Origin of the sequence: Paracoccus liaowanqingii (genome assembly GCF_004683865.2) — a bacterium.
Lineage (GTDB): Bacteria > Pseudomonadota > Alphaproteobacteria > Rhodobacterales > Rhodobacteraceae > Paracoccus > Paracoccus liaowanqingii.
The window spans coordinates 1117941-1175227 of the sequence record NZ_CP038439.1 but is presented as its reverse complement, the minus strand read 5'-3'; the positions used below and the strand labels follow the sequence as shown (position 1 = coordinate 1175227).

Below are 57287 nucleotides of genomic sequence, written 5' to 3'. Positions count from 1 at the left end.
CCTCAAGCCGCCATTCGGTCATCCAGTCCGGCTCTTTGTTCTTGGCCGAGATCAGGCGGACGATGTCCTCGTTCACGCCCTTGGGCGCGTAGTCCATCTCGATCTCGGTATTCCAGCCGTATTTGTAGCTGCCCATGTTCTGCACGGCCTCGACCGTTTCGCGGTCGACGCCTTCGCGCACATCAAGATCGGTGGCTTCCGTCATCGTCTATCCTTCCTCGGTGGTCGGCCGTATCGCCGGACCAGTCCTGTCGCGCCAGCGTGAATACGCCTTTTCCCAGGCATCCGCAAATCGGTTGATCTGATCGTCGCCCAAAGTCGGGCTTATCGAGATCCGGATCGCCGATTGCGAAAGCTGATCGTCGAACCCCATGGCCTGCAAAGCGCCACTGGCCCGGACCTTGCCCGACGAACAGGCCGAGCCTGCCGAGATCGCAAATCCGGCCAGATCCATCTGCATGACCTGGGTTTCGCCCTTCCATCCCGATGTAAGAAGGCAGGTCGTGTTCGGCAAGCGCCGCGCCCCCTTTCCGGCGATCACCGCCTCGGGCGCAATGTCGCAGAGCCGCGCCTCCAGCGCGTCGCGGCGCTCGGCGACCTGATCCCAGATCCCGGCCTCCAGGTCGCGCTGCGCGGCCGCGGCGGCGGCGGCGAAGGCCAGGATGCCGATCAGGTTCTCGGTGCCTGCGCGGCGGCCCTGTTCCTGCCCGCCGCCCCGGATCAGCGCGGGGATCTCGGTGCCCTTCTTCAGGACCAGCGCGCCGATGCCCTTGGGCCCGCCCAGCTTGTGCGCGCTGACGAAGCCCGCCGTCAGGCCCAGCCAATTGAAGGCGAAGGGCACCTTGCCGAAGGCCTGCGTCAGGTCGCTGCTGTGCAGCCCCTGCGGCAGGTCCTGCATCACGCCCGTCTCGTTGTTGGCCAGCTGCAGGCTGGTGCGCGCGGGGTCGGTCACCGTCACGATGCCGTTCTGGTCCACCGGCAGGACCGGATCGCACCAGACCTTGATCGCGCTGTGCTCGGTCGGCGCGCACAGGTATCCCCCCTGCCCCAGCACCATCGACGCGGCCTCGGTCGTGCCCGAGGTGAAGACCAGATCGGCCCCCTCGGCCCCCAGGGCCGCCGCGATCTGCTCGCGCGCGCGTTCCAGCGCCATCTTGGCCGCCCGCCCCTCGGCATGGACCGACGAGGGATTGCCCGACAACTCCAGCGCCTCGATGATCGCCTCCTTGACCTCGGGGCGCAGCGGCGTGGTGGCGTTCCAGTCCAGATAGGTTCTCATGCCAGTTCCCTCGCGATGCGGGCGGCCAGCCGGGCGGCCACGGCATCCTTGCCCATGCGCGGCCAGTCCTCGGCGCCGTGGTCGGTGATCAGCGTCACCGCGTTCTCGGTCCCGCCCATGATGCCGGCGGCGGGGCTGACATCGTTGGCCACGATCCAGTCGCAGCCCTTGCGGATGCGCTTGGCGGTGGCATGGGCGGTGACGTCCTGCGTCTCGGCCGCAAAGCCCACCACAAGGCGCGGACGCTGCGGGGCGCGGGACAGCCAGGCGAGGATATCGGGGTTCTCGGCCATCTGCAGGCTGGGCAGATCGCCGGTCTTCTTCATCTTCTGATCGCTGCCGTTCATCACGCGCCAGTCGGCCACCGCCGCCGCCATGACCGCCGCGTCCGCAGGCAGCGCCGCCTCGACCGCCTGGCGCATCTGCTGCGCGGTCTCGACCCGGATCACCTGCACGCCCGCAGGCACAGGCACGGTCGCAGGCCCGGTCACGAAGCTGACCCGCGCGCCCAGATCGCGCAACGCGGCCGCGATCGCCGTCCCCTGCGCGCCCGAGGAGCGGTTGGCCAGATAGCGCACCGGATCGATCGGCTCATGCGTCGGGCCCGAGGTCACGATCACATGTCGCCCCGCTAAGGCTCCCGGTTCCAGCGCCGCGCGGATCGCGGCCAGGATCGCCTCGGGCTCGGCCATGCGGCCCGCGCCATATTCGCCGCAGGCCATGTCGCCCACGTCCGGGCCGACGGTCAGCACCCCGTCGCCCTGCAGGGTGGCCAGATTGCGCCGCGTGGCGGGGTGATCCCACATGCGCACGTTCATCGCGGGCGCGATCAGCACGCGCTTGTCGGTCGCCAGCAGCAGGGTCGAGGCCAGATCGTTGGCCAGCCCCCCCGCCATCTTGGCCATCAGATCGGCGGTGGCGGGGGCCACGACGACCAGATCGGCCTGACGCGACAGCTGGATATGGCCGATCTCGGCCTCGGCGCCCTGATCCCACAGGGTGTCGTGAACCGGCTCTCCGGCCAGCACGGACAGGGTCATGGGGGTGACGAACTGGGCACCAGAGGTCGTCAGCACCGGCGTGACCGCCGCCCCGACGCCCCGGATCAGCCGCACCAACTGCGAGGTCTTGTAGGCGGCGATCCCGCCCCCCACGATCAGCAATATCCGCCTGCCCTGCATCCTGCCCCCATCGGTCCTGCGTTCCAGATAGCGGCCGCAGGGCCCTGCCGCAAGGAAACCCCGCCGGTTAACCACTTCTTAACCCGCCGAGCGTTAACCCTTTGCGACAGCAACAGGGGCAGCCATGGTCGCCATCGCCTATTCTGTGGCCTTCGAGGGGGTCGAGGCGCGCCTGGTCGAGGTGCAATGCGCCGTGGCCGCCGGGTTGCCCGGCTTTTCCATCGTGGGCCTGCCCGACAAGGCGGTCAGCGAGGCGCGCGAGCGGGTCCGCGCGGCCTTCGGCGCGCTGGCCATCGCCCTGCCGAACAAGCGCCTCACCGTGAACCTGTCACCCGCCGACCTGCCCAAGGAGGGCTCGCATTTCGACCTGCCCATCGCGCTGGCGGTGCTGGGCGCGCTGGAGATCCTGCCCGCCGAGGAACTGGCCCGCCACGTCGCCCTGGGAGAGCTGGCGCTGGACGGGCGGCTGGTCGCGGTCGCGGGCGCCCTTCCCGCCGCCCTGGCCGCCTCCGAGGAGGAGCGCGCGCTCATCTGCCCCCGCGCCTGCGGACCCGAGGCGGCCTGGATCGACCAGATCGCGGTCTTCGGCGCCGACACGCTGCGCGCGGTCATCGACCACCTGACCGACCGCCAGCCCCTGCCCCCCGCCCGGCCCGGGGCGCTGCTGGATGCCCCGGACAGCCTGTGCCTGACCGACGTGAAGGGCCAGGAACGCGCCAAGCGCGCGCTCGAGATCGCCGCCGCGGGGCGTCACCACCTGCTGATGATCGGCCCGCCCGGCGCGGGCAAGTCCATGCTGGCCACCCGCCTGCCCGGCCTGATGCCGCCCCTGTCGGCGCGCGAGGCGCTCGAGACCTCGATGATCCACTCGGTCGCGGGCCTGCTGACCGACGGTGCCATCTCGCGCCGCGCGCCCTTCCAGGACCCCCACCACACCGCCTCGTCCCCCGCCATCGTCGGCGGCGGTCCCAAGGCCCGGCCCGGGCAGATGAGCCTGGCCCATCACGGCGTGCTGTTCCTGGACGAGCTGCCGGAATTCCCGCGCCAGGTGCTGGAGACGATGCGCCAGCCCATCGAGACCGGCGAGGTCGTGGTGTCGCGCGCCAATGCCCATGTCCGCTATCCCTGCCGCTTCCTGCTGGTGGCGGCGGCCAATCCCTGCCGCTGCGGGCATCTGGCCGATCCGGCGCGGGCCTGTTCGCGCGCGCCCGCCTGCGGCGACAGCTATCTGGGCCGGATCTCGGGGCCGTTGATGGACCGCTTCGACCTGCGGCTGGAGGTGCCGGGTGTCAGCCTGCAGGACATGGACCTGCCCCCCTCGGGCGACAGCACCGCGACGGTCGCCGCCCGCGTGGCCGCGGCGCGGCAGGTGCAGGCGCGGCGCTATCGCGACCATCCCGGCGTGCGGGTCAATGCCGAGGCCTCGGGGCCGCTTCTGGACCGCGTCGCCGCCCCGGATGCCGAGGGGCGCGCGCTGATCCTGAAGGCCTCGGAGAGGCTGGGCCTGACCGCCCGCGGCTATCACCGCATCCTGCGCAGCGCCCGGACGATCGCCGATCTGGACCATTCCGACCGGGTCCTGACCCGGCACTTGGCCGAAGCCATCAGCTATCGCCTGCCCTTCGTGACGGGCGGGTGAGGCGGCAGGGGACGGGCGGGGGATCCGCAGAGGGTGGAAACTGGTCGTGCAGGGGAAACGCCCTGCCGGACGCCGGACGGAAGCCCATTGCATAAGATGATCTCAGGCACGGACCTCGGCCAAGGCAGCCTAGCATGATGGAGCGAGCTGCGATGCAAGCAGCCGCCGTCGTTGTCCGGCAGAGGCTACAGGGTCGGCACCTGCTGCTTGATGACGGTGCCACGGGTGGTCAGGCGAGGACGCGGAGGAGAAACGGACCGACATCGAGGTCTGCAGACAACCCGGTAGCACCCAACGCACAGCGTTCAAGTCATCAGTCCAGCCCAATTCCGAATGCGCCGGCCCTGGGGCCAGGGTGCAGACCTCGCCTCCTACCGGTTCGAAGCTTGCGCCCCCGCCTGCGACCTAAAGCGTCAGCCCTTCTCGGCCACCCGCCGTTCGATCGCCTGCCACAGCGCCTCGGCGGCATTGATGCCGTCAAAGCGCTCCAGTTCCTGGATGCCGGTGGGCGAGGTGACGTTGATCTCGGTCAGCCAGCCGTCGATCACGTCGATGCCGGTGAAGATCAGCCCCTTCTCGCGCAGGACGGGTCGCAGCCGGGCGCAGATCTCGTGCTCGCGCTCGGTCAGGCCGACCTTCTCGGCCCGCCCGCCCACATGCATGTTGGACCGGGCCTCGCCCTCCTGCGGGACGCGGTTGATGGCGCCCACCGGGTCGCCGTCCACCAGGATGATCCGCTTGTCGCCCTTGACGACGGCGGGCAGGTATTTCTGTGCGATCATCGGTTCGCGATTGATCCCCGCGAAGGTCTCGAGCAGCGCCGAGAGGTTGGGATCGCCGGGCCGCAGGTGGAACACCCCGGCTCCGCCATTGCCATAGAGCGGCTTGACGATGATCTCGCCATGCCGCGCCCGGAATGCCTTGAAGGCGGCGGGATCGCGGGCGATCATCGTCGGCGGCGTCAGGTCCGGAAAATCGAGGACGATCAGCTTTTCGGGACAGTTCCGGACCCAGAACGGATCGTTCACGACCAGGGTGCCCGGATGCACCCGGTCCAGAAGATGGGTCGAGGTGACATAGCCCATGTCGAAGGGTGGATCCTGACGCAGCCAGACCACGTCGAAATCACCGACCTCGACCTCGGCCCAGTCCCCGAAGGTCACGTGATCGCCATGCTTGCGGCGCAGGCTGACCGGCCTGCCGCGCGCGATGACGCGCCCCTCGTCATAACGCAGCTGGTCGACCGTGTACTGGAACAGGCGATGCCCGCGGGCCTCGGCCTCCAGGCCGATGCGGAAGGTGCTGTCGGCGTCGATCGAGACATGCTCGATCGGGTCCATCTGCAAGGCGACGTAAAGGCTCATCCCGCACTCCTGAATTTGGGCCCGTTGTGGCCCGTGCGGGAGGGGGATGCAAGCCTGAGGGCTCAGACCTCGCCGAAGGCGTTCTCGATCAGATCGACCCGCCCCATGGCATCGACAAGCGCGGCGTCGAAGCGCATCGACACCAGCCTCAGGCCGTGGACATCGCAATATTCGCAGGCGGCCTGGGTGATCCGGCGCATCTGGGCGGGCCGCAGCCTTTCGGCGGCCGCCGCATGGGTGGCGGAGGACTTCACCTCGACGAAGACCAGATCCTCCCCCTCCTGCAGGATCATGTCGATCTCGCCCGCGCGGCCCCGCCAGCGGCTGGCCAGCAGGCGGGCGCCCCGCCGCTGGTAGAGGCGCAGCACATTGTCCTCGGCCATCAGCCCGGACAGGGCCGCGCGCCGACCGCGCCGTTGGCGGGCCGGGCTGGGCGCGGGGACGACGGGCGAAGGACGCGCCCAGGGGGTCAGAACGTTCCGGTCCGCGACTTGTGCCATTGTCCCTCCATCGGACCGCCACCGGTCCCCTCTAGCTGTCATCCGCCAATCCCAGGGCGCGCTGATAGACGTCGCGCTTGGGCAGGCCCAGGTCCTCTGCCGCCGCGCGGGCGGCGTCCTTGACCGACATCGTGCGCAGATGCTCCAGCAGCACCCGGTCCAGCCGATCCTCGTCCACCTCGACCGCCGAGGGGCGGTCGAGCACCATCACCACCTCGCCCTTCAGCGTGGCCATGCGGGGATCCGCGGCCAGATCGGCGGCCGTGCCCCGGATCACCTCCTCGAACTTCTTCGTCAGTTCCCGCGCCACCACCGTAATGCGATTCGGATCAATCTCGCACAGGTCATCTAACGTTCGGTTAACGCGCCTCGGGCTTTCGAACAGGATCAGCGTCGAATCGACCGCCAGCCAGCGCCGCAGCCAGGTCAGGCGCGCGGCCTTGGTGGGTGGGGGAAAGCCCAGGAAAAGGAACCGGTCGCTTGGCAGGCCCGCCAGGCTCAGCGCGGCCAGCGCGGCCGAGGGGCCCGGCAGCGCATGGACCCGCGCCCCGGCCGAAGCCGCGTCCAGCGCCAGCCGGTAGCCGGGATCGGCCACCAGCGGCGTGCCCGCATCCGAGCAATAGGCGACGCTGCCCCCTTCCGCCAGCGCGGCCAGCAGCGCCGGGCGGGCGCGGTCGCCGTTGTGGTCGTGATAGGCCAGTATGCGGCGCCCGCGCAGGGGAATGCCGTGGATGTCCATCAGGTGGCGCAGCACGCGCGTGTCCTCGGCCGCCAGCTGGTCGGCGCTGTTGAGCACGTCCAGCGCCCGCAGCGTGATGTCGCGCGCCGCCCCGATCGGGGTGGCGACAAGATAGAGGCCGGGCTCCAGCCGCGCGGCCTCGACATGGGCAGTCAGGCGGCGGGGCGGCTCGGCATCGGGTCGGTCGTGGCGGTCGGTCATCCTGCCTCCGTTCGGCGCCGGTCGGGGCCCGGCGCTGATTGCCAATCGCGGGCGCAGGCCATAGGCTTGCCGGCAACCACGTGCGTCGTATCACACAGCAGGGAAGTTTCACATGTCAGCCTCCGCCACAACCCGGCCTTCCTCGGGCCGGCCTGCCACGGGTCTGCCCACGGGTCTGCGCCACGTCCTGGCCCGGACCGCCGCGGTCGTCTCGGCCCTGTTCCTGGCCGCCTGCGACCCCGTGGGCAGCAGCCAGCAGGCCAGCGGCCCCGAGATCGGCCCCCTGATCGACCCGTCCGAGCCGGTGCGCGTGGCCCTGCTGGCCCCCGCCGGCACCGGGTCCCAGGATTTGGAGTGGCTGGCACGCAGCCTCAAGAACGCCGCGCGGATGGCGGCGGGGGATGCGCAGGGCGCGTCCATCGACCTGCGCATCTACGACAGCGGCGCCTCGACCGAAAGCGCCGTGGCGCAGGCCAATGCGGCGGCCGATGCGGGCGCGCAGATCATCCTGGGACCGCTCTTCGCGGAAGGCGCCAATGCGGTGGGCAACGCCATGATGCCGCGCAACATCAACGTGCTGACATTCTCCAACAACGCCCAGATCGCGGGCGGCAACGTCTTCATCCTGGGCAACAGCTTCGAGACTATCGCCGACCGGCTGGTGGGCTATGGCATGACCCAGGGCAAGCGCAACGTCCTGGTCGTGGCCGAGGACGACGTCGCGGGCCAGCTGGGTGGCCGCGCGATCGAGACCGCCATCGCCCGCAACGGTGCCCGCATGGCCGGGCGCGTCAATCACCCGGTCTCGATCAGCGGGATCGACGCGGTGACCCCGCAGATCACCGACGCGGCACAATCGGGCCAGGTCGACGCGGTCTTCATGACCGCCAACAACCAAGCCGTCCTACCCTACCTGACCCAGCAGCTGGCCGCGGCGGGCGTGCGCTCTCCGGGCATCCAGATGATGGGCCTGACGCGGTGGGACCAGCCGGGCGCGCGCCTCGGCCTGCCGCAGCTGGCCGAGGGCTGGTTCGCCCTGCCCGACCAAGGCATGCAGCGCCAGTTCGAGGCCCGCTATGCCCAGGCCCATGGCGAGGCGCCCCATCAGCTGGCCTCGCTGGCCTATGACGGGGTCGCGGCCATCGCCTCGCTGTCCCGCGATGGGCGGCGCAACGCGCTGACCACCTCGGGCCTGACGCAGCGCGCGGGCTTCACCGGCGTCGGCGGTATCTTCCGCCTGCAGCGCGACGGCACGATCCAGCGCGGGCTGGCGGTGGGCACGATCCGCGGCAACCAGCTGGTCGTGCTGGACCCCGCCCCGCGCACCGCGCGCGGCCTGGGCTCCTGACACCGACGGACCGCAGGGCCAGATGACCCCGACCGCCCCCTCGCTGATCCGGCCCGACCTCGATCCCGCCCGGCTGCTGGACCATCTGGACCGGCAGCTGGAGGATTGCCACGACCCCAAGGAGCTGCGCGCCCGCGCGGTCGCCTTCCTGGGCCTGGCCCGGCACGAGGGCATGGCCGCCATCGAGGCGGCCTTCGCCACCCATCCCCGGGCCGCGCGCGAGACCGTGCGCGCCATCTCGGGGCTAACCGACGCGCTGGTGACAGCCATCCACCATGTCGCCACCACCCGCCTGCATCCCCAGCAGTCGCAATCCGAGACCGAGCGCCTGGCCGTGCTGGCCGTGGGCGGCTATGGCCGGGCCGAGATGGCGCCCGCCTCGGATGTGGACCTGCTGTTCCTGACGCCCTGGAAGATCACCGCATGGGCGGAAAGCGTCGTCGAATCGATGCTGTACATGATGTGGGACCTCAAGCTGAAGATCGGCCATTCGATCCGCAGCGTGGACGACTGCCTGCGCTTGGGCGCCGCCGACATGACCATCCGCACCTCGTTGGTGGAACATCGCCTGGTGACCGGCCACGCCCCCTTGGCCGAGGAGCTGCGCCACCGCCTGTGGACCGAGCTGTTCGAGCGCACCATCCCCGAATTCGTCGAGGCCAAGCTGGACGAGCGCGCCGCCCGCCACACGCGCCAAGGCGGCCAGCGCTATGTGCTGGAGCCCAACGTCAAGGAGGGCAAGGGGGGCCTGCGCGACCTGCAGACGCTGTACTGGATCGCCAAGTACATCCACAAGGTCGACCGTGCCGTCGAGCTGGTCGACCTGGGCGTCTTCTCGCGCGAGGAGCATCTGTCCTTCTGGCAGGCCGAGGATTTCCTCTGGGCCGTGCGCAGCCACCTGCACCTGATCGCGGGGCGGCCCGTGGACGTGCTGTCCTTCGACATGCAGGTCGAGGTGGCGCGGCGCATGGGCTATGCCGACACCACCGCGCGCCGGGCGGTCGAATACTTCATGCAGGACTATTTCCGCCACGCGACCCGCGTGGGCGAGCTGACCCGCGTCTTCCTGACCGAGCTGGAAACCCGCCATGTCCGCGCGGCCCCCTTCCTGGGCCGCATCTTCCGCAGGCGCCGCAAGATGCGCGCGGGCTTCGTCGACCAGCAGGGCCGGCTGTCCTATGCCGACGAGGCGCAGTTCCTGTCCGATCCGCTGAACATCCTGCGTCTGTTCGAGGAAGCGCTGCGCAACTCGATCCTGATCCATCCCGACGCGATGCGGCTGGTGGCGGCGAACCTGCATCTGGTCGACGCCTCGGTGCAGTCCGACCCCGAGGCGATCCGCATCTTCATGGATCTGCTGCTGCGCCACGGCAATCCCGAACGCGCCCTGCGCCGCATGAACGAGCTGGGCGTGCTGGCCGCCTTCATCCCGGAATTCGAGCCGGTCGTGGCGATGATGCAGTTCAACCTGTACCACCATTACACGGTCGACGAGCATTCGATCCAATGCGTCGCCGCCCTGGCCGAGATCGAGCGCGGTGAGCATCCGGCCGACCTGCCTTTGTCCAGCGGGATCATCGAATCCGGGGTGAACCGCCGAGTCCTCTATCTGGCGACGCTGCTCCATGACATCGGCAAGGGCCGGCCCGAGGATCACTCGATCCTGGGGGCGCGCATCGCCCGGCGGATCGCCACGCGCTTCGGCTTCGCGCAGGACGACATCGACACGGTGGAATGGCTGGTGCGCCATCACCTGCTGATGTCGGACGTGGCGCAGAAGCGCGACATTTCCGATCCCCGCACGCTGCGCGACTTCGCCAAGGCGGTGAAGACCCGCAAGCGGCTGGACATGCTGCTGGTGCTGACCGTCTGCGACATCCGCGGCGTGGGTCCGGGCACCTGGAACAACTGGAAGGCCGCGCTGCTGCGCCAGCTGCACCGCGAGACCGCCGCCGCCCTGGAAAACGGCCTGGAAGAGCTGAACCGCGACCGCCGCCATGCCGAGGCGAAGCGGTCCCTGCGCCACATGCTGATCGCCAAGGGATGGGAGGCCCGCGCCATCCGCGCCGAACTGGGCCGCCATTACGACGCCTACTGGCCGGGCCTGCCCACGCAGACGCAGGCGGTCTTCGCCGAATTGCTGAAGGGCATCGGCCCCGACGAGATCCGCATCGACCTGCGCGCCGATCCCGACCGCGACGCGACCCGCACGGCCTTCGTGCTGTCGGACCATCCGGGCATCTTCTCGCGGCTGGCCGGCGCGCTGACGCTGACCGGGGCGAACGTGGTGGACGCGCGCACCTACACGACGCGCGACGGCTATGCGACGGCGGTCTTCTGGGTGCAGGACGCCGAGGGCCATCCCTTCGCCGAGGACAGGTTGCCCAAGCTGCGCCAGACCATCCTGCGCACGCTGGCCGGCGAGATCGTCGCCCGCGAGGCCTTTGCCAGCCGCGACAAGCCCAAGAAGCGCAACCGCGAGTTCAAGTTCCCGACCCACATCATCTTCGACAACGAGGGCAGCGACATCTATACCATCATCGAGGTGGACACCCGCGACCGCCCCGGCCTGCTCTATGACCTGACCCGGACCATGGCCGCGAACCACATCCAGATCGTCAGCGCCGTGATCGCCACCTATGGCGCGCAGGTCGTCGACAGCTTCTACGTCAAGGACATGTTCGGGCTGAAGCTGCACAGCCTGTCCAAGCGCGACATGCTGGAAAAGAAGCTGCGTGCGGCGATCGCCGAGGGCGTCAAGCGGGCCGAGGCAGAGCAGGCATGAAATCCGGACTTGTGCGGGGGTTCCTCTCGGTGGGACTCTGGACGCTGATCTCGCGGGCCTCGGGCTTCGTGCGCGACATCCTGATGGCGGCCTGGCTGGGCACGGGGGCGGTGGCCGAGGCCTTCCTGATCGCCTTGTCCCTGCCCAACATGTTCCGCCGCTTCTTCGCGGAAGGGGCGTTCAACACCGCCTTCATCCCGATGTTCTCCAAGAAGCTGCAGGATGCCGAGGACGCGCAGCGCTTCGCGCGCGAGGCCTTCTCGGGACTGTTCCTGACCGTGCTGGCACTGTCGGCGGTGGCGATGATCTTCATGCCGGGGCTGGTCTGGCTGATGGCCTCGGGCTTTGCGGGCGACGAACGCTTCGATCTGGCGGTGACCTACGGGCGGATCACCTTTCCCTATATCCTGCTGATCTCGATGGCCTCGATGATCTCGGGCGTGCTGAACGCGCATGGCCGCTTCACGGTGGCCGCCGCCGCGCCGGTGCTGCTGAACCTTCTGTTCATCGCGGCGATGATGCTGGGGCGCTGGCAGGGCTGGGATCTGGGCCTGACGCTGGCCTGGGCCACACCCGTCACCGGCATCGCGCAGCTGGGGCTGGTCTGGTGGGACGCCCGGCGCACGGGCTACACCTTCTGGCCCCGCCGCCCGCGCCTGACCCCCGACATGCGCCGCCTGGTGGCCGTGGCCCTGCCCGCGGCCTTCGCGGGCGGCGTGGTGCAGATCAACCTGCTGGTGGGCCGCCAGGTCGGATCGCGCTTCGAGGGGGCGATCGCCTGGCTCTCCTATTCCGACCGCCTCTATCAGCTGCCGCTTGGCGTGGTGGGCGCCGCCGTGGCCGTGGTGCTGCTGCCGGAACTCGCCCGCCGCATCCGGGCCGAGGATCACGCGGGCGGACAGTCGGCCTATTCGCGCGCGACCGAGTTCGGGCTGTTTCTGACCCTGCCCGCCGCCTTCGCCATCGTGGTGATCGCTCAGCCGATGGTCAGTACCCTGTTCGAGCGGGGCGCCTTCACGGCCTTCGACACGCAGCAGACGGCGGCGGCGCTGACGGTCTATGCGCTCGGCCTGCCGGCCTTCGTGCTGCAGAAGATCCTGCAGCCCTTGTACTTCGCCCGCGAGGACACGCGCACCCCCTTCCGCTTCGCGCTGTTCGCGATGCTTGTGAACGCGGTGGCGGCCTTCGGGCTGATGCCGTGGCTGGGCTTCCTGGCCGCGGCCTTGGGGACCACCATCGCCGCCTGGATCATGGTCGCGCAGCTGTGGTGGGGCACCCGGTCGATGGGCCAGGCGGCGCGCGCCGATGCCCGCCTGCGCCGCGCCTTCCCGCGCATCCTGGCGGCCTCGGTCCTGATGGCCGGCGCGCTCTGGGCGATGCGCGCGGGGCTGGAGGCTGCGGGCACCGGGCGCGGGCTGGGTCTGGCGATCCTGGTCTTCGGCGGGGCGGCGATCTATTTCGCGCTGGCCTTCGTCATCGGCGGCTATCGCCCGTCGGAGCTGAAGGCGGCGGTCCGGCGCGGCTAGCGCTGCCGGATCTGCGCCAGGGCCCGCCGGGCGCCCCCGTCGACCAGCAGAAAGGACAGCGCGAAGCCGCAGGCAAAGCCCGCGATCTCGGCGATCCAGCCCGGGCCGGTGCCGCCGAAGACCAGCCCGAAGACCAGTTGGAAGGACAGAAGGATGCCGATCAGCACGAAGGCCCGCGTCCGGTTGGCGTTCTGCGCCGCCAGCCGCGTCCACAGAAGGAAGGTGAAGGCGCCCACGAAGCCGTAGACCGCCGGATAGCCGCCGATCAGCGGCGCGGCCCGCACCCCCAACCACGGCACGATCGCCGCATAGATCAGCGCGCCCCCCAGGGCCGATCCGAAGAACAGCGCCAGCAGCGCCCAGGGGCGGAAGCTGTGCGCGATCATGTTGCCGAGCGCCAGCGTGAACACCACCACGAACAGCGCATGCATCAGCGACACATGCACGAAGCTGAAGCTGAAGGCCCGGTACAGCTGGTCCAGGTCCAGCGCCCCCAGGGTCCAGACCCGCTGCGCCAGCTCGGGCGGAAAGGCGGTCAGGCGGATCGCGGACAGCCGCATCCCCACCCCCTCGGCGCCGCCGATGAAGCCCGCCGTGCCCAGGGCGAACAGCGCCTCGGACGCGATCGCGGGCAGGGCCAGCAGCCAGATCACGGGCGGCAGCGGGTTCAGCGGGGATTCGGTCAGGCCGGAGCGCATGGGATTTCCTGTTCGGGTTCGGGTTCAGGTTCGGGGACGGTTGCGAAGGGTGCCCCCACCCGCTAAGCCACGGGCCAGAAAATTCCAAGGCAGGCCGCTCATGTCCGATCCGATCAATGCCCCGTTCCGCCCGCGCATCTTCTCGGGGATCCAGCCTTCGGGCGGTCTGACGCTCGGCAATTATCTGGGCGCGCTGAAGCGTTTCGCGGCATTGCAGGGCGGCGAGGCCGAGACGGTCTACTGCATCGTCGACCTGCATGCGATCACCGTCTGGCAGGACCCGGCGGTCCTGCGCGGGCGCATCCGCGAGGCGGCGGCGGCCTTCATGGCGGCGGGCGTCGATCCGGCGCAGTCGATCCTGTTCAACCAGTCCCAGGTCAGCGCCCATGCCGAAATGGCATGGCTGTTCAACACCGTCGCCCGCGTCGGCTGGATGTACCGGATGACCCAGTTCAAGGACAAGGCGGGCAAGAACAGCGAGAATGCCAGCCTGGGCCTGCTGGCCTATCCGGCCCTGATGGCCGCCGACATCCTGACCTATCAGGCGACCGCCGTGCCGGTGGGCGAGGATCAGAAGCAGCATCTGGAACTGACCCGCGACATCGCCGCCAAGTTCAACCACGACTATGGCGTCACGCATTTCCCGATCACCGAGCCGCTGATCGAGGGCGTGGCCACCCGCGTCATGTCCCTGCGCGACGGGTCCAGGAAGATGTCGAAATCCGACCCCTCGGATGCCAGCCGCATCAACCTGACCGACGATGCCGACGCGATCGCGCAGAAGATCCGCAAGGCCCGCACCGATGCCGAGCCCCTGCCTGGCCAGATGGACGGCCTCAAGGACCGCCCCGACGCGCGCAACCTGGTCAACATCTATGCCGCCCTGACGGACGAGACGCCCGACCAGGTGCTGGCTCGGTTCGAAGGCCAGGGCTTCGGCGCCTTCAAGCCCGCCCTGGCCGAGGTCGCGGTCGCGGCCCTGTCGCCCATCACCCGCCGCATGGCCGAGTTCATGGACGACCCCGCCCAGATCGACGCGGTTCTGGCGGACGGCGCCGACCGCGCGGCGGCTGTGGCGACCCCGATCCTGGAACGCACCAAGGACATCATGGGCCTGCTGCGCACCCGCGCCTGACGACCTTTCATCCAAGAATACCGACCCGCGGCACAGACCCGCAGACCCGCGGGTCTGCGGGTCTGTGCCGCGTTCGCCGGTCTGTCCGCGCAGGCATCGCGACCTTGCGGGGCGGATTGCCGTCTCAACCCTGACGGCACCCCCGACGCCCTGATTCCCCCGGCATGCGCCCTGCCCCTTCCGGGTCGGGTTTTCCCGACCTCCCGCCGCAAAAGTTCGGCGGGCGGACTTGCACAAGGTGTAAAACATACAGTTTAGTTTGTAAAAATATGGCAGGGTTTCTGCCTATTAATTGAGACCATCAGCACTCCTGACCTTCCCTGGGAGCAAGTTCAAAACACCAAACCAAGTACAAAACTAAAATAAATTATTGTTTTTACTTAATTTATAATGTCCCTCTTGGATGATCGCGCGTGTGACGAAAGGATGAACCGGCATTGGCCATTCGTTAACTAACGATTGACAATATGGGCCCATTCTCCCTAACACCTGTTAAAGAACGGCCCATGCGCACAACTTATTTCGAGGAGTACCGCGATGGCGGACATTGACGGAAACAACAGCAACAACAACGTGACTGTCAGCAACGGCACCGACGCCAACGGTGTGCCGCTGCGCGATCCGAACCGGTTCACGATCACGAAGGATGCCAACACCACCGTGGACGGGATCGCGGTCGGTCACGACCGCGCCTTCTTCGACGTCAACATGAGGGACGGCAACGACTCCCTGACCGGCGAGAACATGAACTGGACGGACGAGCATGTCGGCGTCCGGGTCGCCTTCGACGACATCTCCATGGGCAAGGGCGACGATACCGTCGACCTGTTCCGCAGCGCCTTCGACAACATCGACATGGGCGCGGGGAATGACCGCCTGGTGCTGGATCACTCCGGCGGCAACTCGGTCGACATGGGCAGCGGACAGGACGCCGTCAGCCTGGGCGACATCACCCGGGATGTGACCCTGAGCGACGCCGAGATGGCGCAGAAGGATCCCAGCCATCCCATGGTCATCGACGGGGGCGACGGCTTCGACACCCTGAACCTGCAGGGGCCGTGGACCCTGACCCTCAGCAGCGGCAGCGTCTGGATCGACACCGACGGGAACGGCGTCGGGGATCTGCACACCAACATCTTCACGAACGAGGACGTCGCGAACATCGTCAGCAGCTATCCCACGGTCCTGAACGGCACCGTGGTGTTCGACATTGGAACGCACGTCAAGTTCAAGAACTTCGAGGATATCCAGGTCATCTGCTTCACCGCGGGCACTTTGGTCGACACGCCCGCCGGCAAGGTCGCCATCGAGACCCTGCGCGAGGGCGATCTGGTCACGACCCGCAAGGGCAACCGCCCCGTCCAGTGGATCGGCAAGCGCACGCTCGACTCGATCGACCTGGCGGGCAATCCCAAGCTGCTGCCGATCCGCGTTCCCGCCGGCGCCTTCGGCAACGGCCTGCCCACCCGCGATGTCAGCTTCTCGCCCCAGCACCGCGTCGTGGTCCGCTCGACCATCGCCGAGCGCATGTTCGGCAGTGCAGAGGTTCTGGTCTCGATCAAGCAGCTGGTCGGCGTAAACGGCATCGATGTCGACGGCGACGTCCGCAGCGTGCAGTATGTCCATGTCATGCTGGAAGAGCACGAGATCCTGTCGGTCGAGGGGATCGAGGCCGAAAGCCTCTATCCGGGCCGCCAGGCGATCAGCTTCCTGAACGAGGACCAGCTGCGCGAGATCCGGACGATCTTCCCGAACCTCGACGACCTGGTCGATGCAGACCAGCCGGCCGCCTCGGCCCTGCCCTTCCTGAAGGGCCGCGAAAGCCGGACGCTGGCCGCCCGCCACGCCAAGAACGCTCAGCCGCTCTACGCGTAAAATTTTCATATAACCCTATGGAAAGGCCCACTTTGCTGCACAGGCAAGGTGGGCTAAATTTTGGACATGAGCATCGAAACAACCCTTCCCGCATCCACCCTGCGCAAGATCTCGGTCCAGTTCGGCAAGGACGCCATCGACCTGGACAAGATCCTGCCCCTGGCCCGCCAGCTGCACAAGGAAAGCATGTTTTCCGACATGCCCTTCGACCAGCCGCAGCTGGAAAAGGTCGTCAGCGACCTGAAGGCCGAGACCGGCTTCCACGGCTCGGTCTATATCGAATACGAGGGAGAGCCGGTGGCTTTCGCCTATTTCTACTTCTCGCCCCTGCTGGGCAGCCGCAAGACCTGGGTGACGATCATGCACACGGTCTATGTCCGCAGCGACATCCGCTCGACCGAGATCGGCAGCTATGTCTGGCAGCGGATCATGCTGGCGGTGCGCGGCTGGTCGGCCCCGCGCGGGTCCAAGGGCATCATGTTCAACGTCGTGTCCGGAATTGCGATGGAGGAGACCGACCTCGTGCTGCGGTCGAACGGGGCGACGCATCTGGGCGGGAACTACTTCATGCGGCTCTAGGCGCGCCCGCGCCTTCTGCACGTCACGTCCAGTTCCGGAACCCATCGACCCCATGCCCAAGACCCCGCCGCAGGCGTTCTCCTCCCCTTCCGACGGTCCGGTCATCAGCGGGATCGGCTGCCGGGTTCCCGGCGCCCGGGGACGGGACCGGATGTGGCAAGTGCTGCGGGACGGGCGCTGCACCATCGGTCAGTTGCGCACGGGCCTGTTCGACCCCGACCTTTACGCCGACCCGTTCCAGAACCGCCGGGGCAAGACCTATTCGCTGGCCTCGGGCCAGCTGGACGATGTGTTCCGGTTCGACGCGGGCTTCTTCGGCATCACCCCGCGCGAGGCCGTCGACACCGATCCCCAGCAGCGGCTGATGCTGCAGACCGTGTGGGAGGCCATCGAGGATGCCGGCCTGTCGCCCCGCGATCTGGCGGGCCCGCGCACCGGGGTCTTCGTCGGCGCCTCGCTGGTCGAGAACCTCTGGCCCTATTATTCCGATACCGCGCGGTCCGGGTCCAGCTTCTCGCTTGGCAACACGCTGTGCATCATCGCCAACCGCGTGTCCTCGGTCTTCGATTTCGGCGGGCCCAGCTACGTGCTGGATGCCGCCTGCGCCTCGTCGCTCTTCGCGCTGCATCAGGCGTCCGAGGCGATCCGGACGGGCCAGGTCGACACCGCCATCGTCGGCGGCGTGCATGTGCTGATGACGCCGGGAGGTTTCGTGGGCTTCTCGCAGGCGCGGATGATGTCGCCCACCGGCCTCTGCCGCACCTTCGATGCCGGGGCGGACGGCTATGTCCGGTCCGAGGCCTGCGTGGCGCTGGTCCTGCAGCATCCCGACGTGGCCGAGCGGATGATGGCGCGGCGCCGGGCACGGCTGCTGGCGACGGGGGTGAACACCGACGGGGCGGCCTCGCAGCTGACGGTGCCCTCGGCCCTGCGCCAGGAAAGCCTGCTGGACGAGGTGCTGGAGCGCAGCGGCTGCGATCCCGACGACCTGTCCTTCTACGAGGCGCATGGCACCGGCACCCAGGTCGGCGACCCGGTCGAGGCGCGGGCCATCGGCCAGGCCATCGGGCAGCTGCGCCGGATGCCGCTGCCCATCGGCTCGGCCAAGACCAATTTCGGCCATGCCGAGCCTGCGGCGGGGCTGGTCGGCCTGGCCAAGGTGCTGCTGGCGATGCAGCATCGCGCCCTGCCCGCCTCGCTGCATTTCACCGCGCCCAATCCGGCCATCGACTTCGACGGCCTGAACCTGCGCGTCAACACCGCGCTGCTGCCGCTTGGGCCGGGGCGGCTGGTGGCCGGGCTGAACTCCTTCGGCTTCGGCGGCACCAATGTCGCGGCGATCCTGGCCGAGGCGGCGCCCCCGCCCCCGCGCCTGCACCCGGTCGCCCTGCCCCGCCCGGCCAAGGCGCCTTGGCTGCTGCTGTCCGCCGCTTCCCAAGCGTCGCTGGACCGGCTGGCGACCGCCTGGTCCGAGCGTCTGAAGGGCATCCCCGAGGCCGAGGGCGCCGCGCTCTGTGCCGCCGCCGCCGCACGGATGGCGCTGCCGCATCGGCTGGCCCTGCCGCTGCGCGATGCCATGTCGGGGGGATTGTCGCACAGTGACGGCGACAGCCTGCTGCGCGGCGTCGCGGGCGGGGGACAGGTGCGCGGCGTGCTGGCCTTTCCGGGCAACGGGGCGCAGGTGCCGGGCATGGGCGTCGCCGAGTATCGCCACGACCCGGCCTTCCGCGCGGCCTTCGACGAGGTGGCGGGCGCGATGGCCGGGATGGGCATCGACGATCTGGTCGGGCTGATGCATGCGCCCGATCTGGCAGATCGCCTGTCCGGCCCTCTGGTGGCCCAACCACTGCTCTTCGGCTTCCAGGTCGCGCAGGCGCGCAGCCTTCTGGCCGCCGGGCTGCATTGCGACGCCGTCATCGGCCATTCCGTCGGAGAGATCGCGGCTCTGCATGTCGCGGGCTGCCTGGACCTTCCGGCGGCGACGCGGATCATCGTCACCCGGTCCACCGCCTTCGAGGCGCTGCGGGGCCAGGGCGGCATGGCCGTGCTGGCCGCGTCCGAGGCCGATGTCACCCGCGCGCTGGCCGGGCTAGCCCTGCCCGACCTGGCGATCGCGGCGGTCAACAGCCCGCGCTCGGTCACGGTGGCCGGGTCGCAGGCGGCCATCGCGCGGCTGGCGCGGGTCAGCATCGCCGGCAAGCGCCTGCCGCTGATGCGCCTCAAGGTCGAGATCCCCTACCACTCGCCGCTGGTCCAGCCGCTGCGCGAGCGTTTCATGGTCGATCTGGCGGGGCTGCAGGTCGCGCCGCCCCGGATGCAGGTCGGCGCGGCGGCGCTTGGCCGGGTGATGCGGCCCGGCGACATGGGGCTGGACTACCTGTGGCGCAATGCCCGCGACCCGGTGCGCTTTGCCGATGCGGCGGCGGCGCTGGCCAAGGACGGGCCCTGCCATCTGGTCGAGGTCTCTCCGACCCCGGTTTTTGCGGGCAATATCCGCGACATCGCCCGCTTCGGCGGGGTGGCGCTGACGCATTACCAGCCGCAGCCGCCCCAGGACGGTGCCCCGCCCGGATGGCAGGCGGCGCGGGCCTGGGCGGCGGGCGTTCCGGTCCGCCCCGAGATCCTGGGCGGCGCGCGCACCGGGCCCTCCCCGGAGATGCCGGCCTATCCCTGGGACGAGCAGGAGTATCGGACCCAGCTGACCCCCGACGGGCTGGATGCCTATGGCGGGGCGGGGCCGCGCCTGCTGGTCGGACGGCGGGCCGAGGTCGATGCCCCCCTGTGGGTGACGGACATGACGCCCACGCATCCCGCCTGGCTGGCCGATCACAGGGTCGGCGGGCGGATCGTGCTGGCCGCCGCCACGCTGGTCGAGATGGCCTTGGGCGCCGCCGCCAGCCTCTGGCCCGACCAGCCGCTTCAGTTGCTGCATTTCGACATCCTGGCCCCCGCCGTGATCGAGGGCGACGGCCTGCGGATCCGCACCCGCATCGACGAGGCGACCGGCGCCCTGACGTTGCAGATGCGCCCGCGCCTGACCCAGGCTGCCTGGGTGGGGCTGGCCCGGGGCGTGGTGCGGCGCGGCACCGGGCTGGCCGCGCCCCGCGCGCCCGCGCGCCGGGGCCGCCCCTTGGACCCCGAGGATCTGTATGACGGGCTGGCGGCGGGCGGGCTGGACTATGGCCCGGCCTTCCGGCGCATGGCCGCGCTGGCGGCGCTTGGATCGGACGCGGTCCGGCTGGACCTGTCGCCGGGGCAGGTCACCCGCCGCTTCCTGCTGGACCCGACCGCGCTGGACGGGGCGTTTCACGGGCTGGCGGCCATCCTGCCCGCGCTGACGGGCAGCTCGGATTCCGCTGCGCGCGAACTGGCGGGTCGGCTGCGCGAGGGGGCGACGCTGCTGCCCACCCGGATGGGGCATCTGCAGCTGTTCCGGCCGGGCGTGGCCCCGCACCTGGTCCAGGTCACCGTCACCCGGCATCGGCGCCACTCGCTGCTGGCCCGGATCGCGCTGTTCGATGCGCAGGGCGATCCCGTGGCGCTGGTCGAGGAGGCGGAATTCTCGGTCGTGCATCTGGATGCGGCGACGCGCATCGCCCCGATGCGGCTGATCGACCGCCGCGTCCGGCTGCGCCTGCCCGGGGACGCGGTGCGCCTGCCCCGGGGCTGGGGCGATCCGGTCCGGCTGGTGGCGCGGCTGACGCAGGGCCATCCCGGGCGGCCCGGCCCGCTGGACACGGCGCTGCACGACCTGCGTGCGGCGGTGAAGGCCGGTCGGGGTCAGGACGAGGCCCTGACCCGCGCCTTGCAGGTGCAGCCCGATCTGGCCGATGATCTGCGGGCGGTGATGATCGCGGCCGAGGGGCGTGACCCCCGCGACACCGCCCTGCACGGGCTGGTCCGGCGGCGGATGTGGGCGCATGCGGGCCGGATCCTGGGCGATCTGCTGCGCCTCTGGCCCCGGGACCAGCGCTGCACCCTGCTGATCCTGGGGCTGCCCGATCTGGCCCTGCTGCGCGAACTGGCCGATGATCCCCGGCTGGACGGCATCCGGATCGCCGCCGCCGATCCGGGCGCGCGCAGCCTGCTGATCCAGGTCCTGCCCCCCGACCTGATGCCGTGGGTCACCGACAACCCCGCGCCGGGCGGCAGCGATCTGGTCCTGATCGCGGGGCCGGTGCCGGTGGGGGATCTTGTCTCCCAGGCCCTGGCCCCCGGCGGGCTGGCCCTTGCGATGCGGCCAGCCGACGCGACCCGGACCACCTGGGCCGAGGGCGATCTGGAGGCCGACGGGCTGACGCTGCGCCTGTCGGCCTGGCGGCGGGATCCGGCGCCCGTGACGGGCCAAGCGCCCATGTTCGATCCCGACCTCGGGCAGCTTCCGGCCCTGCCGGACGACCTGACGGCGGCGCTGCGGGCCTGCGCGACGGGCGGCACGCCCTCGCACCGGATCATCGCCATGGCCCATCGCCCCGGCGAGGACCTGACCCACGGGCTGACCCGCGCCATGATGGCCGTCAAGACCGCCCTGTCGCGGCCCGGCCCGCCGATCCTGATGATCGCCGCCGATCCCGACGCAGATCATGATTTCCCGATCCTTGCCGCCGGCCTGCGCTCGATCGCCGTCACGGCGACAAACGAGGCCGGGGCGCGGACCATCCGCCTGCTGGCCCTGTCCGGGCCCGCCCCCGACGCCCCGGCGCTGGCCCGGCTGGTCGCCCTGACCGAGGACGAGAGTGCCGTCCACGCCTCCCCCGCCGGTCTTCAGGCCGATCGCGTGCAGCCCCTGTCTCCGCGCGCCAACGCGGCCCGCGCTTTGCAGCTGGGCCAGCGCGATCCCGGGCGGCTGGACAGCCTTCACTGGCAGCCCCTGGCGCCGCGCAGCCCCCGCGCGGGCGAGGTCGAGATCGAGGTCGCGGCCACCGGCCTCAATTTCCGCGATGTCATGTCGGCCCGCGGCCTGCTGTCCGAACGCATCCTGGAGGCGGGCGCCTCGGGGGCGGGGATGGGCATGGAATATGCCGGGACCGTGCGCCGCGCCGGACCGGGGGTCGATCTGGCGCCGGGCACGCAGGTGATGGGCTTTGCCGCCTCGGCCTTCGCCACGCGCCTTGTGGTGCCCGCGGCGGCGGTCACCCCTTTGCCGGACGGGATCGACACGGTCTCGGCCGCGGGCCTGCCGGTGGCCTTCGTCACCGCGTGGGAGGCGCTGCGCAACCTGGCCGCGCTGCAGCCGGGCGAGACGGTGCTGATCCATGGCGGCGCGGGCGGGGTGGGCCTGGCGGCGATCCAGGTGGCCCGGCTTGTCGGCGCCCGGGTCTTCGCCACCGCCGGCACGCCCGAGAAACGCGCCTTGGCCCGCGCGATGGGGGCCGAGGCCGTCTTCGACAGTCGCGATCTGGGCTTTGCCACCGACCTGATGCAGGCCACCGCCGGGCGCGGCGCCGATGTCGTGCTGAACAGCCTGTCGGGCGAGGCGATGGCGCGGTCGGTGGACTGCCTCGCCCCCTTCGGCCGCTTCGTCGAGCTGGGCAAGCGCGACTATCTGGAAGGCACCCAGATGGACCTGCGCCCCTTCGCCCGCAACCTGACCTATGTCGGCATGGACCTGGACCAGCGCCTGGCGGCCGATCCGGCCCGGGTGATGGCGATCCTGGCGGCGCTGCGGGCGGGCTTTGCCGATGGTGCCCTGCGGCCCGTCCCGGTCACCCCCTTTGCCGCCGGGCAGGCCGAGGAGGCCTTCCGTCACTTGCTGGCCGCGCGCCATACCGGCAAGATCGTGATCCGCCCGCCCCGCCCGCGCCTGCCCCGCCCGCGCGGACAGGTCCGCGACGCCTGGATCATCCTGGGCGGCACCGGCGGGCTGGGCCTGCCCTTGGCGCGCTGGCTGCTGGACCAGGGCGCGGCCCATGTCCATCTGCTGTCCCGGGGCGGAGAGATCGGGCCCGGTGCCGGCCGGATCGGGCGGTGGGCGCGGTCCTGCCCCCAGGTCTCGGTCCATGCCGTCGACGCCGCCGATCCGCAGGCGATGGCGGCATTCCTGGACGGGCTGCAGGGGCGGCGGGTCGGCGGGGTGATCCATGCCGCGATGGTCCTGCGCGACCGGCTGATCCGGGATCTGGACCCGGTCGAGGCCGAGCAGGTGGTTCGGGCCAAGCTGGCCGTGGCGCAGGTGCTGGCGGCCCTGCTGCGGCAGGGGCGGCTGGCGCCCGACCATGTGATCCTCTTCTCCTCGATCGCGGCCTATCTGGGCAATCCCGGGCAGGTCGCCTACAGCGCCGCCAATTGCGCCCTCTCGCAATTGGCCCGGCAGCTGCGGGGCGAAGGCCACCCCGTCCGTGCCCTGGGCTGGGGCGCGCTGCGCGATGCGGGCTATCTGACGCGCAACGCCGCCGTGGCGCTGCAGCTGTCACGGATGGAGGGGTTGGGCTTCCTGTCCACCCCGCAGCTGCTGGCCGAGCTGGGCGCCGCGCTGCGCGATCCCCACCCCGGCGATCACGTGCTGGCACCCCTGCACTGGGGGCGGCTGGCGCCGGTGCTGCCGGGTCTGGGCAGCGCGATGTTCCGCGCGCTGGTGGCCGAGGATGCCGCCCTGGCCCGGGCCGAGGGCGAGCTGTCGGACCGGCTGCGACAGCTGGACTGGCCCGCCGCCCTGGCGCTGGTCGAGGCCGAGCTGCGCGACATCCTGTCGGCCATCATGCGCCTGCCGCCCGACCAGTTCGACGCGCACCGCCCCTTCAACCGCTACGGCATCGACTCGCTGATGGCGATGGAGCTGCGGATGGACATCGAGCGCCGCTTCGGCACCACCCTGACCAGCCTGCCCGTCACCGACGAGATGACCGCCGCGCGGCTGGCCGCCGTCATCGTCGATCGCATCCGGGCCGAGGGCGATCCCGATGCCCCCCCTGCCGCAGCCGAGGCCCCCGCATGACCGATCCCGTGATCTCTCACAGCCCGCTGCTGTTCAACGATCCGCGGATCGGCCTGCGCATCCGGCCCGCGCAGACGGACGACCTGTCCACCCGCGCGGCGATGCGGATCCTGGACGATCTGCTGGCCCGGCCCGGAAACCGCGCGATCGCCGCCCCGGCCATCGGCCTGCCGCTGCGCTACCTGGCCCTGCGGCGCGGCGCCGACTTGCTACATGTGCTGAGGCCGCGCCTGTCGGCGGCCTCGGCCTTCCACGTCAACCGGGCCGAGACCTCGCCCGCGACCGGCCCCATGCGCCGCCATGCCTGGCGGGCGGGTAAGGTGACGCTGACCGGCACGCAGCCCTCGGGCCTGCCCATCGAGGAGGAGCTGGACGGCGCCCTGGCCATCTCGGTCCAGCAGGCGATGGACCTTCTGGACAGCACCGCACCCTTCGACTGGATCACGCCCTTTCACCGCTTGTGGGCCGAGGGCGCCAACCCGGTGATCCGGGCGCGGTCCGAGGGCATCAACAGCGCCCTGCATCAGGCCCCCTGGCAGGGCGATGCCGGGACGGTGGGTCCGTTCCTGACGCTGGATCCCCGACATGTGCAGGTCCTGGACGATGCCGGGGCCCCGGTCGGCACGCTGGACGCGCTGAACCCGTCCCGGCCCGCCTGCGCCCTGGGGCGGCGCTGCCTGGGGATCCTGATCGCCACCTCGGCGCTGACCCATGTGATGATCGCGGCGCCGCGGCTGACGCCTCTGGCCGTGGCGCTGCTGTCGATGCTGCCGGACCTGACGCTTCATCATCCGACCGAGGGTTGGCCCCTGCGCGCGATGACCGCGCTGCAGCTGACGCCCGGCTGCCGCGCCGCCGCCTTGTCCGATCCGGTGCCCGAGGGGTCGGGCCCCCGCATGGATGCCATTCTTCTGGACGGGGGCGCGGACTGGCTGCACGGCCCCGAGGCGACCGCCCTCATGCGCCTGCAGTCGCGCCGGCTGTCGGGGGGCGCGGCCCTCCTGCTGGTCTGCTGCCCCGCACCCGCGCCGGGGATCGAGGATCTGCTGCAGTCGATCTTCCCCGCGCTCTACGTCATCGAGGATGGCGAGGCGGGCACGATCTATGTCGCGGCCAAGGCACGGCTGGACCTGCCGGCGGCCCGCAGCCGGGCGATGCGGCGGGCGGGCCAGCTGGGCCATCCCGACCTGATCCGGCCCGCCACCGAAGGCTGGCAGATGATCGTCAAGTCGGGCGAGAGGCGGGCGCAGTGAACGGCCCCGCCACGGATCTTCCTCCGGCCGGGCCGGCGGCCCTGCCCGCGACGCGGCCCCGGATCCTGTTCCTGCACCTGACGGGACAGGGCCAGTTCCAGTTCTTCGGCACCTGGCTGGCCGCGCAAGGCTGGGACGTGACCTTCGCCCATGGCGGCGTCGACCGCATCGAAGAGGTCGACGGTTGCCGCACCCGCCGCTTCCGGATCCGCGACACGCTGATCCCCCGATCGGACTTCCGGCATCTTCTGGACCACGCCGCCCAGAACTGCCGCGGCGCCACCGAACTGATGTTCCGCATGCGCCATGCCGAGGGCTATGTCCCCGACATCGTGATGGCCCATGTGGGCTGGGGCGTGGGCCTGGGCGTCAAGCTGGTCTGGCCCGACTGCCGCTATATTGCCTATCACGAATGGTATTACACCGACCGGAACTGGGACAAGGGCCGGGCCGAACGCCCCTCCGACGTCATGGACCAGGTCGCGGACCGGATGCGCAACCTGCCCATCACCGCCGAATTCGACCTGGCCGACGCACATTGGTGCCCGACCCGGTTCCAGGCCAGCCGCTTTCCGCCCGCGCTGCGGGACCGGATCACGGTGCTGGCCGATGGCGTCGATTGCGACCTGCACCGCCCCGACCCCATCGCCCGGATCGACTTCGATTGGGTCACCATTCCGCCGGGGGTGCCGGTCCTGACCTATGCCACGCGCGGGATGGAGCCGCTGCGCGGTTTTCCCCAGTTCCTGCGCGCGATCGAGCGGTTGCAGCGGCAGCGGCAGGATTTCCACACGGTCATCCTGGCCAATGACGCGGTCTCCTACGGATCGCGGCTGCCCGCGGGGGACAGCTGGTGGCTGCGGATGATGGACCAGCTGGATCTGGATCACCGCCGCCTGCATGTGAACGCCATGCGCCCGCGCGAGGAATATGCGACGGTGCTGCAGGCCTCGACCGCGCATGTCTATTTCACCGAACCCTTCGTCACCTCCTGGTCGCTGACCGAGGCCTTGGCCATGGGCTGCCTGGTCGTCGGATCGAACACCGCGCCCGTGCGGGAGATGATCGAGGACATGGAGAACGGCCTCATCGTCGACATGGACGATGCCGAGGAGGTGGCCGAGACACTGTCTTGGGCCATCGACACGCCGGACCGGGCCCATGCGCTGCGGCAGGCCGCGCGCGCGGGGGTCCTGGCCCGGCAGGACGCCGCCCATGTCTTTCCCGCCAAGGAGGCGCTGCTGCGCGCCATGCTGGCACAGTCGCCTGTCACAGGATGACCGCCTGCGACCGGCCCGAGGCCTTGGCCTGGTAAAGCGCCTTGTCCGCGCGGGCCAGCAGATCCTCGGGGCAGTCCGCCTGCCCCGGCAGCCAGATCACGATCCCCATGCTGGCCGACACGGTGTATCCGACCAGTTCCGGCGGCGTCAGCAGGCGGATGGCGCGGATGATCCGCTTGGACAGGTCCCGCAGCGCCGAGCGGGAGGTCATTCCCCGCATGAGCAGCACGAATTCGTCGCCGCCGACCCGGGCCGCCGTGTCCGCCTTGCGCACCTGCTGCTTGAGGACCGCGGCGACCCGGAACAGCAGCTCGTCGCCCGCCAGATGCCCCAGGAGATCGTCGACCTGCTTGAAATGGTCCAGATCCAGATGGATCAGGGCCAGCGGGGTCGCGACATCCTCGTGCCGATGGCCGTTCAGGCGCAGGGCCTGCGCCAGCTCGATGTCCAGACCGCGACGGTTGCGCAGCCCGGTCAGGGCGTCGGTCTGCGCCTGCAGGACGGCCTCCTGCCGCGCCTCGGCCAGTTGGTCGTTGAACCGCGACAGCACATGCAGCACGCCGCGATTGGCCTCGCGCAGGAACATCAGCTCCATCGCCAGATCCGAGGGGGCGAAGTCGTCATCGGTCAGCTCCGCCGCCCGGATCGCCCTGTGCAGGCTGATGCCGAAGCCCAGGTTCAGCAGCATCGCCCCCTCGCAATCCCGGACGCCGTGCCCCCGCAGGAAGATGTCCCGCGAGTTCACGATGCGCAGCATCAACCGCCCCTGCCCGTCCACGGCCTCTCGGATGGCGGCCAGCGGGCAGATGCCGTGGCCGGGCCGGGCATTGACCAACCGCTCGGCGATGCCCTCCTCGAGGTTCGGCATCAGCTTGGCCAGGGTCGGGCCGACCGACAGCACCGTCCCGTCATCGCGGATCCGCAGATGCATCGGCAGGAACCGCCTCAGCGCATCCAGGGTCAGGGCGGGCCCCTGCAGGTCGGTCATGGGACGATCCCCGTGGCCGCCGCACCATGGAGCGTGAAGTGGCGCCCTTCCGCAAAGCGGTTGTCGCAGATCTCGACATGGATGGCCGCACCCTGGACCGAAAGCAGGCACAGCGCCCCGTAGTCGTCAGCCATCCCCCGCAGCAGCCCGACCAGGATGTGCTGCCACCCCATCTCGAACCGCGGCAGGGTCAGCCAGAACGTTCCGTCGACGACATCGACCTGCAGGGGCGGCACGTCGAGTGTCGACAACACCAGATGCGCCCGACCGGGCAACTCGTCCAGCCGCAGCAGGAAATCGTTGAAATCCCGACCCGAAAAGCGAAGGAGCCTGCGCAGCGGCTCGATCCGCGTCAGCCAGGCGCCCAGATCCTCGTAGAGGTCCGGCAGCGGCTTGGACAGGCGTTCCGCCGCCAGCGTCAGGCCGGCGGTCGCAAAGCCCGTGACCGGCGTGGCCGGGGCGACCATGTTCCTGCGGTCGTCGCGGATGATGCGGGAAAACTCCTCCCCATAGGTGTCGCGCAGAAATTCGGTGATGGTGCGGTGGATCAGCCGGTTCATGTCGTCCTCGATTCGAGACGACCTTACCGGCTGTGTCTTAACAGATCCGGAATGCGCGCCGGAAAAACGCTAGTCGGCCTCCCAGCCATAGCTGCCCGGCCCGGCCAGAGCCGTCCGCGCGGTCATGATATCCTGCGGGCGCAGGTCAAGCGCCTCGGCAAAGCTGACGATCCGGGCGTCATCCTCGACCAGGAAGTCCAGCAGGTACAGGGCGATGTCGGGGCGCGCGGCCATGTCGCGCAAATCGGCGGGACGCAGCCCCGACGCCTCCATGAACTGCGTCAGATCCTCGGGCCGGTCGACCAGCAGAATCAAGGTCTGCATCGCCAGGTCGCGTGCCTGTTCCTGCGAGAAAGCCATGGGTGTCGTCCTTTTTTTTGTCCGGGCGGCTGCCTGGCAATCCTTTGTTAAGCATTTGGGGCGAAGTTGGAATGCAGATGTCAGAAATGACTGGATAGGTCGATGACAGCACGAATCTTGGTGGTGGATGGCACGGCAACGGTTCGGATCACCTTCAAGGTCCGGCTGACGGCCCTGTGCCATGATGTCGTTGCCTTGGGCTCGGCGGCGCAGCTGATGCGGCAGCTGGATCTTGTGCGGCCCGACCTGATCATCCTGGGCGGCGGGCTGCCCGACGGCCCGGCGGTCGACCTGTGCCGCAGGCTGGCCGGGGACGACCGCTCGGGCGAGATCCCGGTCCTGATGCTGGTGCCCCCCGATCAGCGGCTGGCGGCCCTGCAGGCGGGCGCCACCGCGACGCTGGAGCCCAATGTCGACGACCAGATGCTGATGGCCCGCATCCGCACCATCCTGCGCGAGGTCGAACTGCCGCCAGCCGCCCTCGGCATGGCCGAGGCGCCATCGGGCTTCGATCATGCGCGGCGCCCGGTGATCGCGCTGGTCGCGGACCATCCGGGCCGCGCCCTGCGCTGGCGGCAGATGCTGTCCGACCGGATGGAGTGCCGATTCGAGGTTCACGATCCCGATCAGGCCCTGGCTGCGGCGACGGCGGGGCGGACGGCGGATCTGTACCTGATCGCCGCCGACATCCGGGGGCGGGGCGACGGGTTGCGGCTGCTGTCCGAACTGCGCTCTCGGCCCGGATCGCGGGATGCGGGCTTCGTGATCGCCATCGCGCCCGACCGGGTGGACATGGCCAGCATCGCGCTGGATCTGGGGGCGGGCGACGTGATGCCGGACAGCTTCGCCACGGCTCCGGCGGCGCAGGCGGCGGCGATGTCGCTGCAGCTGCTGCTGTCGCGCAAGACCCGCAGCGACCAGCGCCGGGCCGAGATGGACCGGCAGATGCGTCTGGCGATGATCGATCCGCTGACCGGGCTCTACAATCGCCGCCATGCGCTGCCGCACCTGGCCCAGATCGCCCGGCAGGCGGTGGCGGAGGGGCGCGACTTCGCCGTCCTCGTCGTCGACCTGGATCACTTCAAGGCGGTCAACGACCGCTACGGCCACAGCGCGGGCGACGCCGTCCTGTCCGAGATGGCGCGCCGGCTGCGCGAGACCATCGGCGCCCAAGGCATGGTCGCCCGGATGGGGGGCGAAGAGTTCCTGTGCGTTCTGGACGATTGCCCGCCCGGCCGCGCCTGCCCCGTGGCCGAGGCGCTGCGGCGGGCCGTGCAGGACCGGCCGGTGACCCTGCCGCGGCTGTCGGGGGGCGGCGCGATCCGGGTCACCGCGTCGGTCGGCCTGGCCTGCGCGGACCCGTCCGAGCCGGGCGCCCCCGACCAGCTGGGCCGGCTGGTGATGGAGCGGGCGGACCAGGCCCTGCTGGCCGCGAAGGCCGCGGGGCGCAACCGGGTCGTCTGCGCCCACGGGCAGCATGCGGCATAGGCGACCCTTCCCTTGCCCCTGCCGCCCGGCTAGGATGCCGGGCGACGCGGGCACTTGTCCCGCCGGGCAAGGAGCCTTCGCATGACCCAGATCACCCCGCAGGATGTCGACGCGCCCGAACGCCCCACAGGCCAGGCGATGCTGCGCGGCGCCCGCGGTCGCTGCCCGGCCTGCGGCGAGGGCAAGCTGTTCCTGAGCTACCTGAAGGTGGCGGATCACTGCCCCTCCTGCCAGGAAGAGATGCACCACCAGCGCGCGGATGACGGGCCGGCCTATCTGACCATCCTGATCGTCTCGCATCTGGGCGCGCCGCTGCTGCTGGCCTCGTTCATTGCGTGGCGGCCCAGTGCGATGACCATGCTTCTGTCCTTCAGCATCGGCGCGATCGTGCTGTCGCTGGCCATGCTGCCGCTGATCAAGGGCGCGATGGTCGGGCTGCAATGGGCGCGGCGGATGCATGGCTTCGGGGGGCGGTCCAGCGGCGTCGCCGCGTGAGTGCCGCGCCCGACATGCCGATCCGCGATGCGGCCACCGTGCTGGTGCTGCGCCGGGACGACCGGGGGCCCTCGGTCCTGATGGGCATGCGCGGGGCGGCGGCGGCCTTCATGCCGTCGAAATTCGTCTTTCCCGGCGGGGCGGTCGATTCCGCCGATGCGCAGGTCGCCTTGGCGCGCCCCTTGGCGCCGGTCTGCCGCCAGCGCCTGCAGCAGGAGGACGGCGTCTCGCCCGAGGCGATCGCGGCCGCCGCCCTGCGCGAGCTGGCCGAGGAGACGGGCCTGCTGATCGGCCAGCCGGACGGCCCGCCCTGCCGCTGGCCCGGGCATGCGGCGGCGGGGCTGGCACCCGATGCCGCGCCGCTGGTTTATCTGTTCCGTGCCATCACCCCGCCCGGCCGCCCGCGCCGGTTCGACGCGCATTTCTTCGTGGCCGATGCGGCGGCGATCGCGGGCGATCCCGACGATTTCAGCGCCGCCTGCGACGAGCTGTCCCATCTGCATTGGGTGCCCCTGGCGCAGGCCCGCCAGCTGGACCTGCCCTTCATCACCGAGGTCGTGCTGGCCGAACTGGCCGAGCTGATCGACGGTCTGCCCGCGGACCGGCCGCTGCCTCGACCCGACACGGTGCCCTTCTTCGACAATCGCGGCCCCGCGCCGGTCTTTCGCCAGATCGCCTGACGGGGCTTCAGCGGCCGGTGAAGACCGGCGGCCGCTTCTGCAGGAAGGCCGCCACCCCTTCGGCGAAATCCGCGCTGCGCCCGGCCTCGCCCTGCAGTCGCGCCTCCAGATCCAGCTGGGCGGGCAGATCCTGCGAGAACGAGGCCGCCAGCGCCGCGCGGATGGCCAGGAAGACGCCGGTCGGTCCCCGGGCCAGCGCCTGCGCGCGGGCGGCGACGCCTGCGGCGAACTGATCGTCGGGAAGGGCCTGCCAGATCAGGCCCCAATCCGCCGCCTGCCGCGCGGGGATGGCGTCCGCGAACAGCATCATCCCCATCGCCCGGGCCAGCCCCACCGCGCGCGGCACGATCCAGGTGCCGCCCGCATCGGGGATCAGCCCGATCCGCGTGAAGGCTTGGATGAAGCTGGCGCTTTCGGTGGCGATCACCACATCGGCGGCCAGCGCCAGATTGGCGCCCGCACCCGCCGCCACGCCGTTGACCGCCGCGATTACCGGGACCGGGCAGGTGGTGATCGCGGCCAGCATCGGCTCGTATTCGGCGCGCAGCACCGCCTCCAGATCGGCGGCGGCCCCGGCATCGGTCAGATCCTGGCCCGAGCAGAAGCCCCGCCCCGCCCCGGTCAGCACCACGGCCCGGACCTCGGGCGGCAGCGTGGTCAGGGCCTGCGTGATCTCGGCCCGCATGGCGCGGTTCAGCGCGTTCATCACGGCCGGCCGGTTAAGGGTCAGCGTGGCCACGCCCTCGCGGATGTCGAACTGGATTGTCTGGTAGCTCATGATCCCTCCCCGGTGTCGGGGCGATCATGCCAGAAACGCGCTTTCGGGAAAGCGCGACTTGGCGTCAGTTGCCGCGCATGATCTCGTCCAGGCGCTTGGCCTCGGCGGGGTCCAGCGCCGCGACCTCGGGCGTGGGGCGGTTGCGCGCGCGCAGGAAGCGCGCCGCCGCCAGCGCGGCCAGCACCGCCATCAGCGGCCCGGCCATCCACAGAATCAGGTTGCTGCCCGTGGCGCGCGGATCGAACAGCACGAACTCGCCGAAACGATCGACGACATTGTCGATCACCTCGTCATTGCTGTCGCCCGCGACCAGCCGCTCGCGCACGAACAGCCGCAGGTCGCGGCTGATCGGGGCGTTCGATTCGTCGATGTTCTCGCCCTGGCAGACCGGGCAGCGCAGCTGCTGCGAGATCTGGCGGGCACGGGATTCCAGCCCCGCATCCTGAAGCACCTCGTCGGGCTGCACCGCCAGCGCGGGCGTCAGCGGCGCCAAGGCCAGCGCCAAGACCAGCGCCAGACGGGTCCACAGCGCCCTCATTCCGCCGGGACCGTCATGTCGCGGCGCACCGGGCGCGAGGCGCCGGCGGCCACGCGATAGCGCCGGTCGGTCAGGCTGATCAGCCCGCCAAGCGCCATCAGGATCGAGCCCGCCCAGATCCAGCTGACGAAGGGCTTGATATAGGTCCGCACGGCCCAGCCCCCGCCCACCTGCTCGTCGCCCAGCACCACATAGAGGTCGCGCCAGAAGCCGTAGTCGATCGAGGCCTCGGTCGTGGGCATGCCCTGCACCGGATAGACGCGCTTTTCCGGGGTCAGCGTGGCGACGGGGCGGCCGTCGCGACTGGCCTCGATGGTGGCCATCTGGGACAGGTAGTTCGACCCGTCGACGCGCTGGACGTCGCGCAGCACCAGATCATAGGCGCCGACGCGGAAGGGCTGGTCGACCTGCGCCACGCGGACATCCTCGCTCTGCCAGGCCTGAACCAGCGCCACGGCGATGAAGGTGATGCCCAGCCCGGCATGGGCGGTGGCCTTGCCCCAATCGGCGCGCGGCAGGCGCAGCAGGCGCCCCGCGCCCGAATTGCCGGTGCGCAGCCACAGCTCGGCTAAGGCGCCGAAGACCAGCCAGGATCCCAGACCCGCGCCGATCACCGCCAGCCCGGAATTGCCGGTCGAGACGGCAAAGACCAGCACCATGATCGCGCCCGTCAGGATCAGCGCGCCGCGCAGGGGCCGCAAGGTACGGGCCAGCGTCGCGCGCTTCCACGGCAGGATCGACCCCAGGGGCAGCGCGATGGCCAGCACGATCATGAAGGGCGTGAAGGCCTGGTTGAAGAAGGGCGGGCCCACGGACAGCACGCGGCCCCAGACCATTTCCGCCACCAGCGGCCAGATGGTGCCGATGAACACAACGAAGGCCGCGACCGCCAGCAGCACGTTGTTCAGGACCAGCGCGCCCTCGCGCGAGACGGGCGAGAAGACGCCCTTGGCCGTCATCTCTGTCGCACGGAAGGCATAGAGCGTCAGCGCGCCACCCACGAAGACCGCCAGGATCGCCAGGATGAACACCCCGCGCTCGGGGTCGTTGGCGAAGCTGTGGACCGAGGTGATGACGCCCGAGCGCACGATGAAGGTGCCGATCAGCGAAAAGCCGAAGGCCATGATCGCCAACAGGATGGTCCAGCTTTTCAGCGCCTCGCGCTTTTCCACCACCACGGCGGAATGCAGGAGCGCGGCGGCCAGCAGCCAGGGCATGAAGCTGGCATTCTCGACCGGGTCCCAGAACCAGAAGCCGCCCCAGCCCAGCTCGTAATAGGCCCACCACGAGCCGAGCGCGATGCCGATGGTCAGGAAGACCCAGGCCGCCAGCGTCCAGGGGCGCACCCACCGGGCCCAAGCCGCGTCGACCCGCCCCTCGATCAGGGCGGCGACGGCAAAGCTGAAGGCCATCGAGAGGCCGACATAGCCCAGGTAGAGAAACGGCGGGTGAAACGCCAGGCCCGGGTCCTGCAGAAGCGGGTTCAGGTCGCGCCCGTCGAAGGGCGGATTTCCCATGCGCCAGAACGGATTGGAGGTGAAGATGATGAAGGCGTAGAAGGCCACGCTGACCGAGGCCTGCACCCCCAGCACCCGCGCCCGCAGGCTGGGCGGCAGGTTGCCCCCGAACAGCGCCGCCGCCGCGCCGAACAGCGCCAGGATCAGCACCCAGAGCAGCATCGAGCCCTCGTGGTTGCCCCAGACACCGCTGATCTTGTAGATCATCGGCTTGGCCGTGTGCGAGTTCTCGTAGACCAGCCGCAGCGAGAAGTCCGAGGTGACGAAGGCGATGGTCAGCGCGCCGAAGCTGAGCACCATCAGCAGCAGTTGCGCCATGGCGGCGGGGCGGGCGCTGTCCATCCAGCCGTGCCAGCCCTTGTGCGCGCCGACCATCGGGATGGTCATCTGGTAGATCCCGACCATGAAGGCCAGGATCAGGGCGAAATGGCCAAGTTCAGCGATCATCTGGGGCATCCTTTGCTGCGCATCAGCATAGGGATGTGACGAACGGGGGAAAAGCCCCCCCTTCGTGTGACTGCGGTCAGTTCCCCGTGTGCGGCTGCGGCCTAATCGCGCAGCGAGGCCTGCCAGTCGCGCAGGGCGGCATTGTCGGAGAAATCCCCGGCGGGGCGGGCCTGCGGCACGGGGGCGGCCGGGGGGGTGGTGTGGGGGACGATGGTCGTCTCCTCGGTGATGCGGGCGGGCCAGACGCGGTGGCGGAAATGATGCGCCTCGCGGGCCCCGAAATAGAAGCCGACGATGGCGCCCAGCAGCCACCACAGCGGCTCGGGCACCTGCTGAAGCCCCTCCATCCGCAGGCCGAAGCCCGCGGGCTCGACCATGGCATAGATGAACAGCGCCATCGTCCCAAGCGCCAGCAGCGGGCGCGGCAGGCGGTTCAGCCCGTTCACGAAGCTGTCGAACCAGCCCTGGCGCGGCACGGCGAATTCCTGCCCGGCCTGCGCGATGGCGCGGGCATAGGCTTCCTCGTCCAGTTCCATCCGGCGGGTGGCGTTCTGGGTGAAGACCTCGGCCATGCCGGTGGCGGCACTGCCCAGGGCGGTGACGGCGGGGGCGACCCCCAGAAAGCGGTCGATCAGGCCCATGCGGATGTCCTCTGGCGATGCTCGGCCTCGGTCAGGCGATAGCGGGGGGCGATGAATTCCTCGGCGCGGGTGATCCAGCCGCCCTTGCCGCCCGCCTTGCTGCGCGCATATTTGCGGCTGGCGGGGCGCTGGTCGGCCAGGGCGTAGTAGTAATTCCGCCGCGCGATCCCGTAGGCATCGGCCAGATGCAGCGGCGCGGCCTCGGCCGCCTGACGGACGGCGGCGATGGTCCGGGGGCCGATCACCCCGTCATCGGCGCAGGCAAACCCCATGCGCGAGACCAGCCGCTGCAGGATCTTCACCGCATTTGCGCCCGCGTTCACATACATGTCGAAGGCGCTGGCCTGCAGGGGCTCGGGCAGTTCGGCCAGGCGCGGCTTGCGGAAGTAATGCTCGACGAAGACCTGCTCGGCCTGGGCGCGGGTCAGGGCGCGGACATCGGCCGCATCGACCCGCCCGTCGCCGGTCAGGTCCATCCCCAGGGCGCGCATCGTGCCGATGGTGACGCCGTAATTGGTGGCCCCGCCCGGATCGTCGGGGTCGTTCACATAGCCCCCCTCGCGGGCCACGATCTCTCGGGCAATCTGGTCGACGCTTGGCATGACACCCCCCTTGGCTGGGGCGGCCGGGGATCGGCCGCACCGGGGGATGCTGACGCGTGGGCGTTAACGGGTCGTTAACCCTGCGGGCGTTGCGCAAGCGCTCAGGCGCCGGGTTCCTGATAGACGCCGGTGGCCTTCAGCGAATCCATCACCTCGCGCGGCATGTAGGTCTCGTCATGCTTGGCCAGCAGGTCGCGCGCCTCGAAGCGGCCGTCGCGATACCAGCCCTTGGCGATGGTGCCCTGCCCTTCGGTGAACAGGTCGGGCCGCGGATCGCCGCCGACATAGGTCACCGGGATCTCGGCCGCGCCGTCGGTGATGACGAAATCGAAGGCCACGCCCTCGCCATTGGCGATCGAGCCCTCCTTGACCAGCCCGCCCAGCTGGAAGAACTCCTCGGGATCGGGTGCCGCCTCGCTGACCTGGCTGGGCGAACGATAGAGGTTGATGCCGTCGCTGAACCCGTAGCCGATCAGCCCCACCGCCACGACCAGCGCGACCGAGGCCGCCGCCAGGACCTGGATGCGGCGCTGCTTCTTGAGGGACTTCATACCGGCCATTCTTTCCTCCGTCTTGCGATCTGGCGTCTTGCGATCTGGCGTCTCACGCGGCCTCGAAGCGGACGGGGCGGCGCAGGAACTGCGTGGCCTTGCCCGAGACCCGCACCGGATCGCCCGTGGTCAGATGTTTCGCGACCTGCCCCGGCCCCGTGAACTCGGGCCTGCGGATCAGATAGTCGGCCAGGCTTTCCGCGACCAGCCCCGCCTGGCTGTAGACGCGAACGTGATCGCCAAGGGCGCGCTGGAACGCGTCCTGCATCAGCGGGTAATGCGTGCAGCCCAGCACGGCGGCCTCGGGGTAAGGCATCCGGCGCTTCAGCGCCTCGACATGGCTGGTCACCAGCGCCTCGGCCAGGATTTCATCGCCCATTTCAATGGCATCGACGACACCGCCGCAGGGCTGCGCCTCGACATCGACGCCCACGGCGCGGAAGGCCAGCTCGCGCTGGAAGGCCCGGCTGGCGACGGTGGCGGGGGTCGCGAACAGGGCCACATTGTTCACCGCCACCCGGCGGGGCGGCGAATTGTCGCCCCAAGCCCGTTCGGTCAGCGCCTCGATCATTGGGACGAAGACGCCCAGCACGCGCTTGTCCGCGGGCAGCCAGGTCTCCTGCATGCGCTTCAGCGCGGCGGCGCTGGCGGTGTTGCAGGCCAGGATCACCAGATCGCAGCCTTCGTCCCACAGCCGCGCGACGCCCGCGCAGGTCAAGTTGAAGATGTCGTCGGGGGTGCGCACGCCGTAGGGCGCATGGGCGTTGTCGCCCAGATAGACCAGCGGCAGGTCGGGCAGGCGCGCGGCGATGGCCTGATGGACAGTCAGCCCGCCCAGCCCCGAATCGAAGACCCCAACCGCCATGAACCGCTCCTCTGCCCCGCGTGGCGCCCTTCATAGGGCGCCACGCGGGTTTTGGGAATGATCCAGATCATTCGGCCCCGATCATTCGGCCCCGATCATTCGGCCCCCATCATTCGGCGGCCTCACGGATCGGTGCGCGCCCCTCGCGGAACTGGGCCAGCAACTCGGCCCGGCGCAGGGCGGCCTGATCGGCGGCGGCCTCCTTGACGGGACCGAAGCCGCGCACCGACAGAGGCAGCCCGGCCAGCTCGATCGCGACGGGCATCATCGGGTCGGTCACCTTGGCGAAGACCTCGGCCATGTCGGCCTCGAACTCGGCGATCATCGCGCGTTCCCGCCTGCGTTCGGAGGCGTAGCCGAACGGGTCCAGCGGCGTGCCGCGCAGCCCCTTCAGCCCCGCCAGCACGCGGAAGGCCCGCAGCATCCACGGCCCGAACTCGCGCTTCTTCGGGCGGCCGTTCGGGTCCATGCCCGACAGCATCGGCGGGGCCAGATGCAGGGACAGCTTGACGTCCCCCTCCCACCGGGCAGCAACCTGTTCAGCGGTGGTCAGGTGCAGGCGGGCGACCTCGTATTCGTCCTTGTAGGCCAATAGCTTGTAATAGCTTCTTGCGACGGTCTCGCGCATCGGCGCGGGTGCCGCATCGACCAGCTTGCGATAGCGCCGGGCCAGCCGCGCACCCTGATAGCCGACCAGACGCTCGGCGCGATAGGCCACCGGATCAACCGGCAGATGGCTGACCTCGGCGGGCCGCACGGCCTGGTCGGGAAAGGCCATCGCCCAACGCCCGATCTGGAAGGCGCGCTGGTTCTCGGCCACCTTGGCGCCGTTCAGGCGGATCGCCTCGAGGATCGCCTCCAGCGACAGCGGGATCAGCCCCTGCTGCCAGCAGGCGCCCAGCACCAGCATGTTGGAATAGATGGAATCGCCCAGCATCCGCAGCGCCAGATCGTTGGCGTCGAAGAAGGCGACGCGATCCTTCAACCGGGCCTGCAGCGACAGCCGCAGCCGGTCCGAGGGCACCTGGAAATCGCGGTTGCGGGTGAAGTCGCCGGTGATGATCTCGTGATCGTTCACCACCGCGCCGGTGCGGCCTTGGGTCATCAGACCGACCGTCTTGGCACCCGCCGTCACCACCAGATCGCCGCCGATGACGCAATCGGCCTCGCCCACGGCGACGCGGATGGCGCTGATGTCCTCGGGGCGCTCGGCCAGGCGCAGGTGGATATGGACCGCGCCGCCCTTCTGGGCCAGCCCCGCCATCTCCATCATGCCGGCGCCCTTGCCGTCCATATGCGCGGCCTGCGCCAGCACCGCGCCGATGGTGACGACGCCCGTACCGCCGACGCCGGTGATGACGATGTTATGGGTGCCGGTGATCGCGGGCAGCGCGGGCAGCGGCAGGTCGGGCAGATCGAAGGCCTCGGCCTTGGGCTTGCGCAGCTTGCCGCCCTTGACGGACACGAAGCTTGGGCAGAAGCCCTTCACGCAGCTGAAATCCTTGTTGCAGCTGGACTGGTCGATCTGCCGCTTGCGGCCCAGTTCGGTGTCCAGCGGCACGATCGACACGCAGTTCGACTGCACCGAGCAATCGCCGCAGCCCTCGCAGACCTCGGGATTGATCCAGATGCGGCGGTCGGGGTCGGGAAATTCGCCCTTCTTGCGCCGCCGCCGCTTTTCCGCCGCGCAGGTCTGGACATAGAGGATCGCGCTGACGCCGGTGACCTTCTCCAGCTCGCGCTGCACCACCGGCATCTGGTCGCGGGTCTCGACGCGCAGGCCCTTGGGGAAGTCGGCGGGATCGACCTCTTCCTTCTCGTCATGCACGATGACCAAGGGGTTCACCCCCATCGCCACCAGCTCGCGCGCGATCTGCGGGGCGGTCAGCCCGCCCTCGTTGGGCTGGCCGCCGGTCATCGCGACAGCGTCGTTGTAGAGGATCTTGTAGGTGATGTTCGTGCCCGCGGCCAGCGCTGCGCGGATCGCTAGGATCCCCGAATGATTGTAGGTTCCGTCGCCAAGGTTCTGAAACACATGCGATCTTGTGCTGAACGGCGCCTCGCCGATCCAGTTCGCGCCCTCGCCACCCATATGGGTGAAGCCCTCGGTCTCGCGGCCCATCCATTGCACCATGTAGTGGCAGCCGATCCCGGCATAGGCGCGGCTGCCCTCGGGCAGGCGGGTCGAGCTGTTATGCGGGCAGCCCGAGCAGAACCACGGCGTGCGGGTCGCGATCTCGGGGGCGTTGTCGTTGCGGCGCACCTCGGTCAGGCGGGCCAGCCCGGCGCGCAGGCGGTCGGTGCCGCGCCCCTCCTCGATCAGGATGCCGCCGATCTTCTGGGCGATGGTCACCGGGTCCAGCGCATAGCGGGTCGGGAACAGTTCCTCTCCGGTGCGGTCGTGCTTCCAGCCATGGACGCGGCGGCCCCGGCGGTTGTCGAAGATCGCCTCCTTCAGCTGCACCTCGATCAGCTTGCGCTTTTCCTCGACGCAGATGATCAGTTCCAGATCCTCGGACCATTCCTGGATGGACTTCATGTCCATGGGCCAGGTCTGCCCGACCTTGTAGGTGGTCAGGCCCAAGCGGTCTGCCTCGGCCTGATCGATGCCCAGCAGGGACAGCGCGTGGACCAGATCCAGCCAATTCTTGCCTGCCGCGACGAAGCCGATCTTGGCGCCCGGACGGCCCCAGACCCGGTGGTCCAGCCGGTTCGCGCGGGAGAACGCCTCGGCCGCCCACCTTTTGTGGTCGATCATCCGCGCCTCCTGCGCGACCGGCGTGTCGCCGATGCGGATGTTCAGCCCGCCCTCGGGCAGCGCGCGGTCGGGGGTCACGAAGCTCAGCCGGTGCGGATCGCCATTGACGACCGAGGTCGCCTCGACCGTGTCCTTCATTGTCTTGAGGCCGGTCCAGACCCCCGCATAGCGCGACAGCGCGAAGCCATAGAGGCCATAGTCCAGGATCTCCTGCACCCCGGCGGGCGACAGGACGGGAATATAGGCGTCGATCATCGCCCAGTCCGACTGGTGCAGCACGGTCGAGCTTTCGCCCGTGTGATCGTCGCCCATCGCCATGACCACGCCGCCAAGCCGCGACGATCCGGCCATGTTGCCGTGCTTCATCACGTCGCCGGACCGGTCCACGCCCGGCCCCTTGCCGTACCACAGCGCGAAGACCCCGTCATGGCGCCCCTCGCCGCGCAGCTCGGCCTGCTGGCTGCCCCAGATGGCGGTCGCGGCCAGATCCTCGTTCAGGCCGGGCTGGAACAGCACGTTCGACGCGGCCAACCGCTTGCCCTCGCGCATCATCGCCAGATCGACGCCGCCAAGCGGACTGCCGCGATAGCCGGTGACCAGCCCCGCCGTGTCCAGACCCGCAGCCTTGTCGCGTGCTGATTGCATCAGCATCAGACGAACCAACGCCTGCGTGCCGTTCAACAATACGTGTGGCTTGCCCAGGTCGAACCGGTCGGCCAGCGAAAATTCCTGCTTGCTCATGTTGTGTCTCCTCCCCAGCCTAGCGGCTCCCTCCGGCATTATAGGTCAGAATGGCTGACTTACGAAGACAAAATTCTTGGCTTGACGTATGGGCGCCCGGACCTCAGGTGAAAGGACAGGTCTGCAACAGATGCATGGCTGACATGACAGGATTGAAAAGGATGGACTGGGACAAGCTTCGAATCTTTCACGCGGTGGCCGATGCGGGCAGCCTGACCCATGCGGGGGACACGCTGCACCTGTCGCAATCCGCTGTCAGCCGCCAGATCCGGGCGCTGGAAGAATCGCTTGGGACCACGCTGTTCCACCGCCATGCGCGCGGGCTGATTCTGACCGAGCAGGGCGAGTTGCTGTTCGAGGCGACCAGCGCCATGGCGCGCAAGCTGGACAGCGCCTCGGCCCGCATCCGCGACAGCGAGGAGAACGTGCTGGGCGAGCTGAAGGTGACCACCACCGTGGGCTTCGGCACCCTGTGGCTGGCCCCGCGCCTGGTCAATCTGTACGAGAAGTTCCCCGACCTGCGGATCGATCTGTTGCTGAAGGAACGCGTGCTGGACCTGCCCATGCGCGAGGCCGACGTGGCGATCCGCATGAAGGAACCCAGCCAGTCCGACCTGATCCGCCGCCGCCTGCTGAACATCCGCATGCGGCTGTATGCCAGCCCCGAATATGTCGCCGCGCGCGGCATGCCGGCCACGCTGGAGGATCTGTCCAAGCACCGGCTGATCTGCCAGAAGCCCGACCAGCCTCAGGTCGCCGCCGGCGCCCGCCTGGTGCAGGAACTGATGGCCCAGAATGTCGGGTCGACCCTGACGGTGAACAACTATTTCGGCGTTCTGCAGGCGGTGCTGGCCAATCTGGGCATCGGCGTGCTGCCCGACTATCTGACCGCCGACAATCCGCAGATGATCCGCATCTTGCCCGACACCGAATCCGGCGAGGTGCCGGTCTTCCTGGCCTATCCCGAGGAACTGCGCCAGACGCGCCGCGTGGCCGTCTTTCGCGACTTCGTGCTGGAGGAGATCCAGGCCTATCGCCGCCATCAAAGCGAGGCGGGCCAGACCTGATCCGGCAGCCATTACATTTGTGCATGGCGGCTATGCGGACCTGACCCGCCCAAGCGTCTTGAAGAGTTCACAAACTGCACATAGATCGGGCTCAGAAGACGATGCTCGGCTTAATTGCTCATCATCTTCTACCTCCCTGTTGGACTTAGGCCGGGCCTCGTGCCCGGCTTTTTTTTGTCCCGCGCCCGGGCCGCGCGGCCTTTCCATGCGCGCCGCCACGGCCTAAAAGGCCCGTGATTTCATGCGCAGGAAGGGCCCACCCATGCAGGAACCCCAGATCACCCCGGAACTGATCGCCGCGCACGGGCTCAAGCCCGACGAATACGACCGGATCCTGCAGATCATCGGCCGCACCCCCAGCTTCACCGAACTGGGCATCTTCAGCGCCATGTGGAACGAGCACTGCTCCTACAAGTCCTCCAAGAGATGGCTGCGCACCCTGCCCGTGGACGGCCCGCAGGTCATCTGCGGCCCCGGCGAGAACGCGGGCGTCGTCGATATCGGCGACGGCCAGGCGGTCGTCTTCAAGATGGAAAGCCACAACCACCCCAGCTATATCGAGCCGCATCAGGGCGCGGCCACCGGCGTGGGTGGCATCCTGCGCGACGTCTTCACCATGGGCGCCCGCCCCATCGCGGTGATGGACGCGCTGTCCTTCGGCCGCCCCGAGCATCCCAAGACCCCGCATCTGGTCAAGGGCGTGGTCGAGGGGATCGGCGCCTACGGCAATGCCTTCGGCGTCCCGAACGTGGGCGGCGAGGTCCGTTTCCACCCCTCCTATGACGGCAACTGCCTAGTCAACGCCTTCGCGGCGGGCCTGGCCGATGCCGACAAGATCTTCTACTCGGCCGCTTCGGGCGTGGGCATGCCGGTCGTCTATCTGGGCGCCAAGACGGGCCGCGACGGCGTCGGCGGCGCCACCATGGCCAGCGCCGAATTCGACGACACGATCGAGGACAAGCGTCCCACCGTGCAGGTCGGCGACCCCTTCACCGAGAAATGCCTGCTGGAGGCCTGCCTGGAACTGATGGCCTCGGGCTCGGTCATCTCGATCCAGGACATGGGGGCGGCGGGCCTGACCTGCTCGGCGGTCGAGATGGGCGACAAGGGCGGCCTCGGGATCAAGCTGACCCTGGATCATGTCCCGCAGCGCGAGACGAACATGACCGCCTACGAGATGATGCTGTCGGAATCCCAGGAGCGGATGCTGATGGTCCTCAAGCCCGAGAAGGAGGCCGAGGCCCGCGCCATCTTCGAGAAATGGGACCTGGATTTCGCCATCGTGGGCGAGACGATCCCCGAGGACCGCTTCCTGATCCTGCACGGCAACGACGTGGTGGCCGACCTGCCGCTGTCCAAGCTGGCCTCCAGCGCGCCCGAATACGATCGCCCCTGGGTCGAGACCCCCAAACCCGCCCCTGCCCCGGCGCTGCCCGAAATCGCCCCCATCGCGGCGCTGCGCGCGCTGATCGGCAGCCCCAGCCATGCTCACAAGGGCTGGGTGTGGGAGCAGTACGACACGCAGGTCGGCGCCGACACGATCCGCCGCCCCGGCATGGGCGCGGGCGTGGTGCGCGTGCATGGCACGAGGAAAGCGCTGGCCTTCACCAGCGACGTGACCCCGCGCTACGTCAAGGCCAACCCCTACGAGGGCGGCAAGCAGGCCGTGGCCGAGGCCTGGCGCAACCTGATCGCCGTGGGCGCCCTGCCCCTGGCCACGACCGACAACCTGAATTTCGGCAATCCGGAAAAGCCTGAGATCATGGGCCAACTGGTCGGCGCCATCAAGGGCATCGGAGAGGCCTGCCGCGCGCTGGACTTCCCCATCGTCTCGGGCAACGTCTCGCTCTACAACGAGACCGATGGCAGCGGCATCCTGCCCACCCCCACCATCGGCGGCGTCGGCCTGATCGCGGATCTGGACGACATCATCGCGGGCCTGCCGGTCGAGGGCGATCTGGCCCTGGTCATCGGCACCACCCTGGGCCATCTGGACCAGTCCGCCCTGGCCCACGAGGCCTTCGGCATCGAGGCCGGCGACGCCCCCCCGGTCGACCTTTCGGCCGAGCGCCTGCATGGCACGTTCCTGCGGGACCACCGCGCGCATCTCTCCTCGGCCACCGACCTCTCGGATGGCGGGCTGGCCCTCGCGGCCTTCGAGATGGCCGAGGCGGCGGGCCTGGGCGTCACGCTGGACAGCGCCCGGATCGCGCAGCTCTTTGGAGAGGACCAGGCCCGCTACCTGGTCGCCTGCACCCCCGACGCCGCCGCCGCCCTGACGGCTGCAGCGCGCGAGGCGGGCGTCCCCGTCGCGCAGGTCGGCCGCTTCGGCGGCGACCAGGTCACATTCGGCGGCGACGCCGCGCCGCTGGCGCAGCTCTCGGACCTCTACCGCACGGCCTTCGCCCGCGCGATCAAGGGCGACGTGGCCGTCCACGCATGACGGTCACTGCGCCGCCGGGCTATGCCGCGCTGATCACCGCCGCCGGGCGCGGCACGCGCGCGGGCGGCGGGCTGCCCAAGCAGTGGCGGCTTCTGGGCGGCCGCCCGGTGCTGGATCATGCCCTGGCCGCCTTCGCGGGCTTCGACCGGATCGTGCTGGTCGTCCATCCCGACGACATGGCCTGGGCCATGGAGCGCTATGCCGGCCCCGTCACGATCGTGACCGGCGCTCAGACCCGCGCCGCCAGCGTCCGCGCCGGCCTGGACGCGCTCGAGGGTCAGGCCACGCATGTCCTGATCCATGACGGCGCCCGCCCGCTGGTTCCCGATGCGGTCATCCAGGGCGTCATCGACGCGCTGCAGGCGGGCGCCCAGGCCGCCGCGCCCGCCCTGCCGGTCTCGGACGCGCTCTGGCGGGGATCGGACGGCAGGGTCACCGGCACTGCGCCCCGCGACGGGCTGTATCGGGCGCAGACCCCTCAGGGGTTCACCTTGGCCCAAATATCCATGGCGCATCGCCGCCACGCGGACGACGCCGCCGATGATGTCGAACTTGCCCGCCTGGCCGGGATCGAGGTTGCCATCACCCCCGGCTCGGAAGACAATCTCAAGATCACCTACCCCGCCGATTTCGCGCGGGCCGAACGCATCCGGGGACGCGACATGGATATCCGCTTGGGCAATGGCTATGACGTGCATGCCTTCACGTCGGGCGATCACGTGACGCTCTGCGGGGTGCGCGTCCCGCATGACGCGGGCCTTCTGGGCCATTCGGATGCCGATGTCGGCATGCACGCCCTGACCGACGCGATCTATGGCGCGCTGGCGCAGGGCGATATCGGGCGGCACTTCCCGCCCTCGGACCCGCAATGGAAGGGCGCCGACAGCGCGATCTTTCTGGCCCATGCCGCAAGCCTCGCCCGCGACAAGGGCTTCCGCATCGGCAACGCCGACGTGACGCTGATCTGCGAGGCGCCCAAGATCGGCCCGCACGCCCTGGCCATGGCCCATCGCCTGTCCGAGATCATGGGGCTGGAAGAATCGCGCATCAGCGTCAAGGCCACCACCTCGGAACGCTTGGGCTTCACCGGGCGGCGCGAGGGCATCGCGGCCATCGCCACCGCCACCCTCATCAAGGAATAACCCCCCATGGCGCGCCTTCTCTGTATCTGGTTCGGCGCGGGGCTGTTGCGCCCGGCCCCGGGCACCTGGGGCTCGGCCGTGGCCGTGGCGATGGGCCTTCTGATCCACCGCATTGGGCATTTCCCCCTGCTGGCGCTGGCCACCGGGCTGGTCATCCTGACGGGCTTCTGGGCCGTGGCGCAATACACCGCCGGCATGGCAGATCCCGACCGCAGCGAGATCGTCATCGACGAGGTCGCGGGCCAGTGGCTGGCGCTGATGTTCCCGTCCTTCGGCTTCTGGATGATGGACCTGCCGGCCGAGACCTTCCCCTATCCGGGCTGGGTCGCGGCCTTCGTCTTCTTCCGGATCTTCGACATCCGCAAGCCCTGGGTCATCGGTCGCGCCGACCGCCGCCACGACACGGCGGGCGTGATGCTGGACGATCTGTGGGCGGGCCTCTTCGCGGGCGTCGCCACGATGATCGCGGCGGCGGCCTTCCACATCCCGATGATGCTGTGACCCGCGCGGCCGAGGTGCTGGACGCCGCCCGCGCCCGGGGCGTGATGATCGCCACCGCCGAAAGCTGCACCGGCGGGCTGATCGCCGGCGCGCTGACCGAGGTGCCGGGATCGTCGGATGCCTTCGACCGGGGCTTCGTCACCTATTCCAACGCCGCCAAGATCCAGATGCTGGGCATCGCGCAGGCCACGCTGGACGATCACGGCGCGGTCAGCGAACAGATCGCCGCCCAGATGGCCTCGGGCGCGCTGCGCCACTCGGATGCGGGGATCGCGGTCGCGGTCACCGGCATCGCCGGTCCCGGCGGATCGGAACACAAGCCCGAGGGGCGGGTCTGCTTCGGGATCGCGCAGCCCTTCGGCACCGTCACCCAGACCGTCGAGTTCGGCCCCATCGGCCGCCACCGCGTGCGCGCGGCGACGGTCGAACATGCGCTGCAGCTGCTGCTGGACGCGCTGACGGCCTAGCCGCGCAGGATCGCGGCCAGTGCCGCGACATCCGCCTCGGGCGTGTCCCAGGCACAGACCAGGCGCAGCGGCACCGGGTCCAGCCCCTCGGCCGACTTGTCGGGCCAGAGGTAGTACTGCGCCCCCGCCGCCCGCGCCCGGGCATGGGTTTCGGCCCGGATCGTCGCGAAGACGGCGTTCGATTGCACCGGCTGCAGCAGCTGACCGCCCCCAGCCTGCACCGCCTCGCCCAGCACCTGCGCATGGGCATTGGCGCGACCCGCCAGATCCAGCCACAGCCCGTCCGTCGCCAAGGCCAGCATCTGCGCCGCCAGATAGCGGTTCTTGGAAAACACGTGCCCTGCCTGCTTGCGGCGATAGTCGAAGCCCTCGGCATGGGCCGGATCGAAGAACACCACCGCCTCGGCGGCCATCGCGCCGTTCTTGGTGCCGCCGAAGCACAGCGCATCGACCCCCGCGCGCCAGGTCAGGTCCGCCGCCGAACAGCCAAGCGCCGCCACCGCGTTGGAGAACCGCGCGCCGTCCATGTGCAGGGGAAGCCCGGCCCCCTGCGCGACGGCGGCCAGCGCCGCGACCTCGGCGGCGGTATAGACCGTGCCCCATTCGGTCGCGTTGGTGATCGACACCATCGCGTTCAGCCCGCCGTTCAGCCCCACGCCCGCGCCCACATGGATGGCCCGCGCCAGCGTCTCGGGCGCCAGCTTGCCGCCCGTGCCCGGCAGCGTCACCAGCTTGGCCCCGTGCGAGAAGAACTCGGGCGCCGCGCATTCGCTGGTCTCGATATGGGCGTCGTCATGGCAATAGATGCGACCATAGGGCGGCGACAGCTGCGCGCAGACCAGCGCATTGGCCGCCGTGCCGGTGGAGACGAAGCGCACCACCGCCTCGGGCGCCTCCAGAACCTCGCGCATCGCCTCTTGCGCGCGGGCCGTCACCGGGTCGGCGCCATAGCCCATCATCGCGCCCGAATTGGCGTCGTTCAGGGCGGCCATGACGGCGGGATGCGCGGCATAGGCGTTGTCGGAGGCGAAATTCATGACAGATCCTCGATGATGTGGTCCTCCCACTCGTCCTCGGTCACCGACAGCTCGCTGACGGTCCAGCCGCGCACGCTGACGCCCGCCTCGTGCACGCTGTCCGTGCTGCCCGAGATCAGGTGGTGCCAGTCGTAGAGGGGCCGCCCCTCGTGGCGCAGGCGATAGGCGCAGGTGACGGGCAGCCACCAGGCAATCTCCTTGATCTTGCCCGGTGTCAGGACCACGCAGTCGGGGACGTAATCGTGGCGGTTGGTGTAGCTGGAGCAGCGGCAAGCGTCGCCGTCCAGCAGCTTGCAGGCGACGCGGGTGAAGGCCAGCTCGTTCGTGTCCTCGAACTCGATCTTGTTCAGGCAGCACTTGCCGCAGCCGTCGCACAGCGCCTCCCACTCGTCGCGGGCCAGCTTGGGCAGGGGCAGTTCCCAGAAACGCTCGCGCATCTCAGCGGCCCGCCAGCAGGCGACGCGCGTCCTGCGCATCCCGGTCGATCTGCTCGATCAGCGCGGGCAGCCCGTCGAAGCTGGCCTCGTCGCGCAGGAAATCGACCAGGGCCACGGAGAGGTGCTGGCCGTAGAGGTCGCCCGAGAAGTCGAACAGATGCACTTCCAGATTGGGGGCGTTGCGCCCGAACATCGGCCGCACACCAAGCGAGGCGACCCCCTGGCAGGACAGCCGGTCCGGGCCGGTCAGCACATCGACCAGCACCGCATAGACGCCAAGGCGCGGCAGGTGCAGCCCGTCCATCACCATGTTGGCGGTGGGCCAGCCCAGCTCGCGCCCGCGCTTCTCGCCATGCACGACCTCGCCCTCGATCCGATGCCAATGGCCCAGCATGCGGCAGGCGTCATGGGTCTGCCCCTGCGCCAGCGCCGCCCGGATCGCGGTCGAGCTGTATTCGCCTTCGGCCGCGCCGACCAGCGGCACGATGGTCACGCCGAAGCCGAACCGCTGGCCCATCTCGCGCAGCGTGTCCGCCGTGCCGCGCCGGTTCTTGCCGAAGCAGAAATCGGCGCCCACGGTGACATGCGCGATGCCCAGGCCCTCGGCCAGGACCTCGCGGGCGAAGGCCTCGGGCGTCAGCCCCGCAAGGACCGGGCCGAAGGGCAGCTCATAGAGCTGCTGCACGCCAAGCCGGGCCAGCCGGTTGGCCCGCGCTTCGCTATTCATCAGCCGGAAGGGGGGTGCGTCGGGGGCGAAATACTGGCGGGGATGGGGCTCGAAGGTCAGGATGCCCAAGGGTGCGTCGCAGGCCTCGCGGGCCGTGTCGATGACGGCGCGGTGGCCCTTGTGGACCCCGTCGAAATTGCCCATGGCAATCGTCGCGCCACGCGCCTCTGCCTTCAGTCCCGTCCAGTCGCGATGGATCTGCACTGCGCCCCCAGGGGGCAGCCGATGCGCCCCGTCAGTCGAACTTGCGGCTTGGGGCCAGCACGACCGCCTCGCCTTTCAGAACGACCGTATCGCCGACGAGGCAGCGGGTTGCAAGCGTGACCCGCCGCCGCGCATGGTCGATCGTCTCGACCGTGACCTCGGCCCGGACCATGTCGCCGGGGCGCACGGGGGCCATGAACTTTAGCGTCTGGCCCAGATAGACCGTGCCATGCCCGGGCAGCTGTTCCCCGATCACCGCCGAGATCAGCCCCGCCGTCAGCATCCCATGCGCGATGCGTCCCTCGAAGATCGTGTCGCGGGCATAGGCATCGTCCAGATGCACCGGATTGCGGTCGGTCGAGACCTCGGCGAACATCTCGATGTCGCGGTCGCTGACCACCTTTTGCAGGTGGCGCATCATCCCGATCTCGAGATCCTCGATGACGATCGTGCCGCGCGGAAGGTTGTCCAGCATCTTGGGGTCCATTCGCCTGAAGTCCGGTCCTTTGCCTCGATGCTGCATAGCAGCATGGGCGCCTTATGGCAAGATTGTTCCGAAATTCGAGACGAAGGTATAATATTCTTGCTGTTCTGTTTCCGGCGGCCCGGACGACGAACGCCCGCGCCGTGGGGGGCGCGGGCGTTCGGGAGGATCAGGGAAAGGGCAGCCTCAGCGCAGGCGGCCGAACGCGTAGGTTGGCGCCTTCTCCTGCACCTTCAGCCAGTGCAGCAGCATCTCCAGATCCGGTGTCTCGATATCGGCGCCGAAGGCGTCCGCCGCCAGCCCGCCGGTCACGAAGATCGAGTCGATCCCCTGCGCGACGGCCCCCGCGATGTCGGTGGCGATCCCGTCGCCCACCGCCAAATAGCGCGCGTCCGGGCCCAGGCCCATCAGCTGCCGCGCCCGGTCGTAGATCGGCGCATGCGGCTTGCCGAAATAGAGCGTCCGACCGCCCAGACTTTCGTAGAACTCGGCCAGGGCGCCTGCGCAGTAGATGCGCGTCTCGCCCATGTCCACGATGATGTCGGGATTGGCGCAGAGCATCGGCAGCCCCCGGTCGCGGGCCTCGAGGAAGCGCTCGCGGTAATGCTCGGGCGTCTCGCTGACCTCGTCGAAGGGGCCCGAGGCGACGATGCCCTCGGCCTCGGCCAGATCGACGCGGGCGACCGGCTCGGCCCCGGCATGGGCCTCGGGGATGTCGGTGAAGAAGCCGTCATCCTTGGCGGTGCCGATATGCCAGACCTTGCGGCCGACCGCGCCCGCGAACATCGCGTCCTGCGCGGCGTCGCCCGAGCTGACGACCAGATCCCAGGCATCGCGCGGCACGCCCATCAGGTCCAGCTGCGCGACGACATAGGGGCCGGGGCGGGGCGCGTTGGTCATCAGGCAGACGATGCCGCCTTGCGCCCGATAGGCCTGCAGCGCCGCGACCGCGGCCGGATAGGGCTGCCGCCCGTTGTGCAGGCAGCCCCAGAGGTCGCAGAACAGCGCGTCATAGCCGGCCGAGATCTCGGTCAGCGACGAAATGATCCGCGACATCAGACCGCCAGCACCGGGATGATCTGCTTCTTGCGGCTCATCACGCCCGGCAGCACGACCGAGTCGCCGGTCACGGTGACGGCGAAGCTGCGCTCGGCCACGGACTTGACGAAGTCGTTGGGGATCAGCAGCGTGGCCTCCTCGCGCAGGATGTCGATGACGAACAGCAGCACCTCCTCGGCGCCGTCCTCGGCGGCGACGCCGGGCATGGCGGCCATCAGCGCGGCCTTGCGGTCCAGGATCACCTGCGGCGAGGTCGTCTCCAGCACCGAGATGCGCAGCTGACGCCCGCCCAGCTCGTATTCCTTGCTGTCCATCTTCAGCAGCGCGGCCTCGCTGAAGGCGCTGACATCGGACTTGGCGGCGAACATCTCGGCGGCGAAGTCGCCGATGGTCACGCCCAGGTCGGCGGCCAGCTTCTCGGCCACGGCGCGGTCATGGGGCGTGGTGGTGGGGCTGCGGAATTCCAGCGTGTCGGACAGGATGCAGGTCAGCATCGCGCCCTTGATGCCCTCGGGCGCGCGGGCCATGTCCTCGCCGATCAGGTCGTGCATGATCGTGGCGGTGCAGGCCAGCGGGCGGACGGTGATGTTGATCGGCGTGCGGGTCTTGATGCCGCCGGCCAGCAGGTGGTGGTCGATGATCTCGATCACCTCGGCCTGATCGATCGAGGCGGGCAGCTCGGCCGGGTTGTTCGTGTCCACGATCACGCAGCGGTCGCCCGCCGTCACGTCCGCGATGATCTGCGGCTTGGCGAGGTTCCAGCGGTTCAGCATCCACAGCGCTTCGGTGTTGGGTTCGCCCTGCAGGACCGCCTCGGCCGGGGTCTTGCGGCATTCGGTCAGATACCACGCCCAGATGAGGGGCGAGCCGGTCGAATCCGTATCGGGAGAGGTATGGCCGAAGACCTTGATCATGAGGCACCCTTGATGTTGTGCGAAAGGAAAATGCTGGACGCCTTATAGGCAGGCAGCGACACCTTGTCCACGTTCGGCCTGCCGGCCGGGCATGGCAAAAGGGCGCCACCGGGGCGCCCTTTGCGGCAGATCAGGGCTGTCGGATCACGCGGCGCGGGTCAGCAAGACCTCTTCGACGCGCTTCTGGGCGCCGCCCTCGTCCAGACCGCCGACGGCGGCGACCTCGCGGGTCAGGCGGTCCAGCGCGGCCTCGTAGAGCTGGCGCTCGGAATAGGACTGCTCGCGCTGGTCGTCGCAGCGATGCAGGTCGCGCACGACCTCGGCGATGGACATCAGGTCGCCGGAATGGATCTTCTGTTCGTATTCCTGCGCCCGGCGCGACCACATCGCGCGCTTGACGCGGGCCTTGCCCTTCAGCGTCTCGAGCGCGCGGTCGATCAGGTCGGGGGTCGACAGGCTGCGCATGCCGATCTCCGAGGCGCGGGCGGTCGGCACGCGCAGGGTCATCTTGTCCTTGTCGAACGAGATCACGAACATCTCCAGCCGCAGGCCGGCGACCTCCTGTTCCTCGATCGACACGATGCGACCGACCCCGTGGGCCGGGTAGACGACAAAATCATCGGGGCGGAATTCGTTCTTCTTGGTTTTCGACATCTGGCTTCCTCTGACATGCGCCCGCAAGACGGGCACAAAGGGCCGCAGGGGGGCAATGCCACCCTCGGTCCATTTTCGATCATGGTCAGCAATTCCCCCCGGCAGAGGGAGGGAACGCAACAGGCTTCTGGCGCAGCACGGCGGGTCCGCTGATCTGCGGAATGCTGCGCGACATAAAAGATCATAACACAAAAATGACACGGAAAAAAGCGCCGCCTGAGACGTCGCTTTCCACCGGGTCAACCAACTGCACAACGTGCAATATCAACGGATTGCCGAAGGCCCGTGTCCTCGGCCGCCCGGATCGGCGCGAATCAGTCGCCCTCGCCCGGCGCTTCCGAGAAGTATTTCTCCAGCTTGCCATCCTGCCCGTCCATCTCGGTGGCGGTGGGAAGCGGGTCCTTCTTGCGGGTGATTACGGGCCAGAGTTCGGAGTACTTGCGATTGAACTCGACCCAGGTCTCCATCGCCGGCTCGGTGTCCGGGCGGATCGCATCGGCGGGGCATTCGGGCTCGCAGACGCCGCAGTCGATGCATTCGTCCGGGTGGATGACCAGCGTGTTCTCGCCCTCGTAGAAGCAGTCCACGGGGCACACCTCGACGCAATCGGTGTATTTGCACATGATGCAGTTGTCGGTCACGACATAGGTCATGGGGCGCGCTCTTGTCTGGAACTTCGGCCTGTCACCTAGTCGCTTCGCGCGGATCAATCAACCCGTCGCCGTTCAGGACCCTGCCCCGGCCTCTGGCGCGCTGTCGTCGCGATAGAGCGCCTGCGCCTCGGCGGGAGGCCCGCGCCGCTCGCCCAGGGACAGCACGGTCAGCGCCCGCACGTCGCCATGGGCCGAGACGGTCAGCCGGTCGCCCGGGCGCACGGCCCGCCCCGGCTTGCGGCAGGGCTGGCCGTTCACGCGGATGCCGCCGCCCTCGATCCGGGCAGCGGCCAAACCGCGGGTCTTGAAGACGCGCGCGTGGCAGAGCCACTTGTCCAGCCGCAGCCCGTCGACCTTTTCGGACAAGTCAGCCCTTGTCCTTCAACTGCGCCAGGATCGCGAAGGGGCTGTCGGGATCGGCCTTTTTCTCGGGGCGCGAGGAGAAGGTCTTGGGGCCCTGATGGCTGGGCTTGCCATCGCGGCCGCCGCCGTCACGACCACCGCCGTCACGCCCGTCGCGCTTGCCGCCGCCGGGCTTGCCGGCGAACTTGCCGCCCGGCTTGCCCTGCCCGGGCGCGCCGTTGCGGTCGCGGCGCTCGCCCTGCGGCGCATCGCCGCGCGGACGGTCGCCCGAGGCTGCGGCACCCGCGGGCGCAGCGCCCTCCCGGGCCTGACCCTCGCGCGGGCCGTCGCGGCGGGGACCGCGGCGCTGGCCCTGCGGACGCTCGCCCTCGGCCCGCTCTCCCTGCGGGCGGTCACCCTGCGGGCGGCGGTTGCCGCGCGGCTTGGGCGCCCACCGGAAGCTGTAGAAGACCTCCATCTCGGGCGCGGCCTCTTCGGGCGTGACCTCTTCGGGTGCGGGCGCCTCGGAGGTCGCCTCGCCTTCGACGGCGCCAGCCTCGGAAGCCTCACCCTCGGCGGTCTCGGCCTCCGGTGTCGCTGCGGCAGCCTCGGCCTCAATGCGGCGCTTCTCGGCCTGCTCGGCCTCCCATTTGGCGCGGGTCTCGGTGGCCAGCACCGATTCCTCTTCGGTCAGGGGCGCGTCCGAGCCCTCGCCCTGCGGCGCGGGCGCCACGACGGGGGCCTCGACCGCCTTGACCTTGGGACGTTCGCCGCGCTCGGCGGCATAGCCCAGGCCCTGCATCAGGCCCGAGAACTGCTCCAGCGTCATGCCGGTGATCGACAGCATGTCGGGATTGGCCTCGAAGCCGCCGCGCGTGTCCTGCGCGCGCAGCAGATCGGCCAGACGCTCCAGCATGTCGATGCGGATGGCGCGCTCGCCTGCCGGGCGATAGCCCGACAGTGCGTAGACCTGATCGGGCACCACATCCAGATGCGGGATCGTCACCAGACCCGGGGGCGGGCTTTCGGGAAACTCCGACAGCCCCTCGTGCAGCGACCACAGCACCAGACGCAGGCGCGTCGGCGCGGGTTTCAGCAGCGCGGGCAGGAAGATCGTGAACTGGCCAAAGCGGACGCCGTGCTTTCGCAGCGCGCCACGGGCCTCCTGGTCCAGTTCCTTGACCTCGGTGGCGATGGCATCGCGGGGCAGGATGCCCAAGGCCTCGACCAGCCGGAAGGCGAAGCCGCGCGCGAGGCCCGTCAGCGCCTCGTCCTTCTGCAGGGTCACCAGCGGCTCGAACAGCGCGGCGATCTTGCGGTCGATGAAATGCTGAGCGCGGCGGCGGACCTTGTCGGCGATCTCGGGGCCGGCCTCCTCGTCGACGAAGACCTCGACGCCGGGATGCAGGGGATCGGACCCCTTGACCAGCTTGCCCACGGCCTGGGTGCCCCACATCAGGCCCCCCTGCTCGGTATAGTCCATCTCGGTGTCGGGCGCATTGTAGAACCGGTCCGCCCGCAGGTGGAACTCGGGCTTGAGCGCGTCATAGCTGGCGCGGCTCAGCATCTTGGCCTCGTCCGCCGATGCGGTCTGGTCGGGGCGGAAGCGGAAGCCCTCAAGACGGCCGGCATATTCGCCCTCGACCGTCACTTCGCCCTTGTCATTCACTTCGGCCACGAGGCTCTCCTTCTGCTTGAGCCGGCGCAGAAGCACGGATGTGCGCCGGTCCACAAATCTCTGCGTCAGCGCCGCGTGCAGCGCATCCGACAGGCGGTCTTCTACAGCGCGCGTTTCCTCGCGCCAATGCTTTTCGTCCGCCACCCACCCCGTTCTTTGCGCCACATAGGTCCAGGTGCGGATATAGGCCAGCCGTTTGGACAGGGCGTCGATATCGCCCTGCACCTTGTCGATGCGCGTGATGGCGCGGCCCAGCCAGTCGGCCGGGATGTGCCCATCCTGCAGGAAACCGAAGATTCGGGCCAGCAGGGTTGCGTGTTCCATCTGCGAAATCCCGCGAAAGTCGGGCACGCGGCACACATCCCACAAGAGCCGCACATCCCGCCCGCCCTGCACGCGGTCGCGGATCTCGGGCAGGTTGCCCAGGATCTTCAGTGTCGCCAGGTCGTCGGCCTCGCGGCCCCGGGACAGCAGTTCATGCCCCGAGCCGGTCTCGAGGCTGTCGATCAGCCGGTCCATGGTGCCGAATTCCAGCGCGCCGTTGCGCCAGGTCAGCCGCTGGATCGGGGCGAAGCGGTGGTTCTCCAGCGCCTCGATCAGCCCGTCATCGGGGATCTCGGCCTCGCCCGTGACGCCGAAGGTGCCGGGTTCGGTGTGGCGCCCCGCCCGGCCCGCGATCTGGCCCATCTCGTGGGGGAACAGCGGCCGCACCCGGCGCCCGTCGAACTTGTGGGTGGCGCTGAAGGCCACGTGCTTGATGTCCAGGTTCAGGCCCATGCCGATGGCATCGGTGGCGACCAGATAATCCACCTCGCCGTTCTGGTACATCTCGACCTGGGCGTTGCGGGTGCGGGGGCTCAACGCGCCCATCACGACCGCGCAGCCGCCCTTCTGGCGGCGCAGCAGTTCGGCCATGGCATAGACGTCGTCGACGCTGAAGCCCACGATGGCGCTGCGGGCGGGCATCCGCGACAGCTTCTTCGACCCGGCCCAGTTCAGCTTGGAGAAGCGCTCGCGCCGGATGAACTGCGTCTCGGGGACCAGCGCGGCGATGGCCTTGCGCATCGTGTCGCTGCCCAGGAACAGCGTCTCGACCGTGCCGCGCATGTGCAGCAGCCGGTCGGTAAAGACATGCCCCCGCCCCGGATCGGCACAAAGCTGGATCTCGTCGATGGCCACGAAATCGGCGGCGATGTCGGGCATGGCCTCGGTGGTGGCCACCCAGTACTGCACGCGCGGCGGCACGATGCGCTCCTCGCCCGTGACCAGCGCCACGACCGAGGGGCCGCGCGCCTTCACGATCCGGTCATAGACCTCGCGCGCCAGCAGGCGCAGCGGCAGGCCGATGACGCCCGAGCGATGGCCCAGCATCCGCTCGATGGCATGGTGGGTCTTGCCCGTGTTGGTGGGACCCAGGATGGCGGTGATGCGCCCGCGCGACGAGATGTTCATGATCTAGATATCGGTCCCGAGGCGCTGTCTTTCCAGTCGTGCCACCGCATCGATCGCCTCCTGCTGGTGGGGATGGATCGCCAGGCTGGCGCGATAGGCGTCCAGCGCTCGGTCCGGATCGCCCATCTCCTCCAGCATGACGCCCAGCTGGGTCAGCGCGGCAAAATGGCGCGGCTCCAGCTCCAGCGTGCGCTGCAGGTCGGCCAGCGCGGGGCCGAACTGCCCCGCCATCGCCAGCGCCGCGGCCCGCGCCTGGAAGCCCGCGGCGAAATCGGGGGCATGGTCGGTCAGCGCGGTCAGGTGACCGATGGCGCCTGGCAGATCGCCCATGTCCAGCGCCGCCTCGCCGCGCTGCAGCAGCAGGTCCATCGCCGCCGATCCCGACCGCGACCAGCCACGCAGGATGTCGCTCTCGGCGATGCGCCAGCCCTCGCCCGAGGGCTCGGCCAGCCGCGCGAAGGCATCGTCCAGCGGATCGGCCCCCGCGGGCAGGGGCAACAGGCTTGCAAAGGCCACGAAAATCGTCAGAACCAGGTGACGCAGTGCCGCTACGGCATTATGGAAAACATGGCGGACCGGGGTCATATCTCCGGTGTAACCCAGCCCGCAGGTCGGGCGCCAGACAAAGCGCACCAGGAGACGTGAAATGAGCGAAGTCGTGACCAAGGCCGTCGAGCAGCTGTCCACCAAGATCGACAGCTTCGATTCGACGGCGAAGTTCGTCATCACCGGCGAAGGCGCCATCATGATCGACGAGAACGGCGTGCGCGCCGGCGACGAAGAGGCCGAGGTCACCCTGACCGCCAGCCGCGAGACATTCGAGGGCATCATGACCGGCGACGTGAACCCGGCCACCGCCTTCATGATGGGCAAGCTGAAGGTCGACGGCTCGATGGGCGTGGCGATGCAGCTGGGCCAGAAGCTGTCCTAACCCCATGCAGCAGGCGCCGTTCCATCAGCTGCCCGACGACCGGTCGGCCCCCGCGCGGGCCTTCTGGACGCAGGCCGACGATGGCGTGCGCCTGCGGCTGGCCCATTGGCAGACCCAGGGCGAGGGTCCGCGCGGCAGCGTGCTGCTGTTCCCGGGCCGCACCGAATACATCGAGAAATACGCCCCTGTCGCCCACCACCTGACCGCCCAAGGCTACGATGTCCTGTCGATCGACTGGCGCGGGCAGGGCATGTCGGACCGGCTGCAGGCCGATCCCCGCCCCGGCCATATCGGCGAGTTCGCCGACTACCAGCGCGACGTGATCGAGATGGTCGTGGCGGCCGGGGATCTGGAGCTGCCCCGCCCCTGGCACCTTCTGGCCCATTCGATGGGCGGCTGCATCGGGCTGGCCGCGCTCGATGGCGGGCTGCCGGTCCGGAGCGCGGTTTTTTCCGCGCCGATGTGGGGGATCAACCTGCGCCGCGTCAAGCATGGCATGGCGCTCAGCATCGCCTATCTCGCGGGACGCGTGGGGCGCGGCGGTCTGGCCGCCCCCGGCAGCGGCGGCGCTGCGACCACCTATCCGCTGGACGAAAGCTTCAACGCCAACCTGCTGACGCGGAACGGCGACGAATGGGCCCGCCTCGTGCGCGAGGCCGTGGCCTGGCCGCATCTGACCATCGGCGGGGCGACCTTCGATTGGGTCAGCAAGGCGCTGAACGAATGCACGCGCCTGTCGCGCCTGCCCTCGCCCGACCTGCCGATGCTGG

Annotated in this window: 49 protein-coding genes (2 of these 49 cut by a window edge); 20 read left to right on the top strand and 29 right to left on the bottom strand. The window is 69.5% G+C overall.

Annotation, left to right across the window (positions count from 1 at the left end):
* The 3 genes in view from sufB to coaBC are tightly spaced (at most 3 nt apart) and all read right to left on the bottom strand, a layout consistent with a single transcriptional unit that may run on beyond the window.
* A protein-coding gene (sufB, locus tag E4191_RS05585; RefSeq protein WP_135312531.1) for a Fe-S cluster assembly protein SufB crosses the window boundary here: on the bottom strand, window positions 1-205 show its 5' end (the start). 1316 nt of this gene lie to the left of the window's left edge; 205 of the gene's 1521 nt are visible here — the first part of the coding sequence; the start codon lies at window positions 203-205; its stop codon lies off the left edge, out of view.
* A gap of 3 nt (window positions 206-208) precedes the next feature.
* Window positions 209-1279, bottom strand: a complete 1071-nt coding sequence (locus E4191_RS05580; protein WP_135312530.1) for a cysteine desulfurase family protein — start codon at window positions 1277-1279, stop codon at window positions 209-211.
* Window positions 1276-2460, bottom strand: coding sequence for a bifunctional phosphopantothenoylcysteine decarboxylase/phosphopantothenate--cysteine ligase CoaBC (coaBC, locus tag E4191_RS05575; RefSeq protein ID WP_135312529.1), 1185 nt, complete (start codon window positions 2458-2460; stop codon window positions 1276-1278). The genes E4191_RS05580 and coaBC overlap by 4 nt, the downstream gene beginning before the upstream one ends.
* 124 nt (window positions 2461-2584) lie before the next feature.
* Between coaBC and E4191_RS05570 the strand changes: the two genes are divergently transcribed.
* A complete protein-coding gene (locus E4191_RS05570; RefSeq protein WP_135312528.1) occupies window positions 2585-4099 on the top strand; it encodes a YifB family Mg chelatase-like AAA ATPase in 1515 nt (504 codons plus the stop codon).
* A gap of 413 nt (window positions 4100-4512) precedes the next feature.
* Here the strand turns inward: E4191_RS05570 and gshB are convergent, their stop codons facing one another.
* From gshB to rsmI, 3 genes are all read right to left on the bottom strand, one after another.
* Window positions 4513-5463, bottom strand: coding sequence for a glutathione synthase (gene gshB / locus E4191_RS05565; RefSeq protein ID WP_135312527.1), 951 nt, complete (start codon window positions 5461-5463; stop codon window positions 4513-4515).
* Window positions 5464-5525: 62 nt separating this feature from the next.
* Window positions 5526-5963, bottom strand: coding sequence for a YraN family protein (locus E4191_RS05560; RefSeq protein ID WP_135312526.1), 438 nt, complete (start codon window positions 5961-5963; stop codon window positions 5526-5528).
* 31 nt (window positions 5964-5994) lie between these two features.
* Window positions 5995-6903, bottom strand: coding sequence for a 16S rRNA (cytidine(1402)-2'-O)-methyltransferase (gene rsmI, locus E4191_RS05555; protein ID WP_135312525.1), 909 nt, complete (start codon window positions 6901-6903; stop codon window positions 5995-5997).
* 112 nt (window positions 6904-7015) lie between these two features.
* Between rsmI and E4191_RS05550 the strand changes: the two genes are divergently transcribed.
* Genes E4191_RS05550 through murJ form a run of 3 tightly spaced genes read left to right on the top strand, consistent with a single transcriptional unit; the run spans window position 7016 to window position 12562 of the window.
* Window positions 7016-8251, top strand: a complete 1236-nt coding sequence (locus E4191_RS05550; RefSeq protein ID WP_135312524.1) for a penicillin-binding protein activator — start codon at window positions 7016-7018, stop codon at window positions 8249-8251.
* Between the two features lie 22 nt (window positions 8252-8273).
* Window positions 8274-11036: a [protein-PII] uridylyltransferase gene (locus tag E4191_RS05545; RefSeq protein WP_135312523.1), complete on the top strand. Its 2763-nt coding sequence runs from the start codon at window positions 8274-8276 to the stop codon at window positions 11034-11036.
* Window positions 11033-12562, top strand: coding sequence for a murein biosynthesis integral membrane protein MurJ (murJ, locus tag E4191_RS05540; protein WP_135312522.1), 1530 nt, complete (start codon window positions 11033-11035; stop codon window positions 12560-12562). Before E4191_RS05545 ends, murJ begins: the two co-directional genes overlap by 4 nt.
* Here the strand turns inward: murJ and E4191_RS05535 are convergent.
* A complete protein-coding gene (locus tag E4191_RS05535) occupies window positions 12559-13260 on the bottom strand; it encodes a rhomboid family intramembrane serine protease (RefSeq protein ID WP_135312521.1) in 702 nt (233 codons plus the stop codon). The two genes, murJ and E4191_RS05535, sit on opposite strands and share 4 nt — an antisense overlap.
* 100 nt (window positions 13261-13360) lie before the next feature.
* On the opposite strand from E4191_RS05535, the gene trpS reads away from it, so the two are divergent.
* The 6 genes from trpS (at window position 13361) to E4191_RS05505 (ending at window position 26316) form a co-directional block, all read left to right on the top strand.
* Window positions 13361-14395, top strand: a complete 1035-nt coding sequence (gene trpS, locus E4191_RS05530) for a tryptophan--tRNA ligase (protein WP_135312520.1) — start codon at window positions 13361-13363, stop codon at window positions 14393-14395.
* A 537-nt stretch (window positions 14396-14932) separates the two neighbouring features.
* The gene (locus E4191_RS05525) at window positions 14933-16270 is read left to right on the top strand and encodes a Hint domain-containing protein (protein ID WP_135312519.1); all 1338 of its coding nucleotides are present in this window, start codon (window positions 14933-14935) and stop codon (window positions 16268-16270) included.
* A 66-nt stretch (window positions 16271-16336) separates the two neighbouring features.
* Window positions 16337-16849, top strand: a complete 513-nt coding sequence (locus E4191_RS05520; RefSeq protein ID WP_135312518.1) for a GNAT family N-acetyltransferase — start codon at window positions 16337-16339, stop codon at window positions 16847-16849.
* A 52-nt stretch (window positions 16850-16901) separates the two neighbouring features.
* Window positions 16902-23783, top strand: coding sequence for a type I polyketide synthase (locus E4191_RS05515; protein ID WP_176562632.1), 6882 nt, complete (start codon window positions 16902-16904; stop codon window positions 23781-23783).
* Entirely contained in the window at window positions 23780-25036 is a 1257-nt protein-coding gene (locus E4191_RS05510) for a peptide deformylase (protein WP_135312516.1), read from the top strand. Before E4191_RS05515 ends, E4191_RS05510 begins: the two co-directional genes overlap by 4 nt.
* A complete protein-coding gene (locus E4191_RS05505) occupies window positions 25033-26316 on the top strand; it encodes a glycosyltransferase family 4 protein (protein ID WP_135312515.1) in 1284 nt (427 codons plus the stop codon). The genes E4191_RS05510 and E4191_RS05505 overlap by 4 nt, the downstream gene beginning before the upstream one ends.
* Here E4191_RS05505 and E4191_RS05500 read toward each other — a convergent pair.
* The 3 genes from E4191_RS05500 to E4191_RS23650 all read right to left on the bottom strand — a co-directional run bounded on the left by E4191_RS05500 (window position 26306) and on the right by E4191_RS23650 (window position 28224).
* Window positions 26306-27304 carry a GGDEF domain-containing protein gene (locus E4191_RS05500; RefSeq protein ID WP_135312514.1) on the bottom strand — a complete coding sequence of 333 codons (999 nt, stop codon included), beginning with the start codon at window positions 27302-27304 and terminating at the stop codon, window positions 26306-26308. The genes E4191_RS05505 and E4191_RS05500 overlap by 11 nt on opposite strands.
* Window positions 27301-27864 carry a heme NO-binding protein gene (locus E4191_RS05495; protein ID WP_135312513.1) on the bottom strand — a complete coding sequence of 188 codons (564 nt, stop codon included), beginning with the start codon at window positions 27862-27864 and terminating at the stop codon, window positions 27301-27303. The genes E4191_RS05500 and E4191_RS05495 overlap by 4 nt, the downstream gene beginning before the upstream one ends.
* Before the next feature lie 69 nt (window positions 27865-27933).
* Entirely contained in the window at window positions 27934-28224 is a 291-nt protein-coding gene (locus E4191_RS23650; RefSeq protein ID WP_176562631.1) for a DUF3572 family protein, read from the bottom strand.
* Between the two features lie 102 nt (window positions 28225-28326).
* Between E4191_RS23650 and E4191_RS05485 the strand changes: the two genes are divergently transcribed.
* From E4191_RS05485 to E4191_RS05475, 3 genes are all read left to right on the top strand, one after another.
* Window positions 28327-29712 carry a diguanylate cyclase gene (locus E4191_RS05485; protein ID WP_135312511.1) on the top strand — a complete coding sequence of 462 codons (1386 nt, stop codon included), beginning with the start codon at window positions 28327-28329 and terminating at the stop codon, window positions 29710-29712.
* An 81-nt stretch (window positions 29713-29793) separates the two neighbouring features.
* The gene (locus E4191_RS05480) at window positions 29794-30207 is read left to right on the top strand and encodes a DUF983 domain-containing protein (protein WP_135312510.1); all 414 of its coding nucleotides are present in this window, start codon (window positions 29794-29796) and stop codon (window positions 30205-30207) included.
* Window positions 30208-30221: 14 nt separating this feature from the next.
* The gene (locus tag E4191_RS05475; protein ID WP_135314338.1) at window positions 30222-30887 is read left to right on the top strand and encodes an NUDIX hydrolase; all 666 of its coding nucleotides are present in this window, start codon (window positions 30222-30224) and stop codon (window positions 30885-30887) included.
* Window positions 30888-30894: 7 nt separating this feature from the next.
* Here the strand turns inward: E4191_RS05475 and E4191_RS05470 are convergent, their stop codons facing one another.
* The 8 genes from E4191_RS05470 to E4191_RS05435 all read right to left on the bottom strand — a co-directional run bounded on the left by E4191_RS05470 (window position 30895) and on the right by E4191_RS05435 (window position 40325).
* The gene (locus tag E4191_RS05470; protein WP_135312509.1) at window positions 30895-31665 is read right to left on the bottom strand and encodes an enoyl-CoA hydratase-related protein; all 771 of its coding nucleotides are present in this window, start codon (window positions 31663-31665) and stop codon (window positions 30895-30897) included.
* Window positions 31666-31729: 64 nt separating this feature from the next.
* Window positions 31730-32203, bottom strand: coding sequence for a cytochrome c-type biogenesis protein (locus E4191_RS05465; protein WP_135312508.1), 474 nt, complete (start codon window positions 32201-32203; stop codon window positions 31730-31732).
* Window positions 32200-34167 carry a heme lyase CcmF/NrfE family subunit gene (locus E4191_RS05460; RefSeq protein ID WP_135312507.1) on the bottom strand — a complete coding sequence of 656 codons (1968 nt, stop codon included), beginning with the start codon at window positions 34165-34167 and terminating at the stop codon, window positions 32200-32202. Before E4191_RS05460 ends, E4191_RS05465 begins: the two co-directional genes overlap by 4 nt.
* Window positions 34168-34268: 101 nt before the next feature.
* Complete coding sequence (locus tag E4191_RS05455; RefSeq protein ID WP_135312506.1) at window positions 34269-34808, bottom strand: holin family protein; 540 nt, start codon at window positions 34806-34808, stop codon at window positions 34269-34271.
* Complete coding sequence (locus E4191_RS05450; RefSeq protein ID WP_135312505.1) at window positions 34799-35410, bottom strand: holin-associated N-acetylmuramidase; 612 nt, start codon at window positions 35408-35410, stop codon at window positions 34799-34801. The genes E4191_RS05455 and E4191_RS05450 overlap by 10 nt, the downstream gene beginning before the upstream one ends.
* 101 nt (window positions 35411-35511) lie before the next feature.
* Window positions 35512-35961, bottom strand: coding sequence for a cytochrome c maturation protein CcmE (gene ccmE, locus E4191_RS05445; protein WP_135314337.1), 450 nt, complete (start codon window positions 35959-35961; stop codon window positions 35512-35514).
* A 52-nt stretch (window positions 35962-36013) separates the two neighbouring features.
* Window positions 36014-36826 carry a glutamate racemase gene (locus E4191_RS05440; protein ID WP_135312504.1) on the bottom strand — a complete coding sequence of 271 codons (813 nt, stop codon included), beginning with the start codon at window positions 36824-36826 and terminating at the stop codon, window positions 36014-36016.
* Between the two features lie 109 nt (window positions 36827-36935).
* On the bottom strand, window positions 36936-40325 hold the full coding sequence (locus E4191_RS05435; RefSeq protein ID WP_135312503.1) for an indolepyruvate ferredoxin oxidoreductase family protein: 3390 nt from the start codon (window positions 40323-40325) through the stop codon (window positions 36936-36938).
* Window positions 40326-40486: 161 nt separating this feature from the next.
* Between E4191_RS05435 and E4191_RS05430 the strand changes: the two genes are divergently transcribed.
* From E4191_RS05430 to E4191_RS05410, 5 genes are all read left to right on the top strand, one after another.
* Window positions 40487-41392, top strand: a complete 906-nt coding sequence (locus tag E4191_RS05430) for a LysR family transcriptional regulator (protein WP_135312502.1) — start codon at window positions 40487-40489, stop codon at window positions 41390-41392.
* A gap of 262 nt (window positions 41393-41654) precedes the next feature.
* Window positions 41655-43835 carry a phosphoribosylformylglycinamidine synthase subunit PurL gene (purL, locus tag E4191_RS05425; protein WP_135312501.1) on the top strand — a complete coding sequence of 727 codons (2181 nt, stop codon included), beginning with the start codon at window positions 41655-41657 and terminating at the stop codon, window positions 43833-43835.
* On the top strand, window positions 43832-44977 hold the full coding sequence (locus E4191_RS05420; protein ID WP_135312500.1) for a bifunctional 2-C-methyl-D-erythritol 4-phosphate cytidylyltransferase/2-C-methyl-D-erythritol 2,4-cyclodiphosphate synthase: 1146 nt from the start codon (window positions 43832-43834) through the stop codon (window positions 44975-44977). Before purL ends, E4191_RS05420 begins: the two co-directional genes overlap by 4 nt.
* Before the next feature lie 6 nt (window positions 44978-44983).
* Window positions 44984-45478: a phosphatidylglycerophosphatase A family protein gene (locus tag E4191_RS05415; RefSeq protein WP_135312499.1), complete on the top strand. Its 495-nt coding sequence runs from the start codon at window positions 44984-44986 to the stop codon at window positions 45476-45478.
* Window positions 45475-45945, top strand: coding sequence for a CinA family protein (locus E4191_RS05410; protein ID WP_135312498.1), 471 nt, complete (start codon window positions 45475-45477; stop codon window positions 45943-45945). The genes E4191_RS05415 and E4191_RS05410 overlap by 4 nt, the downstream gene beginning before the upstream one ends.
* On the opposite strand, the gene E4191_RS05405 is transcribed toward E4191_RS05410, so the two are convergent.
* From E4191_RS05405 to E4191_RS05355, 11 genes are all read right to left on the bottom strand, one after another.
* The gene (locus E4191_RS05405) at window positions 45942-46982 is read right to left on the bottom strand and encodes a threonine aldolase family protein (RefSeq protein ID WP_135312497.1); all 1041 of its coding nucleotides are present in this window, start codon (window positions 46980-46982) and stop codon (window positions 45942-45944) included. The genes E4191_RS05410 and E4191_RS05405 overlap by 4 nt on opposite strands.
* Complete coding sequence (locus E4191_RS05400) at window positions 46979-47419, bottom strand: YcgN family cysteine cluster protein (protein WP_135312496.1); 441 nt, start codon at window positions 47417-47419, stop codon at window positions 46979-46981. Before E4191_RS05400 ends, E4191_RS05405 begins: the two co-directional genes overlap by 4 nt.
* A gap of 1 nt (window position 47420) precedes the next feature.
* Window positions 47421-48350: a bifunctional riboflavin kinase/FAD synthetase gene (locus E4191_RS05395; RefSeq protein WP_135312495.1), complete on the bottom strand. Its 930-nt coding sequence runs from the start codon at window positions 48348-48350 to the stop codon at window positions 47421-47423.
* 31 nt (window positions 48351-48381) lie between these two features.
* The gene (locus E4191_RS05390) at window positions 48382-48825 is read right to left on the bottom strand and encodes a MaoC family dehydratase (RefSeq protein WP_135312494.1); all 444 of its coding nucleotides are present in this window, start codon (window positions 48823-48825) and stop codon (window positions 48382-48384) included.
* Between the two features lie 195 nt (window positions 48826-49020).
* Window positions 49021-49890 carry a TIGR01459 family HAD-type hydrolase gene (locus E4191_RS05385; protein ID WP_135312493.1) on the bottom strand — a complete coding sequence of 290 codons (870 nt, stop codon included), beginning with the start codon at window positions 49888-49890 and terminating at the stop codon, window positions 49021-49023.
* Entirely contained in the window at window positions 49890-50807 is a 918-nt protein-coding gene (locus tag E4191_RS05380; RefSeq protein WP_135312492.1) for a manganese-dependent inorganic pyrophosphatase, read from the bottom strand. Before E4191_RS05380 ends, E4191_RS05385 begins: the two co-directional genes overlap by 1 nt.
* 144 nt (window positions 50808-50951) lie before the next feature.
* The gene (locus E4191_RS05375; protein WP_135312491.1) at window positions 50952-51461 is read right to left on the bottom strand and encodes a CarD family transcriptional regulator; all 510 of its coding nucleotides are present in this window, start codon (window positions 51459-51461) and stop codon (window positions 50952-50954) included.
* Between the two features lie 314 nt (window positions 51462-51775).
* The gene (gene fdxA / locus E4191_RS05370) at window positions 51776-52114 is read right to left on the bottom strand and encodes a ferredoxin FdxA (RefSeq protein WP_135312490.1); all 339 of its coding nucleotides are present in this window, start codon (window positions 52112-52114) and stop codon (window positions 51776-51778) included.
* Window positions 52115-52186: 72 nt separating this feature from the next.
* On the bottom strand, window positions 52187-52480 hold the full coding sequence (locus tag E4191_RS05365) for an RNA-binding S4 domain-containing protein (RefSeq protein WP_135312489.1): 294 nt from the start codon (window positions 52478-52480) through the stop codon (window positions 52187-52189).
* 1 nt (window position 52481) lies between these two features.
* Complete coding sequence (locus E4191_RS05360) at window positions 52482-55580, bottom strand: helicase-related protein (RefSeq protein WP_135314336.1); 3099 nt, start codon at window positions 55578-55580, stop codon at window positions 52482-52484.
* Window positions 55581-55589: 9 nt separating this feature from the next.
* Entirely contained in the window at window positions 55590-56102 is a 513-nt protein-coding gene (locus tag E4191_RS05355) for a tetratricopeptide repeat protein (RefSeq protein WP_228461572.1), read from the bottom strand.
* A 130-nt stretch (window positions 56103-56232) separates the two neighbouring features.
* On the opposite strand from E4191_RS05355, the gene E4191_RS05350 reads away from it, so the two are divergent.
* Window positions 56233-56517: an SCP2 sterol-binding domain-containing protein gene (locus E4191_RS05350; RefSeq protein WP_135312487.1), complete on the top strand. Its 285-nt coding sequence runs from the start codon at window positions 56233-56235 to the stop codon at window positions 56515-56517.
* A gap of 4 nt (window positions 56518-56521) precedes the next feature.
* Window positions 56522-57287, top strand: the 5' portion of a protein-coding gene (locus E4191_RS05345) for an alpha/beta fold hydrolase (protein ID WP_135312486.1). It continues 179 nt past the right edge of the window; the window shows 766 of its 945 coding nt (coding positions 1-766); the start codon lies at window positions 56522-56524; the stop codon falls past the right edge of the window.

Bases quoted from the DNA above. Each gene is read 5' to 3' on its own strand.
- E4191_RS05495 (WP_135312513.1), bottom strand. From the start codon at position 27,864: ATGAACCGGCTGATCCACCGCACCATCACCGAATTTCTGCGCGACACC.
- E4191_RS05450 (WP_135312505.1), bottom strand. From the start codon at position 35,410: ATGCCAAGCGTCGACCAGATTGCCCGAGAGATCGTGGCCCGCGAGGGG.
- purL (WP_135312501.1), top strand. From the start codon at position 41,655: ATGCAGGAACCCCAGATCACCCCGGAACTGATCGCCGCGCACGGGCTC.
- E4191_RS05525 (WP_135312519.1), top strand. From the start codon at position 14,933: ATGGCGGACATTGACGGAAACAACAGCAACAACAACGTGACTGTCAGC.
- rsmI (WP_135312525.1), bottom strand. From the start codon at position 6,903: ATGACCGACCGCCACGACCGACCCGATGCCGAGCCGCCCCGCCGCCTG.
- ccmE (WP_135314337.1), bottom strand. From the start codon at position 35,961: ATGAAGTCCCTCAAGAAGCAGCGCCGCATCCAGGTCCTGGCGGCGGCC.
- E4191_RS05375 (WP_135312491.1), bottom strand. From the start codon at position 51,461: ATGTCGAAAACCAAGAAGAACGAATTCCGCCCCGATGATTTTGTCGTC.
- E4191_RS05535 (WP_135312521.1), bottom strand. From the start codon at position 13,260: ATGCGCTCCGGCCTGACCGAATCCCCGCTGAACCCGCTGCCGCCCGTG.
- E4191_RS05390 (WP_135312494.1), bottom strand. From the start codon at position 48,825: ATGCTGGACAACCTTCCGCGCGGCACGATCGTCATCGAGGATCTCGAG.
- E4191_RS05380 (WP_135312492.1), bottom strand. From the start codon at position 50,807: ATGATCAAGGTCTTCGGCCATACCTCTCCCGATACGGATTCGACCGGC.
- murJ (WP_135312522.1), top strand. From the start codon at position 11,033: ATGAAATCCGGACTTGTGCGGGGGTTCCTCTCGGTGGGACTCTGGACG.
- E4191_RS05560 (WP_135312526.1), bottom strand. From the start codon at position 5,963: ATGGCACAAGTCGCGGACCGGAACGTTCTGACCCCCTGGGCGCGTCCT.
- E4191_RS05440 (WP_135312504.1), bottom strand. From the start codon at position 36,826: ATGGCGGTTGGGGTCTTCGATTCGGGGCTGGGCGGGCTGACTGTCCAT.
- E4191_RS05455 (WP_135312506.1), bottom strand. From the start codon at position 34,808: ATGGGCCTGATCGACCGCTTTCTGGGGGTCGCCCCCGCCGTCACCGCC.
- E4191_RS05475 (WP_135314338.1), top strand. From the start codon at position 30,222: ATGCCGATCCGCGATGCGGCCACCGTGCTGGTGCTGCGCCGGGACGAC.
- E4191_RS05435 (WP_135312503.1), bottom strand. From the start codon at position 40,325: ATGAGCAAGCAGGAATTTTCGCTGGCCGACCGGTTCGACCTGGGCAAG.
- E4191_RS05510 (WP_135312516.1), top strand. From the start codon at position 23,780: ATGACCGATCCCGTGATCTCTCACAGCCCGCTGCTGTTCAACGATCCG.
- E4191_RS05460 (WP_135312507.1), bottom strand. From the start codon at position 34,167: ATGATCGCTGAACTTGGCCATTTCGCCCTGATCCTGGCCTTCATGGTC.
- E4191_RS05545 (WP_135312523.1), top strand. From the start codon at position 8,274: ATGACCCCGACCGCCCCCTCGCTGATCCGGCCCGACCTCGATCCCGCC.
- fdxA (WP_135312490.1), bottom strand. From the start codon at position 52,114: ATGACCTATGTCGTGACCGACAACTGCATCATGTGCAAATACACCGAT.
- E4191_RS05480 (WP_135312510.1), top strand. From the start codon at position 29,794: ATGACCCAGATCACCCCGCAGGATGTCGACGCGCCCGAACGCCCCACA.
- E4191_RS05515 (WP_176562632.1), top strand. From the start codon at position 16,902: ATGCCCAAGACCCCGCCGCAGGCGTTCTCCTCCCCTTCCGACGGTCCG.
- E4191_RS05470 (WP_135312509.1), bottom strand. From the start codon at position 31,665: ATGAGCTACCAGACAATCCAGTTCGACATCCGCGAGGGCGTGGCCACG.
- coaBC (WP_135312529.1), bottom strand. From the start codon at position 2,460: ATGCAGGGCAGGCGGATATTGCTGATCGTGGGGGGCGGGATCGCCGCC.
- E4191_RS05385 (WP_135312493.1), bottom strand. From the start codon at position 49,890: ATGTCGCGGATCATTTCGTCGCTGACCGAGATCTCGGCCGGCTATGAC.
- E4191_RS05500 (WP_135312514.1), bottom strand. From the start codon at position 27,304: ATGACCGACCTGCAGGGGCCCGCCCTGACCCTGGATGCGCTGAGGCGG.
- E4191_RS05520 (WP_135312518.1), top strand. From the start codon at position 16,337: ATGAGCATCGAAACAACCCTTCCCGCATCCACCCTGCGCAAGATCTCG.
- E4191_RS05580 (WP_135312530.1), bottom strand. From the start codon at position 1,279: ATGAGAACCTATCTGGACTGGAACGCCACCACGCCGCTGCGCCCCGAG.
- trpS (WP_135312520.1), top strand. From the start codon at position 13,361: ATGTCCGATCCGATCAATGCCCCGTTCCGCCCGCGCATCTTCTCGGGG.
- E4191_RS05350 (WP_135312487.1), top strand. From the start codon at position 56,233: ATGAGCGAAGTCGTGACCAAGGCCGTCGAGCAGCTGTCCACCAAGATC.
- E4191_RS05570 (WP_135312528.1), top strand. From the start codon at position 2,585: ATGGTCGCCATCGCCTATTCTGTGGCCTTCGAGGGGGTCGAGGCGCGC.
- E4191_RS05465 (WP_135312508.1), bottom strand. From the start codon at position 32,203: ATGAGGGCGCTGTGGACCCGTCTGGCGCTGGTCTTGGCGCTGGCCTTG.
- E4191_RS05550 (WP_135312524.1), top strand. From the start codon at position 7,016: ATGTCAGCCTCCGCCACAACCCGGCCTTCCTCGGGCCGGCCTGCCACG.
- E4191_RS05420 (WP_135312500.1), top strand. From the start codon at position 43,832: ATGACGGTCACTGCGCCGCCGGGCTATGCCGCGCTGATCACCGCCGCC.
- E4191_RS05405 (WP_135312497.1), bottom strand. From the start codon at position 46,982: ATGAATTTCGCCTCCGACAACGCCTATGCCGCGCATCCCGCCGTCATG.
- E4191_RS23650 (WP_176562631.1), bottom strand. From the start codon at position 28,224: ATGGCTTTCTCGCAGGAACAGGCACGCGACCTGGCGATGCAGACCTTG.
- gshB (WP_135312527.1), bottom strand. From the start codon at position 5,463: ATGAGCCTTTACGTCGCCTTGCAGATGGACCCGATCGAGCATGTCTCG.
- E4191_RS05430 (WP_135312502.1), top strand. From the start codon at position 40,487: ATGGACTGGGACAAGCTTCGAATCTTTCACGCGGTGGCCGATGCGGGC.
- E4191_RS05415 (WP_135312499.1), top strand. From the start codon at position 44,984: ATGGCGCGCCTTCTCTGTATCTGGTTCGGCGCGGGGCTGTTGCGCCCG.
- E4191_RS05485 (WP_135312511.1), top strand. From the start codon at position 28,327: ATGACAGCACGAATCTTGGTGGTGGATGGCACGGCAACGGTTCGGATC.
- E4191_RS05400 (WP_135312496.1), bottom strand. From the start codon at position 47,419: ATGCGCGAGCGTTTCTGGGAACTGCCCCTGCCCAAGCTGGCCCGCGAC.